The sequence below is a fragment of the Streptococcus cristatus genome (assembly GCF_963529205.1).
Lineage (GTDB): Bacteria > Bacillota > Bacilli > Lactobacillales > Streptococcaceae > Streptococcus > Streptococcus cristatus_O.
The window spans coordinates 1-45,011 of sequence record NZ_CAURYF010000013.1; the positions used below are offsets into that span (position 1 = coordinate 1).

38 protein-coding genes are annotated in these 45,011 nt (G+C 43.3%); 5 read left to right on the plus strand and 33 right to left on the minus strand.

Features of this window, described 5'->3' with window-relative positions; translation table 11 throughout:
* From murC to RWS39_RS04195, 6 genes are all read right to left on the minus strand, one after another.
* A partial coding sequence (murC, locus tag RWS39_RS04170) for a UDP-N-acetylmuramate--L-alanine ligase (protein WP_314480802.1) occupies positions 1–1,305 on the minus strand: 1,305 nt, incomplete at its 3' end.
* 32 nt (positions 1,306–1,337) lie between these two features.
* Entirely contained in the window at positions 1,338–2,009 is a 672-nt protein-coding gene (locus tag RWS39_RS04175) for a cystathionine gamma-synthase (protein ID WP_314480805.1), read from the minus strand.
* Between the two features lie 32 nt (positions 2,010–2,041).
* On the minus strand, positions 2,042–5,164 hold the full coding sequence (locus tag RWS39_RS04180; protein ID WP_314480808.1) for a DEAD/DEAH box helicase: 3,123 nt from the start codon (positions 5,162–5,164) through the stop codon (positions 2,042–2,044).
* 314 nt (positions 5,165–5,478) lie between these two features.
* Positions 5,479–6,021, minus strand: coding sequence for a ribosome hibernation-promoting factor, HPF/YfiA family (gene hpf, locus RWS39_RS04185; protein WP_314480811.1), 543 nt, complete (start codon positions 6,019–6,021; stop codon positions 5,479–5,481).
* A gap of 81 nt (positions 6,022–6,102) precedes the next feature.
* The gene (locus RWS39_RS04190; RefSeq protein ID WP_314480814.1) at positions 6,103–6,774 is read right to left on the minus strand and encodes a ComF family protein; all 672 of its coding nucleotides are present in this window, start codon (positions 6,772–6,774) and stop codon (positions 6,103–6,105) included.
* Complete coding sequence (locus tag RWS39_RS04195) at positions 6,771–8,072, minus strand: DEAD/DEAH box helicase (protein ID WP_314480817.1); 1,302 nt, start codon at positions 8,070–8,072, stop codon at positions 6,771–6,773. The genes RWS39_RS04190 and RWS39_RS04195 overlap by 4 nt, the downstream gene beginning before the upstream one ends.
* A 56-nt stretch (positions 8,073–8,128) precedes the next feature.
* Here RWS39_RS04195 and RWS39_RS04200 point away from each other — a divergent pair, with 56 nt between their 5' ends.
* Together RWS39_RS04200 and cysK are read left to right on the plus strand one after the other, a co-directional pair.
* The gene (locus RWS39_RS04200; protein WP_314480820.1) at positions 8,129–8,764 is read left to right on the plus strand and encodes a YigZ family protein; all 636 of its coding nucleotides are present in this window, start codon (positions 8,129–8,131) and stop codon (positions 8,762–8,764) included.
* Between the two features lie 116 nt (positions 8,765–8,880).
* Positions 8,881–9,810 (plus strand): cysteine synthase A, encoded by a 930-nt coding sequence (gene cysK / locus RWS39_RS04205; protein ID WP_314480822.1) that lies wholly within the window; start codon positions 8,881–8,883, stop codon positions 9,808–9,810.
* 47 nt (positions 9,811–9,857) lie between these two features.
* On the opposite strand, the gene RWS39_RS04210 is transcribed toward cysK, so the two are convergent.
* From RWS39_RS04210 to RWS39_RS04285, 16 genes are all read right to left on the minus strand, one after another.
* Complete coding sequence (locus RWS39_RS04210; protein ID WP_005591890.1) at positions 9,858–10,220, minus strand: S1 RNA-binding domain-containing protein; 363 nt, start codon at positions 10,218–10,220, stop codon at positions 9,858–9,860.
* Positions 10,220–11,620, minus strand: coding sequence for a bifunctional Cof-type HAD-IIB family hydrolase/peptidylprolyl isomerase (locus RWS39_RS04215; RefSeq protein WP_314480823.1), 1,401 nt, complete (start codon positions 11,618–11,620; stop codon positions 10,220–10,222). Before RWS39_RS04215 ends, RWS39_RS04210 begins: the two co-directional genes overlap by 1 nt.
* A 37-nt stretch (positions 11,621–11,657) precedes the next feature.
* Positions 11,658–12,290, minus strand: a complete 633-nt coding sequence (locus tag RWS39_RS04220; RefSeq protein ID WP_061910469.1) for a response regulator transcription factor — start codon at positions 12,288–12,290, stop codon at positions 11,658–11,660.
* Entirely contained in the window at positions 12,268–13,287 is a 1,020-nt protein-coding gene (locus tag RWS39_RS04225; protein WP_314480828.1) for an envelope stress sensor histidine kinase LiaS, read from the minus strand. The genes RWS39_RS04220 and RWS39_RS04225 overlap by 23 nt, the downstream gene beginning before the upstream one ends.
* On the minus strand, positions 13,284–13,979 hold the full coding sequence (liaF, locus tag RWS39_RS04230) for a cell wall-active antibiotics response protein LiaF (RefSeq protein ID WP_045500900.1): 696 nt from the start codon (positions 13,977–13,979) through the stop codon (positions 13,284–13,286). The genes RWS39_RS04225 and liaF overlap by 4 nt, the downstream gene beginning before the upstream one ends.
* Before the next feature lie 221 nt (positions 13,980–14,200).
* The gene (locus RWS39_RS04235; RefSeq protein ID WP_125447243.1) at positions 14,201–15,016 is read right to left on the minus strand and encodes an endonuclease/exonuclease/phosphatase family protein; all 816 of its coding nucleotides are present in this window, start codon (positions 15,014–15,016) and stop codon (positions 14,201–14,203) included.
* 17 nt (positions 15,017–15,033) lie between these two features.
* Positions 15,034–17,223 carry a PTS transporter subunit IIBC gene (locus tag RWS39_RS04240; RefSeq protein WP_314480839.1) on the minus strand — a complete coding sequence of 730 codons (2,190 nt, stop codon included), beginning with the start codon at positions 17,221–17,223 and terminating at the stop codon, positions 15,034–15,036.
* 257 nt (positions 17,224–17,480) lie between these two features.
* Positions 17,481–18,407 (minus strand): ATP-binding cassette domain-containing protein, encoded by a 927-nt coding sequence (locus RWS39_RS04245; protein WP_125388162.1) that lies wholly within the window; start codon positions 18,405–18,407, stop codon positions 17,481–17,483.
* A 10-nt stretch (positions 18,408–18,417) separates the two neighbouring features.
* Entirely contained in the window at positions 18,418–19,485 is a 1,068-nt protein-coding gene (locus tag RWS39_RS04250) for an ABC transporter ATP-binding protein (protein WP_005591881.1), read from the minus strand.
* An 8-nt stretch (positions 19,486–19,493) separates the two neighbouring features.
* Complete coding sequence (gene oppC / locus RWS39_RS04255; protein ID WP_125379790.1) at positions 19,494–20,420, minus strand: oligopeptide ABC transporter permease OppC; 927 nt, start codon at positions 20,418–20,420, stop codon at positions 19,494–19,496.
* Complete coding sequence (locus RWS39_RS04260) at positions 20,420–21,916, minus strand: ABC transporter permease (RefSeq protein ID WP_285874472.1); 1,497 nt, start codon at positions 21,914–21,916, stop codon at positions 20,420–20,422. The genes oppC and RWS39_RS04260 overlap by 1 nt, the downstream gene beginning before the upstream one ends.
* 65 nt (positions 21,917–21,981) lie before the next feature.
* The gene (locus tag RWS39_RS04265; RefSeq protein WP_125372421.1) at positions 21,982–23,958 is read right to left on the minus strand and encodes a peptide ABC transporter substrate-binding protein; all 1,977 of its coding nucleotides are present in this window, start codon (positions 23,956–23,958) and stop codon (positions 21,982–21,984) included.
* A gap of 141 nt (positions 23,959–24,099) precedes the next feature.
* On the minus strand, positions 24,100–25,854 hold the full coding sequence (locus RWS39_RS04270) for a glycerophosphodiester phosphodiesterase (protein ID WP_314480846.1): 1,755 nt from the start codon (positions 25,852–25,854) through the stop codon (positions 24,100–24,102).
* 142 nt (positions 25,855–25,996) lie between these two features.
* The gene (locus RWS39_RS04275; RefSeq protein ID WP_288931005.1) at positions 25,997–26,491 is read right to left on the minus strand and encodes a DUF536 domain-containing protein; all 495 of its coding nucleotides are present in this window, start codon (positions 26,489–26,491) and stop codon (positions 25,997–25,999) included.
* Positions 26,492–26,606: 115 nt separating this feature from the next.
* A complete protein-coding gene (locus RWS39_RS04280; RefSeq protein WP_314480852.1) occupies positions 26,607–27,335 on the minus strand; it encodes a pseudouridine synthase in 729 nt (242 codons plus the stop codon).
* 9 nt (positions 27,336–27,344) lie between these two features.
* Entirely contained in the window at positions 27,345–28,496 is a 1,152-nt protein-coding gene (locus tag RWS39_RS04285) for an MFS transporter (RefSeq protein WP_314480855.1), read from the minus strand.
* 194 nt (positions 28,497–28,690) lie between these two features.
* On the opposite strand from RWS39_RS04285, the gene def reads away from it, so the two are divergent.
* On the plus strand, positions 28,691–29,323 hold the full coding sequence (gene def / locus RWS39_RS04290; RefSeq protein ID WP_005591873.1) for a peptide deformylase: 633 nt from the start codon (positions 28,691–28,693) through the stop codon (positions 29,321–29,323).
* 67 nt (positions 29,324–29,390) lie between these two features.
* Here def and RWS39_RS04295 read toward each other — a convergent pair whose 3' ends face one another.
* The 4 genes from RWS39_RS04295 to RWS39_RS04310 form a co-directional block, all read right to left on the minus strand.
* Entirely contained in the window at positions 29,391–29,621 is a 231-nt protein-coding gene (locus RWS39_RS04295; RefSeq protein WP_005591872.1) for a GlsB/YeaQ/YmgE family stress response membrane protein, read from the minus strand.
* Positions 29,622–29,714: 93 nt separating this feature from the next.
* Positions 29,715–30,956: an aminopeptidase gene (locus RWS39_RS04300; protein ID WP_314480859.1), complete on the minus strand. Its 1,242-nt coding sequence runs from the start codon at positions 30,954–30,956 to the stop codon at positions 29,715–29,717.
* A gap of 21 nt (positions 30,957–30,977) precedes the next feature.
* Entirely contained in the window at positions 30,978–31,130 is a 153-nt protein-coding gene (locus RWS39_RS04305; protein WP_314480862.1) for a hypothetical protein, read from the minus strand.
* 19 nt (positions 31,131–31,149) lie between these two features.
* Entirely contained in the window at positions 31,150–35,538 is a 4,389-nt protein-coding gene (locus tag RWS39_RS04310; protein WP_314480865.1) for a PolC-type DNA polymerase III, read from the minus strand.
* A gap of 168 nt (positions 35,539–35,706) precedes the next feature.
* Between RWS39_RS04310 and RWS39_RS04315 the strand changes: the two genes are divergently transcribed.
* Positions 35,707–36,249, plus strand: a complete 543-nt coding sequence (locus tag RWS39_RS04315) for a DUF1307 domain-containing protein (RefSeq protein ID WP_314480868.1) — start codon at positions 35,707–35,709, stop codon at positions 36,247–36,249.
* Between the two features lie 151 nt (positions 36,250–36,400).
* Entirely contained in the window at positions 36,401–36,868 is a 468-nt protein-coding gene (locus RWS39_RS04320) for a hypothetical protein (RefSeq protein WP_314480871.1), read from the plus strand.
* A gap of 99 nt (positions 36,869–36,967) precedes the next feature.
* On the opposite strand, the gene RWS39_RS04325 is transcribed toward RWS39_RS04320, so the two are convergent.
* The 7 genes from RWS39_RS04325 to tkt form a co-directional block, all read right to left on the minus strand.
* A complete protein-coding gene (locus tag RWS39_RS04325) occupies positions 36,968–37,348 on the minus strand; it encodes a PH domain-containing protein (RefSeq protein ID WP_045500867.1) in 381 nt (126 codons plus the stop codon).
* 241 nt (positions 37,349–37,589) lie between these two features.
* The gene (locus tag RWS39_RS04330) at positions 37,590–39,440 is read right to left on the minus strand and encodes a proline--tRNA ligase (RefSeq protein ID WP_314480874.1); all 1,851 of its coding nucleotides are present in this window, start codon (positions 39,438–39,440) and stop codon (positions 37,590–37,592) included.
* Between the two features lie 45 nt (positions 39,441–39,485).
* Positions 39,486–40,742, minus strand: coding sequence for an RIP metalloprotease RseP (gene rseP / locus RWS39_RS04335; RefSeq protein WP_314480878.1), 1,257 nt, complete (start codon positions 40,740–40,742; stop codon positions 39,486–39,488).
* 70 nt (positions 40,743–40,812) lie between these two features.
* Positions 40,813–41,616: a phosphatidate cytidylyltransferase gene (locus tag RWS39_RS04340; protein ID WP_314480880.1), complete on the minus strand. Its 804-nt coding sequence runs from the start codon at positions 41,614–41,616 to the stop codon at positions 40,813–40,815.
* A 15-nt stretch (positions 41,617–41,631) separates the two neighbouring features.
* Entirely contained in the window at positions 41,632–42,381 is a 750-nt protein-coding gene (locus RWS39_RS04345) for an isoprenyl transferase (RefSeq protein WP_125383329.1), read from the minus strand.
* A 217-nt stretch (positions 42,382–42,598) separates the two neighbouring features.
* The gene (gene yajC / locus RWS39_RS04350) at positions 42,599–42,934 is read right to left on the minus strand and encodes a preprotein translocase subunit YajC (protein WP_005591861.1); all 336 of its coding nucleotides are present in this window, start codon (positions 42,932–42,934) and stop codon (positions 42,599–42,601) included.
* Between the two features lie 119 nt (positions 42,935–43,053).
* A partial coding sequence (gene tkt / locus RWS39_RS04355; protein ID WP_314480885.1) for a transketolase occupies positions 43,054–45,011 on the minus strand: 1,958 nt, incomplete at its 5' end.

Sequence of the window (45,011 nt, forward strand, 5' to 3'; positions counted from 1 at the left end):
GAGACGTTCAAAGGAATATTCATAGGTCTGGATGTCACCAGCTCCCATAAAGACATAAACGGCATTATCGTGGTCAAGAAGTGGAGAAACATTATCCACGTCAATAACCTTGGCCCGCTTCACAATCTTTTCAGCCAGATCCTCAACCTTAACATCGCCTTTGTCCACCTCACGCGCAGATCCGTAAATCTGAGCTAAATAGACTGAGTCGGCCTGATTGAGGGCTTCCGCAAATTCGTCCAGGAGAGCAATGGTCCGAGTGAAGGTGTGCGGCTGGAAGATGGCCACAATTTCCTTGCTTGGATATTTCTGACGGGCTGCATCCAAGGTTGCGATAATTTCTGTTGGATGGTGAGCAAAGTCATCAATAATGACTGTGTCGTTGACAATCTTTTCTGTAAAGCGGCGCTTGACTCCACTAAAGGTCTTGAGATGTTCCCTTACTAGATTCAAGTCAATACCTGCAATGTAGAGGAGACCGATGACCGCTGTCGCATTCATAATGTTGTGACGGCCAAAGCTTGGAATCTGGAACTCACCCAGCTCTTGCCCGCGGAAGGAAACTTTAAAGCCTGAACCACTTGTAGAGCGCAAGAGATCGTGAGCAACAAAGTCATTGCCTTCTTCCTTGAAACCATAGTAATAAATCGGCGCATTTGAAGTAATGCGGCGTAGTTGCTCGTCTTCTCCATAAACGAAGAGCCCCTTTGTAATCTGCTTGGCGTAATCATTGAAAGCATTAAATACATCTTCCAAGCTTGTGAAATAATCCGGATGATCAAAGTCGATATTGGTAATAATCGAATATTCCGGATGATATGGCATAAAATGACGCTCGTACTCGTCTGATTCAAAGACAAAATACTTAGCATTGGCAGAACCACGGCCTGTACCGTCACCAATCAGATAGCTAGTATCCGTGATATTGGAGAGAACATGGGAGAGAATCCCAGTTGTAGAGGTCTTCCCGTGGGCACCAGCCACTCCCAAGCTAACAAAGTCACGCATAAAGCCACCTAAAAATTCATGGTAGCGCTTGTAGCTAATACCATTGGCATCTGCATAGGCAATTTCCACATTGTTATCTGGACGGAAGGCATTACCGGCAATAATTTCAAAATCTGACTGGAGATTTTTCTCATCGAAAGGCAAAATAGGAATACCAGCCTGCTCCAGACCACGCTGAGTGAAATAATATTTATCAACATCGCTTCCTTGAACCTTATGGCCCATCTGATGCAACATCAAAGCCAAAGCGCTCATACCTGAGCCCTTAATTCCAATAAAATGATAGGTTTTCGTCATGATTACTCCTTAAATCTTAAATAACTGAAGCCTTATTGCCCTTGGACATCTGAACTCAACTTGGTGATGTCCAATTCCTGTGCTTTTTTATGCTTATTGTGTTTTTCTCGCTTCTTGCCCTTGTTATAGACTTGGCTGGTTTTGAGAAAATCGTAGTTATTCTTTTTCTTTTTTTCTGGATTCGTTGGTACTTCTATGAGAGGTTGAGACTGAACATCTGCTAATATGTAGCTATCTTGCTTTAGCTTATCACTGAACTTCGTCAACTCCCCTGAATTTTCCTTTTGGAAAGGGGCTGTTGGTTTAACTGGAGTCCCCTCAAGAGGAGTTGCTACCTTTCGACTACGAACCTTATTTGGGAGCTTGCTCGTCAAATAGGCAGCCGAACGTTTTTTCCTCAGATCAGCCCGAGCTTCCTCTCGTGCTTGCTCAGCATAGCGAATAGCTGGATCTTTCTTATCAATCGGCTTTTTAAAGTCCGTAACTGGGGCTTGCTTCTTTCTAGCTTTACTTACAGTTTGACTAGGAGCAGCATGAGCAGGATTTTCTGGCTTAGCAATCGGCATCCATTCTAAATAATTACGGTCTTGGTAGTCACCTTTAATGTTGCTAATCAGATCCAACTCATCGTACAAATTCATGTGCGGCATTTCTGTCAACATGATTTCGTCATCAGCGATTATAGGAAATTTGGTATTTGTCATAGCATATCCTTTCAACTCTTCATTATTATAAACTATTCAAACTTTTTTTCAAGCGATTCAGATGAAATTCCAAGAATTTCTCGAATTTCTTCCATTGAAAGACTGGAGCGAGACTCTGCCCCGTCCAGAATCGTTGAAACCAGATTTCGTTTAGTCTCCTGCAATTCTTGGATTTTTTCTTCAATGGTTCCTCGCGTAATCATGCGATAAACTTCGACATTCCGCTCCTGACCGATACGATGAGCCCGACCAATAGCTTGGGCTTCTACCGCAGGATTCCACCAAAGATCCACCAAAATAACTGTATCAGCACCAGTCAGATTGAGACCGACACCGCCGGCCTTGAGGGAAATCAGAAAGGCTGACCTTTCTCCTAGGTTGAAGGCTTTTGTCATCTCCTGCCGGTCTTTTGCCGGAGTCGAGCCTGTGATTTTGAAGGATTCCATCCCCATCTGACCCAGCTCTTCCTCAATAATATCCAACATTCCACGAAATTGTGAAAATATCAGAACACGATGATTGCCGCCTTGAATCTGCTCCAACAGCTCACGCAAACTCTCCAGCTTACCGCTTTCCCCGTCGTAATCATCCATAAAAAGCTTAGGAGTATCACAGATTTGACGGAGTCGCATAAGCCCAGACAAGATTTCAATTTTACTGCGATTGATTTCCTCCTCCGTTGCATGGAGGATTCGCTCCTGCATTTGCTTGAGCAGGGCTAGATAAATTGTTTTCTGGCTGTCTGCGAGTTCATTTCGGTAAGAAACCTCAATCAAATCAGGAAGTTCTTGCAAGACTTCTTCTTTCTTGCGCCTCATAACAAAGGGTTTGATATAGCGCGCAACTGTTTCTGCCGGCATCTTCAAAAAAGCTTTCTTGCTCGGTAATAAGCCCGGAAGGACGATCTGGAAAATAGACCAAAGTTCGCCGAGATGATTTTCAATCGGCGTGCCAGACAAGGCATAAGTCCGCTCCACCTCAAACGCCCTCAGATATTGAGCAATCTTGCTCTGATCATTCTTCATGACCTGTGCTTCGTCTAATATCAAATAGTCAAAATGAAGTCCTTTATACTCTTCAACATCTTGTCTGAAAGAAGCATAGCTGGTAATGGTAATCTGATGGTCTTCTGCAATCACAGCATCTCGAACATTTTTCAGTCCATACACAACAGCGACATCTAGGTCTGGAGCAAATTTGGCAAACTCATCGCTCCAGTTGTAAATTAGACTCGACGGTGCCAATATCAAAACTTTTTTAGACTTGGTCAAATGAGCAGCCAAGAAAGAAATGGTCTGAAGGGTCTTTCCCAAGCCCATGTCATCGGCTAGAATACCGCCGAATCCATATTTATTCAGCATGGATAGCCATTTCACACCCGTTTCTTGATAATCTCGAAGCTCTGCCTGAACTTTCAGCTTAGGCAGAGGAAAATCCTCAGGGTGGGTCAAATCATAAGCCAGCTGGCGAAAATCCTGCGACAAGTCAACTCTTTCCTGATCTTTGAACAATTCAGAGAGTTGATAGGCAGCCAAGCTATGCGTTTGGATGACCCCATTTCGGGAGTGTTTGCTTCTCAATTGTTGCAGGGTCTGGCTGATTCGCTTACTATTCTCATCAAAAATCACAACCTGACCCGTCTTGCTGATAAAGTAATCCTTTTGACTCATCAGCGAATCTAGGACATCATCTACTTCAGACTGGTCGATACCAGTAAAATCAAAGCCGATATCCAAGAGCCCTCCATTCATACTGATGGAAACCTTCGGAGGTGCTGTTTGTGATAGACTTTGCAGCTCATCTGACAAGTAGACATTACCCAATGCTCTAAAGCGCGGAATCAAGACAGAGAAGAAACGGTAAATTTCTTCGGGTCGTAAAGGCGGACGCTGGCTGATAAAATCATCTGCAAAACCTGCCTCCAGCATTGCTTTAAAAACTTGCTGTTCCCGCTCAAAATTGCTGGCAAAAGGCAACTTTCTTAGCGCCTCGCGACTGCTTACGGTCTGACTGCCATAATCAAAGACAAGATCCAGTAATACTTGCTTGTCAGCCCCTAAATAAAAATTGAAATCTACTGTGAAATCATGAATGAGCAGGCGCTCAGGTGCTGTCACACGGCCAATTTTTTCGAACTCGAGCAAGCTTACTGCTAGTTTGGACTGCTCAGACACATCAAACTGCAGACGCTTGACGCGCTCTTGCTCAATCGGCAATTCCTGTAATGCCTTGACTAACTTGGTCTGCTGAGCTGTCAGTTGATAGAAGGTCTGATTATGAAAGAGAAATTGACCTCCATAGAGCAGCTTATAATTCTTTTCTGATATCAGCAGTTCAAAATAGTTTTCCCGCTCTTGCACCTCAAACTGATAAATCTCCGCCTCTTCATGCAAGTCTTGGAAAAATACCTCAGCATAATCATAAAAGCTATATTCCAGACGAAATGAAGCGAGATTCATCAAGCGAGTCACGCCTTCCTCAAAAAGACTAGCTGGAAAATAAAGGTGCCGTCCAGCATTGGGAAAGACCAACGAAGAGTCCTGCCCCTTATAATCCGTCACCAAGCCTCGTAAAAATTCTAGTAGATCTTGACTGGCTTCATCAAAATTCTCCATTCGAATAGGCTCATAGTAGTTCTTACCAATTTGATAATGTCCACCCTTATTCAAGGTTCTCAAAAAGGACAAAATATCACGCACTAAATAAGAGCGCTCATCCGGCAGCCGACTAATCCGCAGGCTCCATAAAAATTGTCCTGTGTAAGTATCTTCCTGTCCAGTCGCTGATAGCTCATAGCGGATTTGCTGACTAGATTTATCTAGCAAAATCTTATCCAAAAAAAGACTACCAAAAGAAACCAATTTCTGGGCTTCCTGACTAGAAGACTCTTTTTCTGTCATCTTCGCCAGCAGATCTTTACCCGCCGAATCATTTTTCAAAAAATATTCCAAGGCAGCCAGATGGGCACAGTACTTCTTCTTTTGAAAAAAATCACAGGAACAGAAAACTGCATCATCATCCAGACTATAGCGTAGATTGTACTGATCCACGCGCGTGTATAAAAAGGAATCTTTGACGTCAAGAATTTCGACTTTTTTGCTGTCACAGAGGGCAATTCCTTCCGTTCGAATTTTACCAGGAATTAATTTAGCCATACCTACCACCTAACATTTATCCCTTTATTATACCATAGGACAGCTATAAAAATAAAATAGAATTTCTTTATTTGTAAACATTCTTTGAAGTAGAGTGAGCGTGAATCTTGTCTTCAATAAAAGAGGCTGGGACAAAAGTCCTAGCCTCCCAATTATCTTTGGATTATCGAGCAAGACGCAGTGGTTGAGTGGGCTCTACTAGGCTGATTTCATCAGCTTTTACAGCCCTACTCAACTGTGCGGAGGTGGGACGACGAAATCGAATTCTAACGAATTACCGATTTCTGTCCCACTTGTCCCACTCTCTTTCTACATTATTTTACTTCTAACAAACCGATATCTCCATCTTCACGACGATAGATAACATTCGTTGTACTATCTTCAACATCTGTGTAGATGAAGAAGTCGTGTCCCAATAAATCCATTTGCAAAATCGCTTCATCTAGATCCATTGGTTTCAAATCAATATGCTTAGAACGTACTACTTTTGAAGATGCTGTATCAGCGTCTTCTACTAAAGCATCAGTGAACAACTGGCTAGTTGCAACTTTGTTCCGATTTTTCTTTTCAATCTTTGTCTTATTCTTACGAATCTGACGTTCAATCTTATCGACAACTAAGTCAATAGATCCGTACATGTCTTGTGAAACATCTTCTGCCCGAAGGGTAATTGAGCCAAGAGGAATGGTTACTTCGACTTTCGCCGTCTTCTCCCGGTACACTTTCAAATTTACCCGTGCATCAAGTTCTTGCTCTGCTTGGAAATACTTCTCAATCTTCTCAAGTTTAGAAACTACGTAGTCACGGAGAGCATCAGTTACTTCTAGGTTTTCACCACGGATACTATATTTAAGCATATAAGTACCTTCTTTCTAAACATAAATGTTTTATTTACAATATCATTATAACGCTTTCATTCCTTTTTTGCAAATATTTTCTTATCTTGCGAGTGAAAATGTCAAAACTTCTTTCACACCTGCTTCCAGCAATAATTCTCGAGCCAATTGCAAGGTTTTTCCTGTCGTATACACATCGTCTATCAGTAAAATTTTATCTGGCAGACAGACATCTTTTACCAATGTGAAACATTGCTGGCTGTTTAAACGTTCCTCGCGATTTTTACTGGATTGAGCAAGCGCATCCTGCTTTTCAAGCAAATGTTGATAAGGCAAACCAGCAGCTTGCAAGAAGCCTTCTACCTGATTAAAACCCCGACTTTGGTATTTTTCAGGACTGACCGGAATAGGAACTAAAGTATATTTTTTGAAGTTTCTGAGACTTTTTTTGATGACTTCCGCAAACACAAATCTCAGAAGATAATCCCCTTGAAATTTGTATTTGCTAAAGAAATCCTTCATCAAATCATTATAAAGAAAGCAAGCCTGATGCTGCACTAAATAGCCTTGCGCTTCCCATATTTGACAATCCGAGCAGACTTCTACTTCCACTTCCCCATCCTTCCAGCAACGTGGGCAATGGATAGAGGAAATCGCTTCAAATCCCGCTCGACAATGGTTACAAATTGTATTTAGCTCTTTTTGCAATAAAATCAAGGAAGAAAAAGTCCTATTTTCTTCGACTGCTTGGCTGCATAACAGGCAATTTTTCATAGGCCAGCCTCCTTGTTCATCAGTTTGATTTCACGAATCGCTTTTTCGATTGAACGTGTAGTGCCGTCGTGAAAAAAGAATAAATCTCCCGTCGGCCTCTCCATACTACGTCCCACTCGACCAGAAATCTGCACCAAGGCGCTACGGCTAAAGAGACGATGGTTGGCCTCCAGAACAAAGACATCTACACAGGGAAAGGTCACACCACGCTCTAAGATGGTCGTCGTGACCAAAATGGTAATTTCTCGCTTGCGAAACTCTCCAACGATTTCTAAACGATTTTCAGTTGTTGAAGCTACAAAACCGACTCTTTCCGCTGGAAAGATCTCCTCCAAAACTTGCGTAAATTCCTGACCTCTTTTGATTTCTGAAGCAAAGATCAGCAAAGGAAAGCCTGTTTTCCTCTGTCTCTCGATATACTTCTTCAATTTAGGCGATAGTTTCTTTTTTGCTAGATACTTTTGAAAATCCGCCAGCCAAATTTTTTGGGGTACAATCAAAGGATTGCCATGGAAGCGCCGAGGAAGACTAAGTCGTTTTAATTCTCCTTTTTTAACTTTTTTATCCAGTTCATCCGTCGAAGTGGCAGTTAAGAAAATTGTCGTTCCCTCCTCCTTGACCGACTGCTCCACGGCATGGTAGAGCACAGGATTGTCAACATAAGGAAAAGCATCCACTTCATCCACAATCAGCAAATCAAAGGCTCGATAAAATTTAAGAAGCTGGTGGGTAGTAGCAATGACCAAGGGACTACGAAAATACGGCTCGGATTCGCCATGCAAAAGCGAAATTGGGCAAGCAAAATCTAGCTTAAGGCGACGATAAAGCTCTAAACAGACATCGATCCGAGGACTGGCTAGGCAAACGGCACCTCCGCGATCAATCACTTCTGCAATCACCTGATAAATCATCTCCGTTTTGCCTGCACCAGTCACCGCATGGACTAGGCTATTCTGCTTTTGAGCAACTGACTCTAAGAGTCCCTGAGAAACTTTTTCTTGAAAGGTCGTTAATTGTCCCTGCCACTTGAGTACCTGATTTTCTGGAAAGTCTTCCTGCGGAAAATAATAAAGTTCTTGGTCACTCCGGACTCGCCCCAAAATCACACATTCCCTGCAATAATAGGCATTGACAGGTAGTTGGTAGTTCTCCTTGTCCACTTGAGAGCCACAGCGGCTGCAGAATAACTTTCTCCTTTCCTCTCGCATACTGGGTAACTGCTGAGCCTGCATACGCAGCTCAGGACTGAGCTGATCTTTTGTAAATATCCTACCTAGGCAATCATTTTTTTCTAACATACTTTTTTATTCGTAAAACTTTTGGAAAAATCCATTTTTTTGTGTACAATAAAACTATGGAATATAGAACAATTAGCCAAGACGGCCAAGCCCAGGAAGAAATTAAAAAATCTCGTTTTATTTGCCATGCCAAGCGCGTTTACTCAGAAGAGGAAGCTCGGGATTTTATTGCTGCCATCAAAAAAGAGCACTATAAAGCCACTCATAATTGCTCTGCTTTTATTGTCGGAGAGAAAAGTGAAACCAAACGAACCAGTGACGACGGGGAGCCCAGCGGCACAGCGGGCGTTCCCATGCTCGGTGTCATGGAAAATCACCAGGTGACCAATGTCTGCTTTGTGGTCACACGCTATTTTGGCGGGATCAAACTAGGAGCTGGTGGACTCATTCGGGCTTATGCAGGCAGCGTTGCCTTGGCAATCAAAGAAATTGGTCTCATCGAAATCAAGGAACAGGTCGGTTTGCGCCTCAAAATGTCTTACAGCCAGTACCAAAACTTCGATAACTTTTTGAAAGCTGAAGATCTGATCGAATTTGATACAGAGTTCACAGATCTAGTTGCCACAACCATCTATATCGACAAGCAGGAAAAAGAACCACTAGAGCAGAAATTAATCGAGTTTTTCAATGGAAAAATCCAAATTGATGATCGAGGTTTGCGCGAGGTTGAAATTCCTTTAACAGTTGAATAATCTTAACAGCTAGGCCTAGTGATAAAGAATTTTTATCGTAGTCATAGCTTTTTTATATTTTACAAAGTGCCACTTTCAGCTTATACTAGTCTCATTAAAGTATTGAGGTAGGAAAAATGGCAAACATTTATCAAAATATCACAGAATTAGTTGGAAGAACGCCAATTGTTAAACTAAATAATATCGTTCCTGAAGGAGCAGCTGAGGTTTATGTAAAGTTAGAAGCCTTCAACCCTGGCTCTTCTGTTAAAGACCGGATTGCTCTCAGCATGATTGAGGCGGCTGAACGCGATGGCCTTATCAAGCCTGGCGACACTATTGTGGAAGCAACCAGCGGAAATACCGGTATTGGTCTTTCATGGGTTGGGGCAGCTAAAGGCTACAAGGTTGTCATTGTTATGCCAGAAACCATGAGTGTGGAGCGCCGCAAGATTATTCAAGCCTATGGAGCAGAGCTAGTTTTGACTCCAGGTAGCGAAGGAATGAAAGGAGCTATTGCCAAGGCAGAAGAAATCGCCCAAGAGCGCAAAGGCTGGTTGCCGCTACAATTTAACAACCCAGCCAATCCAGAAGTTCACGAACGAACAACAGGAGCAGAAATTGTCGCTGCTTTCGGTGAAACTGGACTGGATGCTTTTGTCGGTGGTGTTGGAACTGGTGGGACTATCTCTGGTGTTTCTCATGCTCTTAAAAAAGCGAATCCAAATGTCCAAATCTATGCGGTTGAAGCAGACGAATCTGCTATCCTTTCTGGTGAGAAACCAGGCCCTCACAAAATCCAAGGACTTTCAGCTGGATTCATTCCAGAAACCTTGGATACAGAAGCTTACGATGGCATTGTCCGCGTGACTTCTGAGCAAGCGCTAGAATTGGGACGCTATATTGGTGGTCAGGAAGGTTTCTTAGTAGGAATTTCATCTGCTGCAGCTATTTTTGCAGCCATTGAAGTCGCTAAAAAACTAGGAGCTGGTAAAAAAGTCCTTGCCCTAGCACCTGATAATGGTGAGCGTTACCTATCTACCGCTCTCTACGAATTTGACGCTTAATAGTGAAAAGAGTTAACAAAATTCCTACCCGTTTGGGTAGGAATTTTTTACTCTTTTTGTTCTTTCAGAAAAGCTTTGGCTTCCCTTATCCAGATTGGCAATTGCTTACCTAAGGGCGCGAAACCAATTTTACAGCGGTCGTTTGAAAAGCGGTGGCGTCTAGGGAGGCGGTGCTTTTCTTCTTCCAGAGTCCTCATGGACAGGCTGGCCTTACCAGAAAACTCGTCATAATCCACCACCTGCACGAGAACCTGATCCCCGATTTTTAAAATATCGTGAATATTGTCAATATAACCCGTCCGAATCTCAGAAATATGAATGAGGCCGATCAGACCACTTTCTAGTTCGACAAAGGCACCGTAGGGCTGAATTCCTGTAATTTTGCCCTTTAACTTATCTCCGATTTTCATTAGTCTATAACCTCAATCGTCTCAATGACAACATCCTCAAGTGGTTTATCCATTGAAGCTGTCTCAACTGCTGCGATCTTGTCCAGAACTTCATAAGATGCCTCATCCACCAGTTGACCAAACACAGTATGTCGACGGTCCAAATGCGGTGTCCCGCCCTTGCTAGCATAAACTTCAGCGATTGGCTTCGGCCATCCTCCCCGAGTCAATTCCTTGGTTGAATAAGGAAGACTGTTATTTTGGACAATAAAGAACTGACTGCCATTGGTATTTGGTCCAGCATTCGCCATGGAAAGAGCCCCACGAATATTGTAAAGCTCAGGTGAAAACTCATCTTCAAAGCGTTCGCCGTAGATGGACTCTCCGCCCATACCAGTACCCGTCGGATCGCCACCTTGAATCATAAAATCTTTGATAACTCGATGGAAGATTACTCCGTTATAGTAGCCATCCTTTGATAAGGCGATAAAGTTGGCAACTGTTTTGGGTGCTTGCTCTGGGAAGAGTTGAATCTTCAGTTCACCATGATTTGTCTTGATCTTTGCAACTGGGCCTTCAACCTCGTCAAGATGGAGCTGTGGGAAGATTAATTCTTTCTCCACCATGCCCAATTGCTCTAAGGCGTCAAAGATGCCGTCTTCTTCGACCGTTTTTGTAACAAAATCAGCTTTTTTCTGTAGCTCTTCATCGGAAACTCCCATAGCAATACTGAGACCTGCATAGTCAAATAATTCTAAATCATTGAGTCCATCACCAAAAACTAAAACATTTTCTGGCTTGAAGCCTAGGTGTTCCACTACCTTGGTAACACCGGCTGCCTTTGAACCTTCTTTCGGTACGACATCCGATGAATGCTCATGCCAACGTACCATACGGAGAGACTTGGCCAAATCTTCTGGCAACTGCAAACTGTCACCTACATCCTCAAAAGTCCACATTTGATAGATTTCATGATCTTGGTAAAAATCAGGATTGACAGCCAGATCTGGATAAATGATATCAATTGCTGACGAAATCATAGGATTGCGAACAGACAGAGCCGCTTCGTGACTGCCTACCAAACCGTACTCAATGCCCACTTCCTTGGTCCAAGCGTTATAGGATTCCACACACTCTTGTGGAATGACCGTTTTTGCAATGACTTCGCCTTTTCGATTTTCAACATAAGCCCCATTCAAGGTAACAAAAAAATCAGGATCCAAGGCACGAATTTCTGGAACGACTCCAAAAATGCCACGACCAGAAGCAATTCCTGTCAGAATTCCCTTTTCTCTCAGCTGCTTAAATACAACTTTGATCGACTCTGGGATGAAGCCCGTTTCCTTGACCCGCAAGGTATCATCGATATCAAAGAAAACAATCTTAATCTTTTTCGCCTTATATTTTAATTTTGCCTTCATATCTTCCTCTTTCAATTTGATCTCTTCTATTATATCATTAAAAGTCGTCTTGCGGTACAAGGTGATGCTGAAAAGCGTAGACGACTGCCTGGGTTCGATCGCTCACTTCCAGCTTGGATAAAATATTGGACACATGCGTCTTGACCGTTTTCAAGGAAATAAAGAGCTCATCAGCAATCCGCTGGTTTTCATAGCCCTTGGCTAGAAGCCCCAAAATATCCCGCTCTCGCGCTGTCAAATCCTCGTAAAGCTCTATATGATTTCGATGGTATTCGACCTTCTTGCTGACTTCTGTTTCAATGGCAAACTCACCCTTTGCAACCTTTCTGACAGCGTGGAGAATTTCATCCGCACTGGAAGTCTTCAACATATAGCCACGGGCACCAGCATCCAAGACAGGATAGATTTTTTCATTGTCCAGATAGGAAGTCAAAATCAAAATCTTTGCCTCTGGCCATTCTTTCAAGATAGCCAAGGTGGCATCAATGCCACTCATCTCTGGCATGACGATATCCATCATAATCACATCTGGACGGCTTTCCAAAGCCTTTTCGACACCTTCTCTACCATTTGTAGCCTCTGTTACTTCTTCAATATCGTCCTGTAATTCAAAAAAGCTTTTCAAGCCCAATCTGACCATTTGATGGTCATCCACTAGTAATATTCTCATCTTTTTTCCCTTCTAACAATGGAACACTGATTTCGATAGAAACTCCTTTTTTGGGAGCCGTCAGAATCTTCAAGGTTCCAGCCATATCATGCACTCGATCTTCAATATTTTTCAAACCATAACTCATGTCAGCCAAGCTAGTCGGATCAAAACCGATTCCGTCATCAGAAACCTTGAGTTTGAGTCTATTTGGCGTCTGATAGAGATAGATGTCCAGACGACTGGCCTGTGCATGGCGCAAGGTATTATTGATGATTTCTTGGATAATCCTAAAAATATGCTCCTCTATCTGCTTGGGCAGGCTGACCACCTCATGCTTAAACTGGACAGTCAAGTCCGACTTATCTGTCAACTCTTTGATTAAGACATTCATGCCCTCTACCAAGGTCCGATTTTCCAACTCTGTCGGACGTAAATGTAAGAGCAAGATCCGCAAGTCTTTTTGCGCTGTATCTAGAATGTCTGCAATTCCCTTTAACTGCTGCTGGAGATTGCCTTTATCCAGACGCTCCACATTTCCAGCAACGCCTGAGAGAATCATATTGGCAGCAAATAGCTCCTGACTGACCGTATCATGCAAATCGCGAGCAATCCGCCTGCGTTCTTTTTCAATAATCTTCTCTTCAGCCTGTAAAGCCTGATTCTCAGATTTCTGCAAATTTTCGGTTAGACTATCCACCTTTTCTTTCAAGTGGACGAAAGAATCATCTAATTCTGCCTGCCCGGTTTCTTGTATGCCCCTGCCTTCTAAAATAGCTTTTAAATTCTTTTGAACTTGAGAAAGGGACAGATGCTGAAGGAAGCGCGCAGCAGCGGCCAAGAAAATAGTTAGCGCTAAGCCCAGAACCAGAACAAAAAAGGCAAAGGACTGGAGCAGTTCCAGATTATTCAGCAGCTTTTGCCATTCTAAATTAAAAAGATTAAAAATGTAATGAAAGATAATCCCTAAAACGAAGAAGGTATAGAGAAAAATGACCAAATAACTTGTTTTTTTCACTTTCTAACAACCTCCACATTTCCTAAAAAGCTGACCAAGACAATTTTTACTGTTTTGCTGGCTCGCTTATAGTCAGGCGTTGTCAACGAAATCGTTTCATTGCGCAGCTTGCGTGGCGGATGATTTAAAAAATTCAAGTCTCCGTATAGGGTATTGATCTGAAGCTGAATTTCCACATCCAAAGGAATGACGATCTTGGTATCCCCAAAGCCCTTGCGAATCACGATCACATTATCATGATTAACCACAATGACATCCTCTAAATGAATGGTATCCTTTCCCATCATTCTTAAAAGGTTGATATCATGAAACTGGCAGTCATCCTTTGAGAAATGCTGTAAATCTCCCAACCAACGATTTTTTTCAGCCCGAACTTCGGTCGCATCTTCAAAGAAAAGATGAGTCTCTTGATTTTCCTTGTACAGATAAGGATAGGCTACGATCATGCCGTAAATCAAGGCAAAGAGCACAGCGGCTATAACGTAAGGATTGAGCATGACAATGAAAAAGAAGACAATCATAGTCGCGACTAACAGCGAATTGCCTCTCTGCTTGCCGAAATAATAATATAAAAACAAGAGAAAGAGTAGCATGATGAGAACAACACGCGAAAAATCGGCAGCCAGCATGGTAACCAGCGCCATTGATAATAGAATCGCTTCAACAAAGATGAATAATTGAACTTTCCACATAGCTATTCCCTTCCTTACATCTCTATTGTAACAAAATTAAGCAAAAAAACCTCCGTCTGAGGCATGAAATGGAAAGATTATCCTATCTTTAGCAGCAGAACTTCTAGGCTCTAGACTTCTTTGCACTTTCCCTCTAAAAAGCAAAAAATCGCTTCAAATGCTGTTTAAGCAAAACAAACATTTAAAGCGATTTTTAGTTTATTTCTATTGTTCAGACAAGCTTAGAAATGGACTTGTGCTTCCAAGCCAAAATGGTCACTAACGATTGGACCACGTTGCCCATCAAAAACAACAGCAGATCTTTCAATATTGAAATCTTTACTTGTAAAGATATAATCAATTTTTAGAGCATCTTTGTTTCCTGCCCATCCAGCAATATCGCCTTCAACTGTCGCTGTACCAATTGTTTGGTCAGCCACCTTATGGCTGTCCTGAAGAACAAGCGGACTTTGAAGAATGTGCTGATAGCCTTCATAATCAACAGGATTGTTAAAATCACCCATGAGAACTAGCGGAGTCTCAACTTGCAAAAGCTCAGATTCAAACTTGGCCCATTCTTCTTGGAAGCCTTTATCCCACCAAGATAAGTGACAAGAAGCAACCGTGATGAGTTGACCATCAAGCTCTGTTTCTGCCAGTAAGACTTTACGCGTATGGTAGTCACTTGGATCATTGACATCAGACACCAAGAGTTCTCTTACCTTCAGGGGATTTCTGGACAGAATTGCAACCCCTTCATTATAAATATCAAACCCAATATGGTTATAAGCCCAAGACCAGTAATAGTCCAGACCTGCCTCAGCTAGCTTTTCAACCAGACGTAGGGCATAGTGGTCCTGGTGAATCGGAATGGCGCCATCTACCTCATAATAGAAGGGAGCCTGAACAACCTGTTCAGACTCCACTAATTGATTGACTTCCTGCAGGCAAATGACATCATATTTTTCTTGAAGAATACGCTCAGCTAGCTGATTTAGCTTGCTTTCTTGCTCTTCTTCCATCCAACTATGAGTATTTAAAGTCAGGAATTTTGCCATGATTTCTCTTTTCTATCTTACAATTCTACTTTAGCCACAACTGTCTTAGCAGCGACTTTACCGAATTTCTCAACTGCTACTGATTTGATTGCTGGAGCATTTGTGAAGACAACGATAGTGGTTGTTTCACGACCCGCTTCTTTAATAGCCGCCAAATCTGCTGTCACCAATAGATCACCTGCAGCAACTGTTTGTCCTTCTGCTACATGTACTTCAAAAGGTTTGCCTTCAAGGCTAACAGTATCCAAACCGATATGAACAAGCACTTCAAGACCAGCTTCAGTCAAGAGACCAAGAGCATGTTTTGTAGGGAAGACGCTTGTCACTTTACCAGCTACTGGAGAATAGATCTTGCCATTTGCTGGTTCAACTGCAAATCCGTCACCCATCATTTTTTGTGAGAAGACTGGATCTTTAACATCTTCCAACTTAACAACTTCACCATCAGCAACTGTTTCAATTGCTTCTGTCACACCCTTGTAGCTAACTGCTGCAGCTGCAGACTCAGCTTTTTGACTTGGTAAAGTTTCAGGAATCACTTCTCCTGAATCCAACAAGTCTTGAATATCAGATTTAAGAACGTCAGCTTTTGGTCCGTAGATTGCCTGAACGCCTTGACCTTTCATAACCAAGCCCATAGCGCCTTCGGCTTTCCATTCTTCTTCAGAACCAACTTTTGTTGCGTCCTTAACAGTCACACGGAGACGTGTCATACATGCATCAACATCAACGATATTAGCACGGCCACCTAGAAGATTGATAACATTAACGGCTTGAGAAGAAGCAGCTACTTTTGCACCACCTTGTTCTGATGAAGTAGCTTCTGAACCTTCAGCTGTTTCATAGTTACCGTTACGTCCTGGAGTTGCATAATTGAATTTTTGAATCATGAAGTTCGCAATGAAGTACATGATTACTGCAAAGAGAACTGTTACCCAGATAAAGTTAATGATATCCATACCCAAACCAGCATTGATAGCCATTGGAGTACGAGTCAAGAATTCGATAGACCCGAATGAGTGCACACGAAGGTTAACAATGTCCGCCATAGCAAAGGCAGCACCTTGTACAAATGAGTAAATCAAGTAAAGTGGAGTTGCCACGAACATGAACATGTATTCGATTGGTTCAGTAACCCCTGTCAAGAAGGTTGCCAAAGCAGTCGCAATCATCATACCTTTGTATTGATGTTTCTTGTCAGCATCAACATTGCGGTAAATAGCTGCGGCAACACCCATAAGGATACCAAATGAACCGATCATTTGTCCAACTTTGAAGCGGGCTGGATGGAATGTGTCAAGCAAATATTGGTACTTAGTAGGATCAGCTGTCTTAGTACCAACCAAGTCATTTACCCAAGCCAACCAGAGTGGATCTTGACCAAATACTTGAGTACCTTTAGCAGCACCAGTCAATACTTCATAAGTACCACCAAGTTGTGTGTAGTTCATTGGGATCGTCAACATGTGGTGCAAACCGAATGGAAGCAAGAGACGTTCCAAAGTACCGTACAAGAACGGTGCCAAGATTGGAGCAGTATCTTGTGAGTTAGCAATCCAAATACCAAAGTTGTTGATACCTGTTTGAACAACTGGCCATACAAATGACAAAACAATTGCTACGATTGCTGAACGCAAGATAACAACGAATGGTACAAAACGCTTACCATTAAAGAATGACAAAGCATCTGGCAATTTACGGAAGTTGTAGTATTTGTTATAAGCTGTTGCTCCGACAAAACCAGCGATGATTCCGACGAAAACCCCCATATTCAAAGCAGGAGACTCAAGAACACTGATAAAGTAGTCAGAAACCTTAATGCTTCCTCCTAAGAAAGTGCTAACCACTGCTTTAGAATCTTTCAGCATATCGCTTGATACACCAAACATAACCCCAGTGATACGGTTAATCAAAATGAAGGATAGACCTGCCGCAAAGGCACCACCAGCACGTTCTTTCGCCCAGCTACCTCCAATAGCAAGAGCAAAGAGGATATGCAGGTTACCGATAACCCCCCAACCAATTTGTTCTAAAACGCCACCAGTAGTCACTAGAAAACCTAGCTCAGGATTGATCATCGGAATTGACTTACCAATACTGATCATCAAACCTGCTGCGGGCATAACCGCAACAACCACCATCAAAGCTTTACCGAATTTTTGCCAAAATTCAAAGCTAAAAATGTTTTTGAATGAATCTTTCATCATCCAGACCTCCTTATATTTTCACAAACCACCCCTTGATGAAATCGTTTGCATTGAATAATACTATTATACCACTATTTTTAATTTTGTAAAGGCTTTTATAAAAAATATTTTGGGAATTTTTCCTATATTTAGTGGAATAATATATAGAATAAGGTGAAATTTTAGTATGCAAGCGATTGCGTATATTCTCATAAATTTACTGAAATAACAATAAAAAAGCCGAGAAACATTCAATTCCATGTTTCTACAGCTTCTTTTTATTTATATTCTTTTTTATAGCGGTCAGCTTCTGCCTGATTAGCCCAGACATAGTGGCCAGGACGGATCTCAACCATGCTAGGTTGATCCACTGAGTAGTCATGCTGCTCTGGATCGTAAACCTTTAAGACCTTTTTGCGCTCCAAAATTGGGTCTGGAATCGGCACAGCAGACAAAAGGGACTGCGTATAAGGGTGGATAGGGTTGTTAAACAACTCTTCTGTCTCTGCCACCTCAACGATAACCCCTTTATAGATAACAGCGATTCGATCTGAAATAAAGCGAACTACCGATAGGTCATGGGCGATAAAGAGATAGGTCAAGCCAAGTTCTTTTTGGAATTTTTTCAAAAGATTCAAGACTTGCGCACGGACGGAAACGTCCAAGGCAGAGATTGGCTCATCCGCAATAACGAAATCTGGCTCCATGACTAGGGCACGAGCAATCCCAATCCGCTGACGTTGACCACCAGAAAATTCGTGGGGATAGCGTGTCAAATGCTCAGCTAAAAGACCAACTTCACGAATGATATTCTTAACCTTTTGCTGACGGTCTTCTTCATTTTCAAAAAGATGATAGTTATAAAGACCTTCTGAAATGATATAGTCAACCGTAGCACGCTCATTCAAGCTAGCAGCTGGATCTTGGAAAATCATCTGAATCTTACGGATCAATTCAGCTTCCTCAGCTTTAGATTGCTTCCCGTTGATCTTTTTACCTTCGTATAAAATCTCACCTGCACTAGTATCGTTCAAGCCGATGATAGCACGGCCGATGGTTGTCTTACCAGAACCAGATTCACCTACTAGGGAAAAAGTTTCTCCTTTATTGATAAAGAAATTCGCATTTTTTACAGCAACAAATTTCTTACTTCCTTCGCCGAAGGAAATTTCTAAATCTTTAATTTCAACTAATTTTTCAGTCATTTCCTTCCTCCTAAGCTTCTAAGTGATTGAAGCCCATTTTTGAACGAATTTTATCATGAAGGTTTTCGATAATAGCTGGTTTCTCAACCCTTGGTGCATCTTCGTGCAAGAGCCAGGTCTTAGCCCAGTGCGTATCGGAAACCTGAAAGGCAGGAGCTTTTTCTTCGAAATCGATAGCCATTGCATAGTCCGAACGAAGCGCAAAAGCATCCCCTTTAATGCTAGTATATAGCGATGGTGGTGTACCTGGAATCGAGTAAAGTTCACCATTTGCTTCAGCTAACTGAGGCAAGCTAGATAGCAGGCTCCATGTATATGGATGCTTTGGATCGTAGAAGATTTCTTCAACTGTTCCATATTCAACGATTTCGCCAGCATACATAACCGCCACTTTATCAGCAATACTTGCTACAACACCAAGGTCGTGGGTGATAAAGACAGTCGTGAAATGGTATTCTGCCTGCAATGACTTAAGCAAGTCAATAATTTGGGCTTGAATCGTCACATCGAGGGCCGTTGTTGGCTCATCACAGATCAGAATATCTGGACGACAAGCCAAGGCGATCGCGATAACAATCCGTTGGCGCATCCCACCAGAATATTGGAAGGGATACTCTTCAAAACGTTTTTCAGCGTCTGGAATCCCAACTTTAGTCATGTAGTCGATTGCCATTTCTTTGGCTTCTTTACTTGTTTTTCCTTGGTGTTTTATGATAACTTCGGTAATTTGACTTCCGATTGTATTAATCGGATCTAGACTAGTCATCGGATCTTGGAAAATAGTCGCAATTTTAGCACCACGGATGGGTTCCCAGTCCTTGTTGCTCTTTAGGGCAGTTAAATCAGTTCCTCGGTAATCAATCGTTCCTTGAGCTACACGGCCATTTTCCTCCAGCATTCCAGTAAATGTTTTTGTCAAAACAGATTTACCAGAGCCAGATTCTCCAACCAGAGCTAGAACTTCACCTTCAACTAGGTCAAGGGAAACGCCTCGAATGGCAGTCAATACTCTGTCACGAACGTCAAATTCCACGACAATATCGCGAGCAGTCAATATTACATTTTTATTTTTTGTCATATTTACTCCTATCTATGTGTCCGTGGATCACTTGCATCGGCTAAGTTTTGACCAACTACGAAGAAGGACAGGGATACCAAGATCAAGGTTGTCAATGGAATCCAGAAAAGGTAAGCGTTGGTTGTTACGTTTTGTGAATAGTCGGAAATCAAGCGTCCCAAACTTGGAACTGTTACAGGAAGACCAAGCCCAAAGAAGGACAGGAAGGCCTCGTAAGAGATAAAGCTTGGAAGCATTTGAGAAGTTGTCGTCACAATAACAGATACCAACTGGGGCATGATATTCTTGGTCACAATCTTATATGTCGGAGTTCCCAAGGTACGCGATGCCAAGTTATACTCCAAATCACGGTAACGCATAATTTGAATACGGATCGTATACGCAATCCCTACCCAGCCAGTGATAGTCATGGCGAAGATCAAGTTCCAGAAACCAGCACCGATAGAGTAAGTCAATACAATGACAATCAAGAGGGCTGGAATATTTGAAATGATATTGTAGACTTCCATCATGACACGGTCAACCGCTTTGGAAATTCCCCAGATAGCACCAATAATGATTCCGATAATCAGGTTAATGAGTGTTGCGATAATCGAGATCAGAATAGAATTCCGAGCACCAAACCAAACACCGTCAAACAAAGATTTACCATTACTGTCTGTACCAAACCAGTGTTCAGCATTTGGTTTGATATAGCGCATACTAAAGTCATTTACCTTGCTGACATCATTGAAATCGAAATTCGAGAACATTGGATAAATGAAACTCATCAAAACGATGGCAACCAGAATTCCTAACATGATCGTCGTTGATTTCTTTTTCAAGAATTGACGCATAACGGAGCGCCAGTATGAATAAGCTGGAGCATCAATCGTTTCAGAGGCAAAATCGTCACGTTTGACAAATTGGAATTTACTTTTATCAATTGTAGCCATTATTTACCTCCTTTAGATGTTAATTTAATACGTGGGTCAAGCATTGTCATCAAGATATCACCAACTAAGAGGGCAAAAATTGAAAGACAGGTGAAAATGAATACAAGACCAACCACCATTGAGTTATTTGATGCCTTAACAGAATCAATCAGCATTTTACCCATACCAGGAAAGGCGAAGACAGTTTCTGTCAGGGTCGCACCTGCAATAACACCAACGATAGAAGCTGGAATACTAGATACCAACGGCACCATCGCATTCTTGAAAATGTGCTTGTTCGAAATTTCTTTCTCAGAAAGACCTTTGGCACGGGCAAAGCGAACAAAGTCTTGGGACTGCAAGTCAATCATATAACGACGGATCCAGACAGCTGTCACAGGTGCGCTCAAAAGTCCAAGAATCAGAGATGGCAAAACATAGGAACGCCAGTCGCCTGCTCCCAAAATTGGGAAGGAATCTGGAAGTCCAATAGCTGAACCAGCCAAACGAACAATATAAACAAGAGCGATGGTTGGCAATGACATCATAAAGGTCAAGGCACCTGTTGAAATACTATCAAACCATGTATTTTTCAAACGAGCCATATAAGAACCAAGCGGAACAGCAATCAAATAAGAAAGCGCCACACCAATCAGACCAATAATAGATGAGCTGACAATCATCGATGGGTTTTGATAGTTATTCTTGGTTGCAGTGTAAGCATCTCCCTTGCCATATTTAGCAATATCCTGAGAGTCTGCCTTGCTTGGAGTCTTGTAGGTACGAGAGTAAATATCTACAGCAGAAGTTTTCTTACCTGTTGGGAATTGAACTTCTGACGATTTTGTTTGACCTTGTCCTTGGGAAATAACTTGTAGTACAGGCGTATTCGCATAAGTAGGGTAAGAATTTCCTAGGTTCAAACTAACAAAGTTTTGGTGAACAAATGGGAATTGGCCATTAAAATATAGAAGATATTTATGACGAGTACCCGAACCTACGACTGACCAACCAATGGCTGGGTCATTTTCGATACGGATGTAGCGCTTAAGATTTGGATTTTCATCATCTTGAATCACATTTGGATGATCAATCTGAATCAGATTAGCATAGAACTCGAGTACGCGCTCGTAAACTGGAACTTCACGAACAGCATAGAATTCTTTGCTTTCTTTGAATTGATACAATTTCCAACCTTTGCCAAGTTTTTCAACATAGGCTTCGTAGATTTTTTTATTCTCATCAGTTGCCTCAGTAGTTACAGATTTATTTTCCTTCTTGGCTTTTTCCTGCAACTCTTTTGTATCATAATAGTCAATATAACCCATCCGCTCATAGACTGTATTTTCATAGTTTGTCTTTTTATCTTCGGTTGTGGCTATCTTATTGTAGTTCGGATCTTGTTTGAAAATCAATCTTCTCGGAACCATTGTATAAATAATGGTATAGGTCAAGGTCGTTACCAAGAAAATCGACACAATTGAGCGTAAAATACGCATAAAAATGTATTTCTTCATTTATCGTTTCCTTTAAATTTCAAAAGAACTTTCTCTCGTTATTAGAGAAAGTTCTAGTGAACGATTTATTCTACATGACTTTCGAGATCTTTTTGTGCTTTCGCATTTGACTCTTCTTTTTCTTTCAGCCATTTCTTACGAGCTGCTTCGTAGTCTTTCTTCGTTACTACTTCATCTTTTACTTTAATACGTTTGAAGTAAGTAGAACTTGTCTTATTACCTGTTTGGGCATAAGAACCTGAGAATGGCTCGATACGTGAGATAAATGGTGCTGCACCAGGGTTTGCCATCAATGGGACAACAAGAGAGCTATCTGTCAACCAAGCCTGAGCTGCTGCATATTTTTCGTAACGAGTAACAACATCTGAAGTTTCTTTACCAGCTTCATCTACCAAGCGGTCATATTCATCTAGACCAACTTGCTTAGCGGCAGCATTGTCTGCTCCCTCAAAACCAAGGTAACTCTTTGTAGTTTCAGTTGATGTAGTTTTCAAAATATCCAAATAAGTTGATGGATCTTGATAGTCAGGGTTCCAACCAACAGCTGTTGAGATATCCCAGTCTTCGCCAGCAGCATTTGGTGCATAGTAAGTAATGTTGTAAAGATCATCTTCTGACATTTGTTGAATATCTACAACAACATTCTCAGTTCCCAAAGTCTTTTCAACAGATTGCTTAAGCGATTGCGCGCGGTTAACCATTGGCTTAGCAGTCTGAGCAACTGGGAGATCCAGATGAATTGGGAATTCTACTCCGTCAGCTTGTAGAGCCGCTTTTGCTTTGGCAAACTCTGCTTTTGCTTTCTCAGCATTAAAGAGGCCATCTTGACCGTCCTCAAGTTTAACACCTTTCCATTCGTCACCCAATGCAGCAACTTTCTCTTCTACAACGTCACCAAAAGATTTATCACCGGCTTGAACAAAAGTTGGTGGTACATAAGTATTACGGACAGCGTAAGGAGCACCCTCTTTACCATTGATCTGTGCTGAGTATGATGTGCGGTCGATAGCAAAGTTCAAGGCTTGACGGAAGTCTTTGTTCAGAATCGCTTTCTTAGTAGCAGACTTCTGAGCATCTGTTGTTTTACTTGTATGGTTGTAACTTTGACGATCAATATTGACACCCATAACAGCTACACCAGCACTTGGCGGTGTGAAAAAGATATTATCCTTGAAGTCTTTTTCTACTCCAGCATAGTTTGAGCTTGTAGGGTAGAGACGAGCTACTGTGTAGGCGCCGTCTTTAAAGTTACGAGCAAGGGCATCTTGGTCTTGTCCATCAAAGTAAGACAACTTGATAGTATCGACATGAACATTTTCTTTATCCCAGTAGTTTTCATTCTTTTGATATTCAACAGCAGACTTAGCAGTGATAGACTTCATCAAGAATGGTCCATTGTAAAGGATAGAAGATGGGTCAGTAGATTGACCAAATTTGTCCCCTTGTTTCTTAAGGAATTCAGCATTAACTGGCCAAAGAACTTGTGAAGTTGTCTTTGAATTCCACTGTGGTTCAGGTTGGTTCAAAGTATATTGGAGAGTGTGGTCGTCAACTGCCTTAACTCCAACAGTAGAGAAGTCAGGTGTTTTACCATTTACGTAGTCATCCAAGCCTTTTACAGAATGTTGAACAAGATAAAGGGCTTCAGATTTCTTATCAGCAGCATGCTTGAGGCCCGTCACAAAGTCCTGAGCTGTCACATCGCCGTATTCTTCACCTTCTGAAGTGTACCATTTAGCGTCTTTACGGATTTTATAGGTATAAGTCAAACCATCCTTAGAAACAGTCCAAGACTCTGCAATAGACGGTACAAAATTACCATATTGGTCATTTTCCAACAAACCATCCACACCGTTAGTCACGAGGTCAGCTGTTGAAGCCTTACCAGATGTCACATAGTCCAATGTTTCTGGTTCAGCAGTATAGACATAATTATAAGCTTTTGCTGCGCTGTTTCCTTTTGATGAACCAGAACAAGCAGCTAAAACGCCTACTGAAAGAAGGCTAACCCCAGCTAAAGCTAATACTTTGCTTTTTTTCATACGAATTCTCCAATTTTGTTTTTTTAGGTTTACTTAGGATTATAGCACAAGAAAGGAAAAAAGTAAACTAAATTTTCTGAATATTATGGTAGCCATGCAATGACTCTACTCTATTACTCGTGTTCATTTTCCACTGCTATTCTAAGAAAAACTTAGCAAGTCTATAGACTTATTTAATAGAAGGGTAGTATAGTCCGGATCATCCTTGAGTTCTTTGATGGAAGTCTGAACCAACTCCAAATCATCTGTAATCATCCCATCCACTCCTAAGCGAAAGGATTTGACGATGCTATCCTCATCATTAATGGTCCAGTCATAGAGACGTTTGTCGGATTGCCAGAGTTTATTGACAAAATTTTCATCCAAGGTTGAATACTCCATGGTGTAGCCAGAAGCCTTAGTTCGTGGAAAAATTGTATTATAAGGCAAGATAAAAAAGCTGGGGATAGAAGAGTCATATTTGACAACCTGATCGATGACTTGGTAGTCCAAAGACTGAATCTGGTGTTGATAAACCTTGATTTTGGCACCATACTTGCTCAAGAATCGCTCCATCATATTCTTGGAGTCTTTCTTGCTGGTCTTGATTTCTATCAAGAGGCGCTGGCCGAGTTGATTGGCACGAGTAAAGTAATCATCAAAGCTAGAAATCTTAGCCCGATAGCCATTTTCTGAAATCTCTAGTGAAGTTAAGTCGGCCAAGGTTAAGTCTTGAGGTTGGGCATCAAGACCTGCCAACTGCTTCAGGTTTGCGTCATGCATCATGACAAATTGCCCATCCTTGGTTTCCTGCACATCCATTTCTACCAAGTCAGGCTTGAGCAAGGCTGTTTTTTCCAGCGCTTCTACGGTATTTTGGATTCCATTTTCCCTCGAAACCCCTCTATGGGAAATCGTAATCGGAACGTTCTCCAAAGGGAAATTTAGATAGACATAACCTTCTAATGAAAAGCTTAAGCTGGCAATAGTCAGAACAAACCAACGCATTAGAGACAGGCCTTTTTTCGTTGGATAGTCATTTAAGGTACGATCTGTCAGGAAGGAGACAAATTTGAGAAGGAAATAGGACAACATAGCATAATAGGCAAACTTAATCAGGACAAAAGCTACAATACCGCTAAAGAGGACAACCTCATTTGGTTGAGTGTGCATGTACTGCTGTCCTAGTATAGCTGGAGCTGAGAGAAAAGTATAAAGCAGAAAGCTTTTGATAATAATCCAAAAAAGATGCCTAGTGTAAAAGAAAAGGCGGTTCTTGGTCTTGGCCAGACTAAAGCGAATTGCCTGAGGAACTGTTGCGTGCTCAAAAAAGAGCTGTGGTAGGGCAAACATTAGTCGCACTGCCACCAGAAACATGCCGACCACAAGAAGTCCCATGAAAACAGCGAACACAATATTATTTGCCAAATAGGTGACAATAAAATCCGGAACCAAAATTTTATTGAGATAGTAAATTTTCAAAATTTGGCGCAAGAAAGGAAAAAGAAAGCCCATATAAAGTACGATAAAGAGCATTTTCCCTGGGCCAGCCTTCTTGACAATAGCAAAACTATCCCTAAATGTTTTTCCAAGAAAAGCGAATACTGGTCGATTTTCTTGATCCAAAAGGTTGCGAATCCCCATGAAAATCATGCCGCTCTGGAAATAGGCTACAAAGAGATTGACCACAACGAGGACTAGAAAACCTAGACCGACCAGCCAATTAGAGCTGAGGACTGCCCAGACATTGTTGTAAGACAAAAAGAGATAGCCTGTCTGTTTGAGCAGGTATTCTGCTGCGTAGGAATTAAAGGGAATCCAAGCATACTCCATCATCATAAAGACCATGAAAAAGAGAACTAGGATCTTGTCTAAGTTATGATAAAAGCGCTTAAAGCTAAGTTTTTCTGGTTTCATCTTATTCTTCTTTCAGAAATTTGGGCGAAACAGGGGCAGTCAAGTTACAGTGGCTACAGTGAGTCCGCTCCTATTATTGCCATCTTGGCTCCATCCCTTCTTTGACAAATAAATCCCAGCTTTTCAACTGAGATTTTCTTTCTTATTTACCAAATAAACGGGCGAAAAATCCTTTGTTTTCCTGCTTTTGCACCTTCTCCTTGGCTTCATCCAGCTCCAAAAGGAGAGTCTCCCGCTCGCTCATAGCCTTGGCTGTCAACTGTTGCTGCTGGTCCAGCTGCTTATCTTTTTCAGCAATCTGCACATCTTTGACACGGAGTTGCTCGTCTTTCTCAGCCAGCTGGTTATCTTTAGCCTTGAGTTGCTCATAAAGGCGCAAAATCTCAGCATTTTTTTCATCCACTAAGATTTCCATCAACTCGCGCTGTTTGACTTCTTCGCTGACTGGCTCATCTTCAAAAATGGTCTTTTTATAAATTTCTTCTAGCTTAATCAGGCCACTGCGGGTCACGACTGTGACCCCTTTTTCATTTTTTTCTGTATCTTCTGGCGGCAGAGCCTTGACACGATTATTGATTGCCTGACGGCTGACTCCTAAAATCTCGGCCAGCTCGCTGACTGTCTTTTCAATTGCCATAATTTCCTCTGAAACTTTTTCTAGATATAGTTACCTAAATCTTATCATATCAAGGCTTAACTGTCAAATAAAGCAAAAAAGTGAAACAAGTATATTGCTCCACTTTCCTAATCTTCTATAGTTCAACTTGAAAAATTTCCAAGCTCTGCATTTCTTCTTCTGTCAAGCGCCGCCATTGCCCCAGATCCAGATTTGGATCTAGCTGCAGAGGCCCCATAGACAAGCGCTGAAGGTCGGTGACTTCCTTCCCGCAAGCTAGGACCATACGCTTCACCTGATGAAACTTGCCTTCTGAGAGCGTGATACGGACTAAACTGGTCTGCGCTCCTTCATCTCTTTCGAGAATTTCGAGCTGAGCAGGCTGACAAGTGAAATCTTTGAGTTCGATTCCTTGAGCAAAACGATCAACATCTGCCTGATCGATCAAACCAGCAACCTGAGCTTGATAAACCTTAGCTACATGGCGCTTGGGAGATAGCATAGCATACGATAGCTGACCATTATTGGTCAAAAGCAGAAGACCATGCGTATCCACATCTAAGCGCCCCACAGGAAAGGCTTCTTTTTGACGGGCAGTATCGTCTAATAAATCTAAAACTGTTTTATGGCGGTCATCTTCAGTTGCGGAAATGACACCCTTTGGTTTGTTCAAGAGATAGTAGACAAATTTTTCATAAACCAAGGTCTGACCATCCACCACAATCTGATCCGACCGTTCATCAATCTGTGTCTTGGCTGACGTGACTGCTGTCCCGTTGACCCAGACTTGACCTTTTTTCAATAGTTGCTTGACTTGACTGCGCGAGCCAAGCCCACTTTCTACTAGAAATTTATCCAGACGCATACTCTTCTCCTAAGCAAACTTTTTCTTGAGAATGCCGAATGCCAGCACTGCCATTAAAACCATCAGACTTCCCAAAACGCCAAAAATAAAGGAAGCTTGGCTTGAGAATTGACCGATCGAAGATAAGAAAAAGGTTGTGGCAGTCGCTCCAGCACTGCAGCCTAAAATCACAATCGAAGTTGCTTGATTCAAGGATTTGCTAGGGATTCTCTCGGAAAGAATATGGAAAATCGATGTCAGACTGACACTATAAACAAAGCCAGAAGCGATGGTCACCACACTCAAGAGCGAGAGATTTGGTGCCAAACCAATCATGATTGTAGTAAGACCAAAGACAACTCCTGCAACCGTCAATAAATTTTCCTTGAAATAATGAAGAAGAGGCGCGAAGGACAAGCCTGCGGCAATACCAATCAACTGCATAGTTGAAAGAATCAAGCCTGCTGTCTGAACACTGCCTATACCAGACTTTTCAACCAGTCCGGGCACGCGCACGTTGATGACAACATTCGTCAAGACGATCACTGCTGCTACTAGGGCTAGACCGATTGTCAGAAACCACTGTGCAGCTGTCAATCCCTTGCCTTCCTGATGAGTCTCATGATGCTTCTCCTCCTTGCCATAAGGCACAAAGAGCAGATAGAGGGCTAGAACAATCAAACCCGAAGCATAGACCAAGAAGGAAATTTCCCAGCCAAAGCGAAGCAACTGGCTCACTCCAAGCGTCAAGAGAGCCGTCCCAACAACTTCAGCCGATCCACGCAGACCGAGGGTCTGAATCCGTTCCTTGCCCTCATAACGTTCGCTGATAATCGAGATGGCCTTGGCATTGAGCAAACCAACTCCCATACCAAAGATCAGGCGCGAGGCAAAAATCACCCAGTATGCCTTATTCACAAGAGGAACAAAGCCGCAAAGAGAGAAAATCAAGAGCCCCGTCACAATCATCTTTCGTTCCGATAAATATTTCTCCACCAAACCATTTAAGATTAGCATGAGCATAATCCCAGCCGATGGGAGAGAAACCAACAATTCAATCCAACTTTCTGGCAAGTCTTTATAATAAGCAAACATAGCCGATTGGGCACTGGAAATCGAAAAGGAGGTCGTCAACACTAAAGAAAGTGAGAGAATACTCACTTTTTCCATAAACTTTTTCATTCTATTTTCCTTTAAAAATCACACTCATTCTATCATACAGCTTTTTAGAAAAAGACGCAATCATCTTTTCTTAAAAATTCGACCATTAAAAAGATTATTCTTTCGAAAAATTTCTCCTCTGATAAAAGGACATGCCCTTTCTTTATTTCTGGCGGGATTTGTGTTATGATGAAAGAAAGAAAAAGGAGAGAATCATGTCTGTTAGTGAAAAAAAATCGGTTATGGATAAATTAACCAAAGCAGCTCATTTGATTGATATGAGCGACATTATCCGTGAGGGAAATCCTACCTTGCGTGCAGTGGCTGAGGAAGTCAGCTTTCCCTTATCTGATCAGGAAATCATTTTAGGTGAGAAAATGATGCAGTTCTTGAAACATTCTCAAGATCCTGTCATGGCGGAAAAAATGGGGCTCCGTGGCGGAGTCGGTCTAGCAGCGCCTCAGCTGGATATTTCTAAGCGGATTATCGCTGTGCTAGTGCCAAATCTGGAGGACGAAGAAGGAAATCCGCCTAAAGAAGCCTACTCCCTAGCTCAGGTCATGTACAATCCTAAAGTTGTTGCCCACTCTGTGCAAGATGCTGCTCTGGCTGATGGAGAAGGCTGCCTGTCCGTTGACCGAGAGGTGCCAGGCTATGTTGTGCGTCATGCACGAGTGACCGTGGATTACTTTGACAAGGACGGCCAAAAACACCGCATCAAACTCAAAGGCTACAATTCTATCGTGGTTCAACACGAGATTGACCATATCAACGGCATTATGTTCTACGACCGCATCAACGAAAAAGATCCATTTGCAGTGAAAGACGGCATGCTGGTACTGGAATAAACAGATCGTATATTGTAACCAAAAATACCTAGACGTTTTCACGTCTAGGTATTTCTTTTACACTATTCTAAGTGCCTCGATCCCAGAAAAGAGCCAAAAGGATCACAGCGCCCAAGACTGAGGGAAGAATAGCTGTGTCCGCTAACATCGGTCCCCAGTGGCCAAAAAGCAATTGCCCAAGCCATGAACCAAACCAGCCCAAGAGAATTTTTCCGATACAGCCCATACGTTCCCCGCGGCTGGTAATAGCCCCAGCCATGAGACCAATAATAAAACCGACAAACATACTACCAATCATATAGGATCCTTCTTTCTATGTTTCTAAGAATTCTTTTCAAGAAGCAGGTGGGAGCTGTCAGATTAAAAGTGCCCGTCAAAACAACTTAAAATCTTAGATTGCCCAGTCTCCATTTCTGAAGATAGGAACTCGTGTTCCATCCTCACGGATACCATCGATATCCATTTGATTAGAGCCAATCATAAAGTCCACATGGACATCCGAGCGGTTGAGACCCGCTGCTTCCAGCTCTTCTTCGCTCATCTCTGCTCCACCAACAACGCTGGTCGCATAGGCTGCACCGATAGCCAAGTGGTTTGAAGCATTCTCATCGAAAAGCGTGTTAAAGAAGGTAATGCCTGACTGAGAAATTGGGCTTGGATCTGGTACCAAGGCACATTCACCCAAGGCACGCGCACCCGCATTTTCAAAGACAAGATCCTTCATAACCTGGTCTCCCTTTTCAGCTGTAATATCCACAATCTGGCCATCCTTGAAGGTCACTTTGATGCCCTCGATGATGTTGCCATTGTAGCTAAGAGGCTTGGTACTAGTCACATAACCATCGGCCCGACGGAAGTCCGGTGCTGTAAAGACCTCTTCTGTCGGCATATTTGGTAAGAATCCTTCTCCCTGTGCATTGATAGCACCAGCTGATTCCCAAACGTGGTTCTTAGGCAAACCAAGTGTCAAATCTGTCCCTGGCGCTGTGTAATGAAGGGCTGAAAATTGCTCCTTATTAAGCATATCTGCCTTGCTCTTGAGGATGGCTGCATGTTCTTCCCAGGCCTTAACAGGATCTTCTTCGTAGACACGGCAAGTTTTGAAGATTTGGTTCCAAAGGAGATCGACTGCTTCTTCGTCGCTAGCTGCATTTGGGAAGACCTTCTTAGCCCACTCTGTACCGGCTGCAGCAGCGACCGTCCAGCTGACTTTATTGGATTGGGTTGCGATTCGCATTGGCTTCATGGCCAGTCCCATAGCTTTAGCAGAAGCTGATAATTTCTCGGCATCTACACCATTCAAAGCCCCTGGGTCAGATGAGCGCACGCCCAAGCGACTAGCTTTCCTTTCGAGGAGATAGTTCATCTCAGCCACCTTATAGTCAGGGACATTGTCTAAGCGCTCCATTGGCGCATGGAGGAATTTCTCCCGATTAGTGAAATCATCCGCCCATTGGATGATAACCTCATGAGCTCCCAGAGCATAGGCTTCCTTGACAATCAAGTGAGCCAACTCACGTTGCTCCACATCAATATTGAGCGCCACCGTGTGACCTGGCTGCACATTGATCCCATTGGCAACCAATAATTTAGCGTATTTTTCTAAGTTTTCTTTAAAATTTGGCAGAACCATTCTGCTTCTCCTTTTCTTTTTTTATTTTTCTTTTAACAGGGACAGCAGACTAACCGCTGCCACAGTACCGCAAATCAAGGCGGTCATTTTCAAAATTGTATCTGTATCAAGATCCAGCTGGTAATCAAACATCTTTTGCGCAGGCTTATCCTGAGCGGAAATGGTCAATTTCATAAAAACCTCTTTCTATATTTTAGAAAAACTCATCAAACAAACTCAACTGGTTATCCTCAGGCATATTGCCCAGAATGCCCATGTCGTCCATTTTTTCGACTAGGGTGCTAGAGAGGCCACCGCGCTTGCGGAGCTCCGTCTTAGAAAGGAATTCACCTTCTTCCCGCGCTCTAACTAATTGGCGGGCAACGTTGTCACCCAGACCATCCATAGTAGAGAAAGGCGGGATAAGGGTGTCCCCTTCGATGAGAAACTCCGTCGCATGGCTCTTGTAAAGATCTAGCTTGCCGAACTTGAAGCCCCGCTCCAGCATTTCATTGACGATTTCCAGAGTCGTATAAAGGTCAATTTCTACATTGGAGGCTTCATTGTTCTTGCGCTTTTCAGCGATTTCGCTCATCCGGCGCTTGACGGCATCGAGTCCACCACTCATAGTCTTGATGTCAAAGGCTTTGGCCCGAATGGAGAAATAGGCACAGTAGTAATAAATCGGATGATGCACCTTGAAGTAGGCTACCCGTAGCGCCATCATAACGTAGGCTGCCGCATGGGCCTTAGGGAACATGTACTTGATCTTTCCACAGGATTCGATGTACCATTCTGGCACATTGTTTTCCTTCATGGCTGCGATGTAGCCATTGCGCTCTTCTTCAGAAATCTTCAGCCAAAGGCCCTTCCGCACGCGCTCCATGATCGTAAAGGCCATCTTAGGATCCAAGCCCTTGTGCATGAGGTAAACCATGATGTCGTCCCGACAACCGATAACGGTGGACAAGTCAGCAATCCCTTGCTTGATCAAGTCCTGAGCATTGCCCAGCCAAACGTCCGTACCATGAGAGAGACCAGATAGCTGTAAGAGCTCCGCAAATGTCGTCGGATGGGTCTCATCAACCATGCCCCGTACAAAGTTGGTTCCAAACTCCGGAATCCCCAGCATACCAGTCGGCGTGCCGATTTGCTCCTGAGTCACACCCAGAATGTCTGTCCCAGAAAAGAGGGCCATGACACCAGGATCATCCATAGGAATGTCATTTGGATCAATACCAGACAAGTCCTGAAGCTTCCGAATCATGGTCGGATCATCGTGTCCCAGAACGTCAAGCTTGAGGACATTTTCATCGATATCATGGAAGTTAAAGTGGGTGGTCTGCCACTCGGCCGTTACATCGTCAGCTGGATATTGGACCGGGGTAAAGTCATAAACATCCATGTAGTTAGGGATAACAACGATTCCGCCCGGATGTTGTCCAGTAGTCCGCTTGACTCCAGCAGCCCCCTGCGCCAGCCGCTCAACTTCGGCGTCCCGGTAGAACTTCCCGTAGTCGCGCTCATAGCCCTTGACAAATCCATAGGCCGTCTTAGCTGCAACGGTACCAACAGTTCCAGCCCGAAAGGCATACTCCTCACCAAAGATGTCCCGCACGTCCAAGTGGGCGCTCGGCTGATCCTCTCCGGAGAAGTTCAAGTCAATATCGGGTACCTTGTCCCCGTCAAATCCAAGGAAAGTCTCAAATGGAATATCCTGACCGTTCTTGCTCAGCTTGTGACCGCACTCTGGACAGTCCTTATCCGGCATATCAAAGCCAGAACCATAAGATCCATCCGTTATGAACTCGCTGTATTGGCATTTGCCACAGACATAGTGGGGTGACAGGGGATTAACCTCGGTAATCCCAATCATGGTCGCAACAAAGCTGGATCCAACAGACCCCCGTGAACCTACCAGATAGCCCCGCTCGTTGGAGCGCTGCACCAGCATCTGCGAAGCCAGATAAATCACGGCAAAACCATTCCCCAAGATGGAGCTCAGCTCTTTTTCGATCCGTAAGTCCACGATATCTGGCAGCGGATTGCCATAAATCTCAAAGGCTTTTTGATAGGTCAGCTCGGCAACTGTCTCCTCGGCCTTGTCAATGAAAGGTGTATAGAGATCGCCCTTGACCACCTCTACAGGCTCAAAGGTCTCCGCCAGCTGATTTGGATTGGTGATAACCAGCTTCTTAGCCAAGTCCTCACCCAAGAATGCAAATTCGTCCAGCATCTCATTAGTGGTCCGGAAGTGAGCCTTAGGAAGCGGCGCCGGCTGGGCATTTTCACCGTGACCGATGGTCCGGTTAATCATGGCTCCCTGACCGAGACTCCGGACGATAATCTCCCGATAGATTTCTTCTTCTGGCTCGATATAGTGGACGTTCCCCGTCGCAAGGACAGGCTTGCCCAAGCGATCGCCAACCTCAATCAGATTGCGAATAATGGTCTGCAGTTCTTCCTGGTCCTTGATTTGCTCCTTGGCAATCAGTGGCTCATAGATAGCTGGTGGCATGACCTCGATAAAGTCATAATACTTGGCCACTTCGACAGCTGCATCCACCCCCTGAGAGACAACAGCATCATAGACTTCGCCTTCTGAGCAGGCTGAGCCTAAAATCAAGCCTTCACGATGGGCATCTAGTACAGTCCGTGGAATCCGAGGGACACCTTCGAAATACTTGGTATTGGACAGACTGACTAACTTGAAAATATTCTTGAGCCCCGTCTGATTTTTCACATAAATGGTCGCATGTTTGACCCGAGCTTTCTTGTAAGAATTCTCATCGACCAGATCCGTATTCAAATCCTTAAGGTTGGTCACACCATGCTTTTCAGCTACATCCTTGATAAAGATAAAGAGGAGGCGGCCTGTCGCTTCCGCGTCATAGTTGGCCATGTGATGATGCTCCAGAGCAATCTGGAAACGCTTGGTCAAAGGCCCCAAACCATGACGCTTGTACTCTGGATAGAGATTGCGGGCAAATTCCAGCGTGTCAATGACCGGCTGGGTAATTTTCGGCAGGCCATGACGCTCATAGTTGACATTCATAAAGCCCACGTCAAAGGTAGCATTATGGGCAACGAGGACACTGTCCTGGCAAAATTCCTGAAACTCTTTTAGAACTTGCTCTAGCGGTTTGGCATTGCGGACATGCTCATCTGTAATCCCAGTCAGATCCGTCGTAAAGGCCGACAGAGGATGACCAGGATTGATAAACTCATCAAACTCAGCAATGATATTGCCCTTGTGCATCTTGCTGGCAGCAACCTGAATCAAGTCATTGTAGACCGCTGAAAGGCCTGTTGTTTCCACGTCAAAGACTACATAGGTCGCATCGCTCAGCTCCATGTCCACTTCATTGTAGACGATGGGCACCCGGTCTTCTACAATATTGGCCTCCATACCGTAAATCAGCTGGATACCAGCTTTCTTGGCAGCCTTGTAGCCATGGGGAAAACTCTGCACATTGCCATGGTCGGTAATAGCGACAGCCTTGTGGCCCCACTTGGCAGCCGTTGCAACGATTTCCTCTACCTCAGGCAGGGCATCCATAGTAGACATATTGGTATGGGCGTGAAACTCGACCCGCTTCTGCCCCTCAGGCATCAAGTCCTTGCGCTCATAGTGGGTAACTTCCTGGACATCCTGCACATTCATGGTCAGGTCGCGGGTGAAGTTGTTCATCTCCACATTTCCCCGCACCCGCAGCCAGGCGCCTTTCTTAATCACGTCAAACTTCTTGGCTTCTTCTTCGTTTTTCATCCATTTTTGCAAGGAGAAGCTAGAAGTGTAGTCTGTCATTTTGAAGTTAAGCAAGACTCGGCCGGTCCGAGTAACCTTCTGCTCCAAGTCAAAGACCATTCCCTCGAAAACCAGACGGTTTTCCTCAGTCTGAACTTCGATCATAGGAGTAATCTCTGCCTTATCCAGATTTGGTTTAGCCGCAGCCTTTCGAGCTTGGAAATCATAAGTCGGCTTTTCCTCTGGCGGTGGTGCCATCTGTTGCAGGGATTCCATGGCTTTGAGTGCCTCTTCATTAGCCGCCTGAACAATCTTGTCATTCTCCGCTTGAAAATTCTCCGCTTGCTGCTGGGTCAGCTCATCACTGTGCTGCACCTGACAAGTCAGATGAGGGAAGCCGTATTTGACCAGCTGGCGACTGAGATTTGGCAGGTGATTCTTACGAAAATGCTCCGTATCAATGGTTGAAGCCCCCTCAATCAGCAGCTTGTCCCCATCCAAATGGACCTGCAAATCCTGATAAAGACTCTTGAAGCCATGACTGGCACAAGGCCCCTCCTCAAAGGCCAGCTGGTAATAAGCCTGCAAGAGCTCATCCGATACCTGAGGCGCCTGACAATGAATTTCAAAAACAGCTTGATTACCTGTCTTAGAAAACTCTTGAGCTAAGCGCTTCTGCAATTCCCGAAAAATCTCAATGGGCAGAATATTTACAAAAGAAAAATGAAACTCCCAGACCCGACTGACCTTGTGGACCAGAACCTTCTCAATTTCTGCATTCAAAAAGGCCTCTGAGTTTCTCATTTCCAGTGGCATATCCAGCTGATTCATTAAAATTTCAAACTTGTTTGACATGACATTTCCTCGTACAGTAGTGACCCTATTTTACCATAAATCAGCACTTTTTTCGACAGAAAAAGAGCGGAGTAAAGTTGTTGATACCTATATATTTATATGTTTTCTTGTCTTAAAACTAAGTTATGCTATAATAGAACAGAACATTTATTAAAAGGAGTCTTAACTGTGAAGAAAATTTTACTAGCTAGCGCCTGTCTGCTGGCTTTGACTGCCTGCAGCATGCCTAAGCAAACTAAGCACGAAAGCAAGCCCAACCAAAGTCAGAGCCAAAGCAAGCCAAAAAAAGAAGAGAAAGTAAAAACCAAGACTTTTGCTTACAACATGCCTAACGGATACAATAATAAAATTGTCGCTTATTATCAAAAAGATAGGATTCGAGCCTTCGATTTTATGGCTACGAAACCGACTCAAGAGGACGAGCAAAGTAAGAGTCCTGAAGAAATCAGCAACATTTATCAAGAAGAATTAAAAGCTGGTGACATTTATGATAAATTCAGCAAGTTAGATGGAGTCACACTTGAAATCAAAGTTTCAGAGGACAAGAAAACCGTTGCACAAGTTGCCCACTTTGATCTCAGCAAAGCAAAAGAAAAACAAGTCATGGCGGCTTTAGGGGAAACAACTAAAGATAACCTATTCAAAAAGCTTAAGGAAAAGCCCGAAGATTTCTTTGATTTTCTGCTATCTCAAGGATTCACAGAAGAATGAAATCTTTTCTGACTTATTTTTTACTTTAGAAACTATCCTGTCTTGCTAGCCAAGTCCTTAGTTCGCCAGCAAGAAAAAAACTTAGGAAATATTTTTTAGAGTAAGCTATTAGCTTTCACTTCTCCAATAGCATGATTTTCAAGGAGTTTTTATGCGCTTAACTAAAAAAACTGTTTTTATTGGTATCGCTTCTCTTCTTATTTTGGGCTTAGCTGCATGGGGAGTAAATGTATTTCTCGTTATGAACAACGCTCAGCAAAGTTTTGATAAAAATTTTATTCACTTTCAAGCTAAAAGTGATGACAACGAAACTTTTATTACACAAGGCATTGGAAAAAAAGAAGCTTATAATTTATCCTACTCTCCTACTAAGAAGACCATTGAAATAAGCAAATCGACTAAAAATGGAGATATCTATTCTTCCGATTCCATTTACGGAGCAGTAAAAATCTATGATATAAAACAAAACGCTAATCGCTATGTCTTTGTAACAGCTGCAAAACCAATAATCGTTGACTTTGGAATAACTTCAGTCAAGGTAACTTATGACGGGGGTCATTTTGAAACTCCATATTCTGAGCTGCATTTTGGTGAAACTTTCCCTAGTGAAGATAACTAGATAGAAAGTATTCCAGGTCGTCAATCTTTATTTATGAACTAACCAAGCTAATAAGATATGGTTAGTTTTTGTTTGAAAAAAAGCGGTTTCAACCGCTTTTTATCTCAATACTGCTTCTGCCAGCGCTTTTTGGATGGCAATGACACTTTTATCACTTCGGAAAGTTAGGGTTTCGGCCGGTTCCTCAGCACTGGAAACCCAGATTTTCAGCTCAGCATCTAGGTCAAAGTGGCCAGCCGTTTCCACTGAAAAACGAGAAATGGAGCGATAAGGATAAGACTTATAAGCCGTTTTCTTGCCTGTCACTCCCTGCTTGTCCACCAAGATCAACCGCTTATCTGTAAAGACAATCAAGTCACGAATCAGACTGAAAGCCAACTCCACATTTTCTGCTGGCGTCAGAATATTCTCCAATTCTCTTTCTGTTTTTTCAATATCTTTCTGAGAAGCATTACCCAATAAACCGCTGAATAATCCCATTATCCGTCCTCCAATCCATTTTCCCTACTATAGCATTTTCAAGGCTAATAAGCAAAAGAAAGAGAGTGGGACAGAAATCTGAAATTCGTTAGAATTCGATTTCGTCGTCCCACCTCCGCACAGTTGAGTAGGGCTGTAAAAGCTGATGAAATCAGCCTAGTAGAGCCCACTCAACCACTGCGTCTTGCTCGACAATCCAAAGACAATTGAGAGGCTAGGACTTTTGTCCTAAACTCTTGTTTTATTTTGTCAAAATAGACAGAGTTTCTAGCAGATTATCGGCGTGGACTTCAATGGTATCGCCAGTAGCCTTGATCTTGACTTCGACGATGCCTTCTGCGGCTTTCTTACCAACTGTCACACGGATTGGAAGACCAATCAAATCGCTGTCGCTGAACTTGACACCCGCACGCTCATTGCGATCATCCACCAAGACCTCATAACCAGCACTTAGCAAGTTAGACTCGATTTGGTCAGTCAGAGCCAGAGCTTCCTCGTCCTTGACATTGACCGGAATCAGGTGCACGTCAAATGGTGCCAGCTCTTTAGGGAAGTTGATTCCCCAAGCATAGCGGAATTCACCCTTAGGAGTTTTATTGACAAAGAGACGGGCATGCTGCTCCATAACAGCAGACAGGAGACGGCTGACACCGATACCGTAACACCCCATAATCATCGGTACGGCACGGCCATTTTCGTCCAAGACATTGGCATTCATGCTGTCAGAGTAGCGTGTTCCCAATTTAAAGATATGCCCAATCTCAATCCCACGAGCAAACTTAAGGATACCTTGACCGTCCGGAGACACTTCACCTTCACGAACTTCGCGGATATCCACATACTCTGGGCTAAAGTCACGGCCTGGATTAACACCAGTCAAGTGGTAGCCATCTTCATTGGCTCCAGCTACGGCGTTAGAAAGGTCTTGGACTCTACGGTCTGCGATAATAGCCACATCTTCTGGCAGGTTGACTGGACCTAGTGAGCCAAAGCCTGCGCCCAAGAGCTGACGAACATCCTCTTCACTAGCGACTTCAAAGAAATCTGCACCCAAGTGGTTTTTCAGCTTGACTTCGTTGAGTTGGTCATTGCCGACAAGGAGCGCTACGACAGGCTTTTCATCAGCCATGTAAACCAAGGTCTTGATTGTTTCTTCTGTATCAATTTGTAGGAAAGCTGCTACCTCATCAATGGTCTTGCAGTCAGGAGTTTCTACACGCACCAACTCTGCTTCAGTCACTACCTTTTTGTTTGGTTTGTAAGCATTGGTTGCCATTTCTAAGTTAGCTGCATAGCTAGACTCACTAGAGTAGGCAATGGTGTCCTCACCAGAAACCATCCATTTAAGCAATTCTGCCTTAATTTCTTCTTGCACTTCTGCAGGAATTTCATCAAATGAGGCAACTGACTTATCCAAAACAGCCCAACGGTCAAGATCTGTACGAGCAGGTGTGATAGCCATAAATTCCTGACTATCCTTACCCCCCATAGCGCCACCGTCACCGATAATGGCTTTGAAATCTAGCTCACTGCGAGTGAAGATTTTCTCATAAGCAGATTTGTACTCATCATAAGTTACATCCAAACTATCATAGTTAGCATGGAAACTATAACCGTCTTTCATGATAAATTCACGGGTACGAAGAAGGCCGTTACGCGGACGCTTTTCATCACGGTACTTAGGCTGGATTTGATAGAGGTTAAGCGGCAATTGCTTGTAAGATTTAACAGAGTCACGGACAATGGAAGTGAAGGTCTCTTCGTGTGTCGGACCTAGAATAAAGTCTGATTTTTCGCGATTTTTCAGCTTGTAGAGGTCTTCACCGTAGGTCTCGTAACGACCTGACTCGCGCCACAAATCCGCACTGAGCAGAGCTGGGGCCAGCATTTCAACCGCACCAATCTTATCAAACTCTTCCCGCATGATTTTTTTCGCTTTTTCAATGACACGGTTAGCGAGTGGCAGATAAGAGTAAACTCCCGCAGAAACTTGGCGAACATAGCCAGCCCGCAACATAAGGGAATGGCTGATAACCTGAGCATCGCTTGGCATTTCGCGCAGCGTTGGGATTAGCATTTTACTTTGTTTCATAAAAACAAAACTCCTTCATAGAATATTTTTCAATCTTTTAAAATGTTAGAAGAACAATTTCATAATATCATTCCAAGTCACAGCAATCATGAGGACAACCATGACAGCTACCCCTGCAAGGGTAACATAGGTTTCTGTTTCCCGTTTCAAGGGTTTGCGACGGATAGCCTCAAGGATATTGAGGACAATTTTTCCTCCGTCCAAGGCTGGAATCGGAATTAGATTAAAGATCCCGATATTAAGGGATAGCATGGCTAAGAGACTCAGAATAGCCGGCAAGCCCTGCTGAGCCGCCTGACTGCTGACATTATAAATAGCAACCGGACCGCCTAATTTATTTAAATTAAAGTTAAAAATCAAATCTTTCAAGGCTGTCAAAATCCGACCTGTGGTCGTCCACGTAGCGGTAAAGCCTCCGACCACCTTGTCCCAAAAACCAGTCTTGATAGCAGGCGAAACACCTAATAGATAGCGATCCCCCTCTTTTTTAGGTTCAATATCTACCTTGTGAGTCTGACCCTCGCTCTTATAAGTGATGGTCAGTTTTGGTGCATCTGCCTTATCTTTCGTCGCTTCTGACACGGCTTTAGTCAGGTCATCCCCGTTTGCAATCTCATAATTGTTGACTTTCAGAATCTGGTCATTGCTTTTCACCCCTGCCTTGGCAACGGCGCTACCTTCCAGCACCTGAAAATGATTGCTGTTTTCATCCTGGACACCGCCTTGCAGAAAGGCCAAGAGCATGAAAACTAGAATGCTCAAAATGAAATTATTCATGGGGCCAGCAAAATTGGTGATGAGGCGTCCCCAGATAGTCGCATTTTGATACTGAACATCCAGCGGAGCAATCCGAACTTCCGTTCCGTCTTCCTCAACAATGGTCGCATCGTGATCAACGGAATAAGTCTTGGTCTCATCCAAGACCAGCCCTGTAATCTCCAGCTTTTCTTCAAAATCAAAACTAGTCACATTCATAGGTAGAGCCGTCTGATCAATTTTCTTGCCAGACAGATTGATGCGGACGACTTTCCCATCTTCATTCAAGGTCAGACTAGCTGGCGTACCTGTTTTGATTTCTGTCGAATCCTCGCCCCAGCCAGCCATACGGACATATCCACCTAATGGCAGAATCCGAATCGTATAGGCTGTTCCATCCTTGCCAATATGAGCAAAGATTTTCGGGCCCATCCCAATGGCAAACTCACGAACTAGAATGCCTGATTTTTTGGCAAAGTAGAAATGTCCAAACTCATGAACCACCACGATGATCCCAAAAATAATAATAAATGTAAAAATCTGCATAAGTCTAATCTTTCTCTTAAGATTGTTCATTAAGCCAAGAAGGCTTTCGGCTGCTTGGCCACCAAACTCCTTAGAACAGGCCAAAGAGGTGCATCAGTGGAAAGACAAAAAGCAAGCTATCAAAGCGATCTAAAACGCCGCCGTGCCCAGGAATAAATTTCCCTGAGTCTTTCACACCAAAGTGACGCTTAATGGCGCTCTCTACCAAGTCGCCAAATTGGCCAGCAATACTAAAGACAACAGTCAAAAGCAGCATGGTCACAAAGCTATATGGAGTGGCAACTTGCGGACGAACAGACATAAAAATCGCAGAAACCAACACCGCTGAGATAATGCCTCCTAAACTGCCTTCAATGGTTTTATTTGGCGATATCTTTGGCAATAATTTTCTCCGCCCGTAGCGGGTACCAACCAGATAGGCCCCACTATCTGTTGCCCAGACGATAAAGAGAGCCAGCAAAACCTTGTCCACATTCACCAAACGGGCATCGATCAAAGCATTAAAGCCTAGACCAACATAAAAACTAGAAGCAATCGGATAAGCTGCATCTTCAAAACTATAAGAGGAACCTAAAACAGTCGCTCCTAGCAAGACGAAAACAACCAAGCTATAAGCCATCACATTGCCGTCCACGGGCAAAAACTTCAAGTAATTTTCAAGTGGCAGGGTCAAGACGAAAGCTGCCAGCATAGCCAATCCACCCTCTAAGGTCGCTGTCGGAAGCCCCTTCATCTTAAGCAATTCATGCACTGCTAGCATAGCTAGAAGGCCAACACTGATCTGGAAGGGAATCCCTCCCATTTTCACTAGAGGTATAAAAATAGCTAGAGCAATTCCTCCAAAAAGAAGACGTCTTTGTAAATCTAAACTCATCTTTTTCTCCCTCCTTTATACACCGCCAAAGCGGCGATTACGGCGATTATACTCTACAACTGCATCCTTCAAAGCCTTCTCATCGAAATCCGGCCAAAGGATATCTGTAAAATACAACTCGCTATAAGCTGTCTGCCAAGGCAAGAAATTGCTAAGGCGCAGCTCGCCACTCGTCCGAATGACCAAGTCAGGATCCCGTAAACTTGCAGGCAGACTGCTGGTATAGAGGTAATCTCCAATCATTTCCTCTGTAATATCAGCTGGTTGAACTTTCGCATCTAAAACATCTTGGGCAAGCTTTTGAACCGCTTGATTGATTTCAGCTCGTCCACCGTAGTTCAGGGCGAAGTTCAAAATCAGCCCTGTATTCAAGCGAGTCAGATCTTCAGCTTTCTCCAAGGCCTCAAAAGTAGCTTTAGGAAGTCGCTTCGTATCGCCAATCATTTGAATTTTTACATTGTTTCTGTGCAATTCTGGCACATAGCGGTCATAAAACTCAACCGGCAAATTCATTATGAAGGACACTTCTTTTTCTGGTCGCGTCCAGTTTTCCGTTGAAAAGGCATAGACTGTCAAGACCTGCACACCCATCTCCTTGGCTGCAATCGTCACTTCTTGCAAGGCTTCCATACCAGCCTTATGACCAAAGACGCGTGGCTGCATACGTTTTTTAGCCCAACGACCATTGCCATCCATGATAATGCCTATATGCTTGGGAACAAGCAAGGCCTCATCGAGCTTTTCTTTTTTCTTAAAACTAAACATATTTTTTATCCTATTTAAAGTTTTATCATTTCATTATATCATAAATCCTTCAAATGTGGGCAGGAGAGCTGATTTTTCGTCTATCAGAGCTGATGATAAATAGCTGGTAGTGCCTACAGGCAGGTTTCGCTAGTGTTGTGCAACTATAATATTGTAAAAGATGAGTTTACAATATGTCCTTAAAATAAAAAAGACAGCCTCTCGACTGTCCTATATCCTATTCTTCAATGGCAGTATCTTCATCAGACACAGCGATATCGCCTTCCACTCCCGCAGCAGCTGGGATACCTTCTGTCAATGGCAAAACAGTCTTAATGGCTGCTAATTCAAATGTCAAGAAAACACCGTCTACGTCCAAGACAACAGTCTTACGCTCTGAATCAACTTCATCAACAGTCCCGTAAAGACCACCAATAGTAATGACTTCATAGCCTTTTTGCAGTTTATTGAGGCTTTCCATCCGTTTTTCAGCTTGCTTTTTCTGTGTCCGTACTTGGAAATACATCATCCCTACTAGTACAACAAAAAAAATAATCATCATTGTTGGATTCATTTCTCTTCTCCTTTGGAATTCATCTACGTAATTACTATAGCAGATTTTGACCCGTTTGACAAGGCAGGAAAATGATTTCCAAAAAATCAGGATGCCTTGCATCCCGATTTTATGCCCTTTTATTTAAGATTTTTAACAACTTCTGCTACGTGCTCAACTGTAAAGCCGTATTCTTCCAGCACCTTGCCTGCTGGAGCAGATGCACCAAACTGATCGATTCCGATAACTGCACCGTCCAGACCGACATACTTGTACCAAGGCTGGCTAGCTGCCATCTCGATCGCTACACGGCGCCGAACTGCATTTGGTAGAATTTCTTCTTTGTAGGCTGCATCTTGAGCATCAAAAAGCTCTGTTGATGGCACGCTGACCACGCGGATTTTAGCGCCTTCTGCTGCAAGTGCTTTAGCAGCTGCAACAGCCAAATTAACCTCAGAACCAGAAGCCAACAAGATAGTATCGAAATCTGCTCCTGTTTCGTAGACTACATAAGCTCCTTTAGCTACCTTGTCAAAGTCTGTTCCTTCTTCGACTGTCAGATTTTGACGGGTCAAGACCAGAGCAGTCGGAGTAGATTGGCTCTTAAGGGCCAAGTACCAAGCCGCCTGAGTTTCACGCGCATCTGCTGGGCGAAGAACAGTCAGGTTTGGAATCGCACGCAGACCAGCCAAGTGCTCAATCGGCTCGTGAGTCGGTCCATCTTCACCAACTGCAATAGAATCGTGTGTGAAGACATAAGTCACTGGCAAGCCTTGAAGGGCAGATAAACGGACAGCTGCCTTAACATAGTCTGAGAAGACGAAGAAGGTACCACCGTAAACGCGAAGACCACCATGAAGCGCCATACCGTTGAGAATAGTTCCCATGGCAAACTCGCGCACACCAAATTGGATATTGCGGTTGAGACGGTGGGTGTCGTCCTGCAGGCCGTCTTCCTTGATGTAGGTCATATTAGAATGAGCCAAGTCAGCAGAACCACCGAGGAAAGTCGGAAGCACCTTAGCTGCTGCATTGAGGGCATCTTGGCTAGAATTACGGGTCGCTTGAGAGAAGCCATTTTCAAGCACTGGGAAATCTTCTGGTTTGATCTCTACTGGATCCTGACCAGCGATAATAGCCGCTACTTCTGACGCCAATTCTGGATGGGCCTGCTTGTAGTCCTCTACTAGCTGTTTCCAAGCATCGTAAGCCGCTGCACCACGCTCTGCAACATTTTGACGGTAGTCTGCATAGACTTCCTCAGGAATCTCAAACGGGGCATAGTCCCAACCCAAGGCTTTACGAGTAGCTTCCGCTTCTTCTGCTCCTAAAGGCGCACCGTGAACTGCATTGGTTCCTTGCTTGTTTGGAGAACCGTAACCGATAACTGTCTTAACTTCAATCAAAGATGGCTTGCCAGAAGCCTTCGCTTCATTGATAGCCGCATCAATCGCTGCAAGGTCTGTTCCGTCTTCTACCAAGGCAGTATGCCAACCGTAGGCTTCATAGCGGGCACGAACATCTTCTGTAAAGGAATCCTTGGTCTCTCCATCTAGGTTGATATCATTTGAATCATAGAGAACAACCAGCTTGTCCAGCTTTTGCAAACCAGCGTAAGAAGCCGCCTCAGCTGAAACTCCCTCCATCAAATCGCCATCACCACAGATGACATAAGTGTAATGGTCGAAAATCGGATAGCCTTCACGGTTGTACTTAGCAGCCAAGAAACGCTCTGCTTGAGCAAATCCAGTCGCTGTAGAAATCCCTTGTCCCAATGGTCCAGTCGTCGCATCAACTCCAGCCGTATGACCAAACTCTGGGTGACCTGGTGTCTTAGATCCCCATTGGCGGAAGTTTTTGATTTCCTCCATGCTGACATCTTTAAAGCCAGACAGATGAAGCAAGGCATAAAGCAACATAGAGCCGTGTCCTGCAGATAGAACAAAGCGATCGCGGTTAATCCAATTTGGCTCTTCTGGATTGATGCGCAGCTGTTTGGTAAATAGGTCGTAAGCCATTGGCGCAGCACCCATCACGATACCAGGGTGACCTGACTTAGACTTTTCAATCGCGTCAATTCCTAAAAAGCGAATGGCAT

Bases quoted from the DNA above. Each gene is read 5' to 3' on its own strand.
- RWS39_RS04175 (WP_314480805.1), bottom strand. From the start codon at position 2,009: ATGACAAATACCAAATTTCCTATAATCGCTGATGACGAAATCATGTTG.
- RWS39_RS04180 (WP_314480808.1), bottom strand. From the start codon at position 5,164: ATGGCTAAATTAATTCCTGGTAAAATTCGAACGGAAGGAATTGCCCTC.
- hpf (WP_314480811.1), bottom strand. From the start codon at position 6,021: ATGCTTAAATATAGTATCCGTGGTGAAAACCTAGAAGTAACTGATGCT.
- RWS39_RS04190 (WP_314480814.1), bottom strand. From the start codon at position 6,774: ATGAAAAATTGCCTGTTATGCAGCCAAGCAGTCGAAGAAAATAGGACT.
- RWS39_RS04195 (WP_314480817.1), bottom strand. From the start codon at position 8,072: ATGTTAGAAAAAAATGATTGCCTAGGTAGGATATTTACAAAAGATCAG.
- RWS39_RS04200 (WP_314480820.1), top strand. From the start codon at position 8,129: ATGGAATATAGAACAATTAGCCAAGACGGCCAAGCCCAGGAAGAAATT.
- cysK (WP_314480822.1), top strand. From the start codon at position 8,881: ATGGCAAACATTTATCAAAATATCACAGAATTAGTTGGAAGAACGCCA.
- RWS39_RS04210 (WP_005591890.1), bottom strand. From the start codon at position 10,220: ATGAAAATCGGAGATAAGTTAAAGGGCAAAATTACAGGAATTCAGCCC.
- RWS39_RS04215 (WP_314480823.1), bottom strand. From the start codon at position 11,620: ATGAAGGCAAAATTAAAATATAAGGCGAAAAAGATTAAGATTGTTTTC.
- RWS39_RS04220 (WP_061910469.1), bottom strand. From the start codon at position 12,290: ATGAGAATATTACTAGTGGATGACCATCAAATGGTCAGATTGGGCTTG.
- liaF (WP_045500900.1), bottom strand. From the start codon at position 13,979: ATGTGGAAAGTTCAATTATTCATCTTTGTTGAAGCGATTCTATTATCA.
- RWS39_RS04235 (WP_125447243.1), bottom strand. From the start codon at position 15,016: ATGGCAAAATTCCTGACTTTAAATACTCATAGTTGGATGGAAGAAGAG.
- RWS39_RS04240 (WP_314480839.1), bottom strand. From the start codon at position 17,223: ATGATGAAAGATTCATTCAAAAACATTTTTAGCTTTGAATTTTGGCAA.
- RWS39_RS04245 (WP_125388162.1), bottom strand. From the start codon at position 18,407: ATGACTGAAAAATTAGTTGAAATTAAAGATTTAGAAATTTCCTTCGGC.
- RWS39_RS04250 (WP_005591881.1), bottom strand. From the start codon at position 19,485: ATGACAAAAAATAAAAATGTAATATTGACTGCTCGCGATATTGTCGTG.
- oppC (WP_125379790.1), bottom strand. From the start codon at position 20,420: ATGGCTACAATTGATAAAAGTAAATTCCAATTTGTCAAACGTGACGAT.
- RWS39_RS04260 (WP_285874472.1), bottom strand. From the start codon at position 21,916: ATGAAGAAATACATTTTTATGCGTATTTTACGCTCAATTGTGTCGATT.
- RWS39_RS04265 (WP_125372421.1), bottom strand. From the start codon at position 23,958: ATGAAAAAAAGCAAAGTATTAGCTTTAGCTGGGGTTAGCCTTCTTTCA.
- RWS39_RS04270 (WP_314480846.1), bottom strand. From the start codon at position 25,854: ATGAAACCAGAAAAACTTAGCTTTAAGCGCTTTTATCATAACTTAGAC.
- RWS39_RS04275 (WP_288931005.1), bottom strand. From the start codon at position 26,491: ATGGCAATTGAAAAGACAGTCAGCGAGCTGGCCGAGATTTTAGGAGTC.
- RWS39_RS04280 (WP_314480852.1), bottom strand. From the start codon at position 27,335: ATGCGTCTGGATAAATTTCTAGTAGAAAGTGGGCTTGGCTCGCGCAGT.
- RWS39_RS04285 (WP_314480855.1), bottom strand. From the start codon at position 28,496: ATGAAAAAGTTTATGGAAAAAGTGAGTATTCTCTCACTTTCTTTAGTG.
- def (WP_005591873.1), top strand. From the start codon at position 28,691: ATGTCTGTTAGTGAAAAAAAATCGGTTATGGATAAATTAACCAAAGCA.
- RWS39_RS04295 (WP_005591872.1), bottom strand. From the start codon at position 29,621: ATGATTGGTAGTATGTTTGTCGGTTTTATTATTGGTCTCATGGCTGGG.
- RWS39_RS04300 (WP_314480859.1), bottom strand. From the start codon at position 30,956: ATGGTTCTGCCAAATTTTAAAGAAAACTTAGAAAAATACGCTAAATTA.
- RWS39_RS04305 (WP_314480862.1), bottom strand. From the start codon at position 31,130: ATGAAATTGACCATTTCCGCTCAGGATAAGCCTGCGCAAAAGATGTTT.
- RWS39_RS04310 (WP_314480865.1), bottom strand. From the start codon at position 35,538: ATGTCAAACAAGTTTGAAATTTTAATGAATCAGCTGGATATGCCACTG.
- RWS39_RS04320 (WP_314480871.1), top strand. From the start codon at position 36,401: ATGCGCTTAACTAAAAAAACTGTTTTTATTGGTATCGCTTCTCTTCTT.
- RWS39_RS04325 (WP_045500867.1), bottom strand. From the start codon at position 37,348: ATGGGATTATTCAGCGGTTTATTGGGTAATGCTTCTCAGAAAGATATT.
- RWS39_RS04330 (WP_314480874.1), bottom strand. From the start codon at position 39,440: ATGAAACAAAGTAAAATGCTAATCCCAACGCTGCGCGAAATGCCAAGC.
- rseP (WP_314480878.1), bottom strand. From the start codon at position 40,742: ATGCAGATTTTTACATTTATTATTATTTTTGGGATCATCGTGGTGGTT.
- RWS39_RS04340 (WP_314480880.1), bottom strand. From the start codon at position 41,616: ATGAGTTTAGATTTACAAAGACGTCTTCTTTTTGGAGGAATTGCTCTA.
- RWS39_RS04345 (WP_125383329.1), bottom strand. From the start codon at position 42,381: ATGTTTAGTTTTAAGAAAAAAGAAAAGCTCGATGAGGCCTTGCTTGTT.
- yajC (WP_005591861.1), bottom strand. From the start codon at position 42,934: ATGAATCCAACAATGATGATTATTTTTTTTGTTGTACTAGTAGGGATG.